Below are 54,685 nucleotides of genomic sequence, written 5' to 3'. Positions count from 1 at the left end.
CTCGCTGTTCTGGCGCCGGTTCACGACGCGCGGTGCGGTGTGGAGCATGTACGGCGGGCTCGGCTCGGCGATCATCCTCATCATCCTGTCGCCCGTGTTCTCCGGCACGCCCACCTCGATGATTCCCGGCATCGACATCGCGATCTGGCCGCTGAACAACCCGGGCATCGTCTCGATCCCGCTCGGGTTCGCGCTCGGCTGGCTCGGGACGATCACCAGCACCCGGCGGGAGTCGCCTCAGCTGGCGGCAGAGATGGAGGTGCGCTCTCTCACCGGCTTCGGGGCGGAGAAGGCCGTCGATCACTGACGCGTCACCCCTCGGGTGCGGGCCCGGCGGCCTACTCGCCGGGCCCGCACCCGAGGAGCGGGGGACTCACCGGGACTCGAGGTCCAGCAGGAACCTCTTCCGTTCCGGGTGGCCGCCGTAGTGCCCTGCGGAGCCGTCGGACCGCACCACCCGGTGCACGGGCACGATGAGGGAGAACGGTGTGAGCCGACAGGCGGTGCCGACGGCCCTGGCCGCTCCGGGGTGGCCGGCGAGGACCGCGACCTCCCCGTAGCTCAGTGTCTGTCCCCACGGGATCTCGCAGACGGTGCGCAGCGCCGCCCGGTGGAAGCCGTCCACGAGGCGCCAGTCGAGAGCGACATGCTCGTCGAAGCGCACGGGCTCTCCGTCGAAGTACGCCTCCAGGAGCGGGACGAGCTCGTCGGCAGCTCCGGGCACGGGCTCCGGGACGGCGCCGAGCTGCCGAGACACGCCCTCCAGCAGCCAGGGCACCTGCGGATCCGCGGACTCGGACAGATCGAAGCGCACGATGCCGTCGTCGGAGAAGACCGCGAGGGCGTCGCCGAAGGGCGTCGGAGCGAAGTCGTAGCGGAAGGTCATGTCCTCATCCTGACCGTCCGGGTCGACAGCGGAGAACCGGTCGCCGGGTCCGTCGCGCGTTCCGTGGACAACGAGAGCGCACGACCATGCGGGCAGGAGTAGTCCGAGCGAGTGCCGCACCGGCGGTTTTTCACCGGAAACCCGCCGGGGATACCGATCTCCGGCGGTGTCGCGCCTAGGGTGTCAGTGTGTGGCGACGGGAAAGCAGGTCTGCGAACAACACGGCGGTGGACAACGCTGTGTCCCTCGGCGACCTGCGCGACTCGTCCACCGGCGTCGGCATCGCGCACGCCGCGGAGGCGGAGCGCACGCGGCTGCGGGCGGAGGCGGCTGATCTGGGTGGGCCTTCGCCGTTGAGCAGCTTCCGCGACGGCCCGGAGTCGGGCATCGACATCTCCAAGGCGCACCCCGGCAGCCTCCCGCAGTTCATCACCGGCAAGTCGACGCTCCTGTCCAACCTCTTCCGCGATGAGGTGGGTCTGCGCACCGCGCGGCTCGCCGCCGAGCGCATCACGGCCAAGAACACCGAGCTGCGCACCGTCCGCGGCATCGAAGCGGTCCACCTCGCCGTCGGCGTAGCACGGTGGCGCATCGGCGGGGCGACCTTCGCCGCCCCCGTCCTGCTGCGGCCGCTCGCGATCCGCCGCCATCACACCGATTTCGAGCTCAAGCTGCAGGGGGCGTTCGAGGTGAACCCGGAGCTCGTGCGGGTCGCCCGCGAGCACTTCGGGCTGACCCTCGATGCGTCAGCGCTCGCCGCACTCGCGTACGACGGCGGCATCTTCAAGCCCCAGCCCGTGATCGACAGCCTGCGCGCGCTGACCCGATCCATCGAGACGTTCTCCGTCGAACCGCGACTCGTCGTCTCCACCTTCGCCGACGTCGCCGGCGCCATGGCCCAGGACGGCGGCAGCCTCGATCATCCCGTCCTCAACGCGCTCGGCGGCCACGTCGGCGATCGTGAGCAGGTCACGGCACCCCGCGCCGTCCCGCACCACGTCGGGCCCGACGACCGTGCGCCCGCCTCGGACAACCTGCTGCTCGATGCGGATGCGGAGCAGGAGGCCGTGCTGGCCCGCATCGCCGCCGGGCACTCCCTCACCGTGGCGACCCTTCCGGGCACCGGAGGGACGCAGACCGTCATCAACGCGCTCGGGGAGCTGGTCCGCGCCGGGAAGAAGGTCCTCGTCGTCTCGGCCCGGCGGTCCACGCTCGACGGTGTTCGTCATCGCCTCGCCGGTATCGGGCTGGACAGCCTCGCGGTGTCGCCGGGGAGCCTGCGCCGCGATCTCGTCCGCGCGATCGGACGCAACGAGAAGGCGACGGCTCCGAAGGTCAGCGAGGTCGACGACGCGCTGGTGCGGCTGCGCACGGTGCTGCGCGACTACCGCGACGCGCTGACCGTCCCCGTCCCCGGTCTCGACGCCTCCGTGCTGGATGCGACCCGACACCTCACCCGGCTCGCCTCGCTTCCCGTCCCCCCGTCGACGACAGCGCGGTTGAGCGTGGATGCGCTGCGCAGGCTGGCAAGGGACCGCACGGACGCGGCCGCGGCGCTGGCGCAGGCCGCGCGCCTCGGAGAATTCCGCGTCGGGCCGAACGACTCGCCCTGGTACGGCGTCACCTTCGGCAGCACCGAGGCGGCCCGCGCCGCGCACGAGCTCGCCGGACGCCTGCACGCCGACAGCGTGCCCGCCCTGCTCGAGCGCGGGTACGAGCTCATCGCGCAGACGCACATGCGGCCCTTCTCGACGATCGACGAACTCGGCGAGTACCTCGGGCTGCTGGAGGGCATCCGCGACACGCTCGACCGCTTCAGTCCCACCGTGTTCGAGCGGCCGCTCGGGGAGCTCATCCAGGCCCACGGTTCGCGACGGGACGCGCCAGGGATGTCGGGGGCCAATCGTCGTCGACTTCGTCGCCTGGCCAAGGAATACGTCCGCCCGGGCGTGCACGTGACGGAGATGCACGAGGCGCTGCTGCGCATCCAGACCCAGCGCACCCAGTGGCAGCGGTACGTGGAGGCGGGCGTCGCTCCGGAGATCCCGCTCGGTCTGGCCGATGTGTCCTCCGCATGGCAGCGGGTCGAAGCGGAGTTGGCGGAGCTCGATGCCGCCCTCGGCCGCCGCGAGCCCCTCTCGTCCCTGCCGGTCGCACGGCTCGTGCGCATGCTCGCCGGCCTCGCCGCGAAGTCGGACGTCTTCGAGAACCTCGTCGAGCGGGCCCAGCTGCGCGACGAGCTCGCCCTCCTCGGCCTGGAGCCGCTGCTGACCGAGCTCTCGGTGCGGCACGTCTCCGAGGCGCGGGTGGGGGAGGAGCTCGAGTACGCCTGGTGGCAGTCCCTCCTGGAGCGCGCACTGCAGGACAACCGGGCGCTGCTCGGCGCGAACACCGCCGTGGTCGACCGCCTCGAGCGCGATTTCCGGCTGGTGGACGAGGCCCATGCGGCCATGGCAGGGCCGCTGCTCGCGTGGCAGCTCGCGAACCAGTGGCGCATCGCCATCGTCGACGAGCCCGAGCAGTCGCAGAACCTCCGCCGCGCCCTGACCCAGTCCGCGACGACGGCCGCGGAGGTCGTCAGCGCCGCGCCGACCCTCGTCGACGTGCTGGCTCCGGTCTGGATCTCGTCGCCCTACCTGGTGCCGGAGATCCCGGATGCGGTGGAGTTCGACACCGTGCTCCTCGTCGACGCCGCGGCCATCAACCTCGCCGAGGCGGCTCCGGCCATCCGCCGCGCCCGTCAGGTCGTGGCGTTCGGCGATCCGGTCACGCAGCGTCCCTCTCCCTTCCGCATCGCGGTCGACCCCGCCGAGGAGTGGGAGGAGGAGGTCCCGTTCGATGACGTCTCGGTCTTCGAGCGCCTGTCCGAGCTGTTCCCGGTGATGACCCTGACTCGCAGCTACCGGGCCGGCGGCGAGGATCTCGCGGAGCTCATCAACGACGCGTTCTACGGCGGCGAGATCGTCTCCCTCCCGTGGGCCGGTTCGTACCTGGGGCGCGGCAGCCTCACCGTCGACTACGTCGAAGGCGGTACCGGCGCGCCCGACCCCGTCTCGGGGGCCGTCGAGAGCCCGGACGCCGAGGTCGCCCGCGTCGTCACCCTCGTCGTCGAGCATGCGGTGCACCGCCCGACCGAATCGCTCATGGTCGTCACCGCCAGCACCCGCCATGCCGAGCGCGTGCGCGCCGCCGTGACCGCCGCCTTCGCGGGACGCTCCGACGTCGCCGACTTCGTCGCCCGCGACACCGCGGAGCCGTTCGCGGTACTCACCCTCGAGGAGTCCGTCGCGGAGAGCCGCGACCGTGTCATCTTCTCCCTCGGCTTCGGGCTCACGAAGCACGGCCGTGTCCTCAGCGACTTCGGCGATCTGTCGACGCCCGACGGCGAGCGGCTCCTGACCGTCGGGATGACCCGCGCACGGCGCTCGATGGTCATCGTCTCGTCCATCCGCCCCTCGGCGTTCGACGACGGGCGCCTCGAGCACGGCGCGGCCACGCTCATGTCGATCCTCGGCGGTCTCGCGGCCCGTGCCCGCGACGCGCGACTGGAGGACCTGGCCGACCCGCTCACCCTCGCACTGGCCAGGGAGCTCCGGCGTCTCGGGGCTTCCGTCGACGTCGACTATCGGGGACTCCTGCCGCTCGTGGCGCAGCACAACGGCAAGGCGGTCGTGATCGAGTCCGATCCGGAGTCCCGGGGAGAATCCCTGCGCGAGACGCTGCGGCTGCGCCCTCATGTGCTCCGTCGCCTCGGCTGGCACTACGTCCGCGTGCACGCGTTCGACCTCTACAGCGACCCGCGCACCGTGGCGTCCCGGATCGCGACGGTGCTCGGCATCTCGGAGACGGCCCCGCGCGCGGAGAACGACACGCAGCCCCTCGATCTCGGCGATCACCGGAATGACTGAGGGCCGGGACGAGCCGCGGCAGCGGGTCGTCCGGGTGTCGGGCTCCCGGCGGGCGCGGCTGACGCCGGTCGATGGCAGCGATCCGGCACCGGAGGTCCCGGAGGGCGGCGCGCCGCAGCGGTCGGCGCCCGGCGACCGGAAGGGTCCCAACGACGACCAGCTCCTCCGCGACGTGCCCCCGCATTACTGACGCGTCCGCCCCCGGAAAAAGGAAGACCCACGGCCCTCCGAGGAGAGCCGTGGGTCGTGAGGGCGGTGCGGTCAGACGCCGCGCGGGCCCTGCTGGGTCTTGAGCAGATCGCGGATCTCGACGAGCAGCTCCGCCTCGGTCGCGGCGGCCGGCTCCTCCTCCGGCTCCTCGGCCGGCGTGCCCTTGCGCGCCTCGACGTGGGCCTTGAACGTGTTCATCGGCAGGACGAAGACGAAGTAGACCACCGCGGCGACGGCGAGGAAGCTGATGAGCGCCGAGATGAGGTCGCCGATCGGGAAGACGACCTCTTCGCCGTAGATGTTGGTGACAGGGATGCCGAACTTGCCGGCGGCATCGGCCTTGAGGAAGAGCGCGATGAGCGGGTTGATGATGCTGTTCACCACGGCCGTCACGACGGCCGTGAAGGCGGTGCCGATGACGACCGCGACGGCCAGATCGATGACGTTCCCGCGGAGCAGGAAGTCCTTGAAACCTTTGAGCATGGAAACCCCCAAGTCGACTGGGCCTCAGTTCGAGGCGGGAGTCGACGCAGCAGCCGGTTTGGCGCTCGTCGTCGAATCCGACTTCGATGATGCCGAAGCATCCTTCGAACCCCCGGATTTGGCGCGCGAGTCCGTGCGATAGAAGCCGGAGCCGTTGAAGGTCACGCCGATCGAGCCGTACTGCTTGCGCAGGGCGCCGCCGCACTCGGGGCAGACCGTGAGCGCGTCGTCGGAGAAGCTCTGGACGGCGTCGAACTGGTGCCCGCACGCGGTGCAGGCATAGGCGTAGGTGGGCATGGCGGTCCTTGCGGGTCAGCGTCGCCGGGGCGACAGATGCAGCGTCTGCGACGGGGTCACGATGCCGTCGACCGGCTGGTCGTGCACCTCACGCGGCAGTTCGTCGAGTACCTCGGAATCATAGATCACCGCGTACACCGGAGGGCATTTCTCCATGGAGCCGATGGTCTTGTCGAAGTAGCCGCGGCCCCAGCCCATCCGCATCCCCGAGCGGTCGACGGCGGCGGCGGGGACGATCATCAGGTCGACGTCGTTCACCGCGATCGGACCGAGCACCTCGCCGGTGGGCTCCGGCAGCCCGTACAGGCCCTCCGCGATCTCCTCGGTGTCGTCGGCGACGGCCCAGTCCAGCAGTCCGTCGGAGCGGGTGACCGGGAGGAGGACCCGGATCCCGCGGCGGACCGCGCGAGTCACGAACTCCCTGGTGCCCGGCTCCGTGGTGGTGGAGAGGAAGCAGGAGACGGAGCGGGCCCCGAGCTCGTCGACGAGGGCGTCGAGGCGTTCGCCGATCGCCTCGGCAGCGGCCTCGCGCTGCGGATCGGACAGCAGCTGACGCCGCTCGCGCAGCTCCGCGCGGAGGGCTCGCTTGGCGTGCTCGACGTCGTTAGCCATGGTCCGAGTCTAGGGCGGCCCCCACCGGTAGGCTGTGGGAATGGCTCACGAGAAGATCAAGGCTGTCATTCCCGCTGCCGGGCTGGGGACACGATTCCTGCCCGCGACGAAGGCGATGCCGAAGGAGATGCTCCCCGTCGTCGACAAGCCGGCGATCCAGTACGTCGTCGAGGAGGCGGCGAACGCCGGGATCGAGGACATCCTCGTGATCATCGGGCGCAACAAGAACGCCATCTCCAACCACTTCGACTCCGTGCCGGAGCTCGAGGTGAAGCTCATGGAGAAGGGCGACACCGGTCGCCTGGAGCGCGTGATGAAGTCGAGCGACCTCGCCGACATCCACTTCGTCCGCCAGGGCGAGCCCAAGGGTCTCGGCCACGCCGTGCTCCGCGCTCGGACGCACGTCGGCGACAGCTCGTTCGCGGTGCTGCTCGGTGACGACCTCATCGACGAGCGCGACCCGCTGCTCACGGAGATGATCGCGGAGCACGAGCGCACGGGTGCCGCCGTCATCGCCCTCATGGAGGTCGACCCGGACAACATCCACATGTACGGTGCGGCCGCCGTCGAGGCGATCGAGGGCTCGGACGCCGTTCGTGTCACGGGCCTCGTCGAGAAGCCCGCCAAGGAGGACGCCCCCTCCAACCTCGCGATCATCGGTCGCTACGTGCTCCCGGCGTCGGTCTTCGAGATCCTCGAGCGCACCGAACCCGGAAAGGGCGGCGAGATCCAGCTCACCGACGCGCTCCAGGAGCTGGCGACGGCGGACGGCGGACCCGGCGTGGTCGGCGTCGTCTTCGGAGGCCGCCGCTACGACACCGGTGACCGCGTGGACTACATCAAGGCGATCGTGCAGCTCGCGGCCGACCGTGACGACCTGGGCTCCGAGCTCCGCCCCTGGCTCAAGGACTTCGCGGAGCGCCTCTAGGCGCCTCGCGGTCGTCGGAGGTGCGGCGTGGAGCTGTCGACGGGGATGCGGCACGGACCGGTCGAGCTGCGTCTCATCCGGACGAAGGACGCGCGGCCTCTGCAGCAGGAGCTGCTCGCCAATCGCGCGTGGCTGCAGCCGTGGGAGGCGACCATCCCGCACGGAGCGGTCTCCTTCGACATGCGGGTCAGCATCCGTCGCCTGCTCCAGCAGTATCGGGACGGCGGCGGCTACCCGTTCGTGATGGAGTACGACGGCGAGGTCGCCGGACAGCTGAACGTCTGGGGCGTCGCCCGGGGCTCGCTGTGCTCGGCGACGATCGGCTACTGGGTGAGTGAGCGGTTCGCGGGTCGGGGGATCACCCCGACCGCGGTCGCGCTCGCCACGGACGCCTGTTTCACGGAGTACGGGCTGCATCGGATGGAGATCTGCATCCGCCCCGAGAACGCCGCGAGTCTGCGGGTCGTGCAGAAGCTCGGCTTCCGATACGAGGGGCTGCGCCGCCGGTACATCCACATCGACGGGGACTGGCGTGATCACTACGCCTTCGCCCTCACGCAGGAGGAGGTTCCGCAGGGTGTCCTCGCCCGGTGGATCCACGGACAGGTGCCGCCGCAGGCGGCGACGATCCCGCCGGCGGACCGTCTCACCCTCTGACGCCCCCGTCGCGGGAGGACTCGCCGCGACACGCGCCCCGACTGCACGGCGCGGCCGGTCCGCCGCCGTTACCGTTGACCTATGGACGGGCCGGTGCTGAGTGGGGGAGTGATCGTGCTCGTCGCCGTGCTCCTGTGGATGCTGTATCTCCTGCCCTCCTGGCGTGGCCGCTTCCAGTACAACGCCGCTGAGCGCAACGCCGTGCGGCTGAATCAGGCGCTGCGGATCCTCGCCGAGACGAGTGAGACTCCCGGCGAGGTGCACATGGAACTCAACGCCCGCACCGTCGTCGCGCAGCAGAAGCTCGCGAAGCGGTTGCAGGCCGAGCGGGAGGCCGCAGAGCTCGAAGCGCTCCGCCAGGAGCTCGCTGCGACCCGCGCCGATCCCGTGATCCGTCAGGCCCGCGCCCGCCGCCGCGTGCGTCTGGCGGCGACCGGCGCGCTCGTGCTCGGACTCGTCGCCGTCGGTCTCGGCATCTGGCAGCTCCTCGCCACCGGGGGCGCCGTGCTCCTCTGGAGCGGTGGAGCCACGGCGCTCGTGGCGACCATGGTCCTGCAGCGGATGGCGTCGGTCGCGGTGCGCGCCGCCCGTCGGCCGCAGGCCGCGGCGGTCGAGACCGTCGAGAGGAGAGAGGCCCCGGTCCTGCACGACCAGGGCCCCGCCACCTGGACTCCGCGTCCGCTTCCGGAGCCGATGGTGTCGGTCACAGGATCCCGCGCACAGGCGGCTCGCGCCGAGATCGATGCGCAGGAGGAGCGCCGCAAGGCCGCCCGAGTGGCCGCGCTCCGTGCCCGTGCCGAGGAGATGGCGCCGCCGGCGCCGGTCACCCTCCCGGCGGCATCGACGGAATCGCCGTACGCACGTATGGGATTCGTCGACGACGCCGAGATCGAGGAGCACGTGCGCCGGCTTCTGCAGCGCCGGGCCGCCGGTTGACGGCTGCGGTGAGCGCGGGTCTCCACCGCTGATACCGGATGCGGGAGAGTGTCGCTCCTCGCGTCAGCGCCGCTCGGGGCCGTAAAGTCGTGGGATGGGAACCATGCAGTACGGCTCCGGCAGCGAGATCCAGATCGAGGACCGCGCCCTGGCCCATCTGAAGGTCGCGATCGCGACCAAACTCCGTCGGAACGAGAGCTTCACGCTGTCCTGGAAGCACCCCGACGGGGATGTGCCGGGGCGCTCGACGATCTGGCTGCATCCGTCGATCCCGCTGCGCTTCACCTTCGGCGAGCCGGAGACGCCGGAGCTGAACGTGAAGTGGGTCCAAGCCCTCATGGTCGAGGCGAGCTCGTCGGGGGGCATCAGCCTCGTGGACGAGGTCATCGACGGCCCGGCCGACTGAGCGCCTCCGCTACTCGGCGGGGTACGCCTGTGTGGCGAGCTGCTGCGCGAGGTGCGCCGCGTTCCGGGCTGCCGTCGTGATCGCGGAGCTCACGGCCTCCGGAGTCTCGTCGAGGTCCTTGTAGTCCACGGCCTGCATGGCCTCGCCGTTCCAGTAGACCGAGGTCTGCGCGGGGATCGTGTACCCGATGTCGTTCAGCGCCTGGAAGAGGATCGCGGAGATGTGGTGAGCGCCGTCCTCGTTCCCGAGCACGCCGGCGATGGCGACCTTGTCGAACAGGATCGGGCGGCCCTGCTCGTCCGTCTCGCTGAGCTCGGCGTCGAGGCGCTCCAGCACGCGCTGGGCGACGCTCGAGTGCTGTCCCATCCACGTGGGCGTGACGAACACGAGGATGTCGGCGTCGAGGACGCGCTGTCGCAGGGTCGGCCACTGGTCGCCGTCACCCATGTCCTTCTCGACGCCGGGTCGGATGTCGACGTCGACCGCTCGGACGAGGTCGCCCGTCACGCCGTGCTCGGCGAGGGCATCGAGGAGCTGACGCGCGAGCAGATCCGAGCTCGACGACGCGGGGGAGGGCTTGAGCGTGCAGGAGATCGCGACGGCGGTGAGTGGAGTGTTCATGCTCCGACCCCACCAGAGATCCGGGCGGCGGCACAGGGCCTTTCCGGGTCCGGGCTATCCTGGTAGAGCACCGACGACAGGAGATCCCGTGATCCTCAGCTTCCTCTTCTTCATGATCATGTTCCTCGGAGGCTTCTGGCTGCTGGGGATCGCGCACGAGATGCCGGACACGCTCGCCGCGCTCACCTTCGTCGGCGGCATCCTGCTCGTCTCGCTGGCCCTCGGGTTCGCGATGCGTCAGCGCGGTTCCGCCACGCGTCGCTCCAAGAACTGGACCGGCAGCCCGACCGAGTGATCGCCGCGGGGCTGCGCCCCGCGCTCACCGTCGCCGGGCGAGCCTCGCTTCGAGGTTCGCCCGCACCGCCGGCCACTCCGGCTCGATGATGGAGTACTCCACGCTGTCCCGGAGCGCGCCGTTGCGGTAGCGGCTCATGGCCCGCATCACGCCGTCCTGCTTCGCGCCCAGTCGCTCGATCGCGGCGCGCGACTGGAAGTTCACCCACTGGGTCGTCAGCCCGACCCGGAAGACCCCGAGCGTCTCGAAGGCGTGGCGGAGGAGCAGCAGCTTCGATTCCGCGTTGGTACCCGTGCCGTGGGCGGACGGGCGGTTCCAGGTGTATCCGATGTGCAGCCGGGGGACGTCGGCGACGATGTCGTAGTACGAGGTGAGCCCCAGCACGCGACCGGCGGCGTCGAAGGCCGTGAACGGCACCATCTCGCCGGTGGCGACGAGGCCCAGGCGCCGGTCGACCTCGGCGGCGACTCCATCGGGTGCCGGAACAGAGGTGTACCAGGCCGTCTTCCACAGGTCGCCCTCGGTGACCGCTTCGACGAGCCCGTCGACGTGCGACCGGTCGAGAGGGCGGAGCTCGACGAGCTCACCGGTGAGAGTGACGGGGGCGGGGGCGACGTGGAAGGCCATGAGGTCATTCAACCAGCGTCGGGCGCTGCGCCCGGCCCTCAGGCGGGGACGGCCAGGTGCTCCCGGCTCAGCACGCGCTGGAACGCGAGGACGATCTCGATCGTCACGTCCAGCTCGAAGGCGAGGCTGGCCAGATGTGTGCCGCGCAGCTGCTCCGCCGCCGCGTAGGCCGACGGCGTGATCAGCCGTCGCGCGGCCCACTCATCGGCCTGCCGCTCCTGCCGAGCGCGAAAGGCGGGGTGCCGTGTGGGCAGGTGGCCGAGGTGGGCGTGACCGAGTTCGTGGGCGAGCACGCTGCGGGCGGTGCGCCTGCTCATCCCCGGAGCGAGCCGGATCGTCCGGGTGGCGGGTTGGAAGCCGCCGGGTGTGGGCCCGGGGCGCTCGACCACGCGAAGCCCGAGGTCGTCGGCCAGACGGAGGAGCTGCTGCATGGGCCTCCGTCCGATCGGTGTCGTCTACTCGTAGAGGTCGTCGGTGTCCGTCTCGCCGGTGGATCCGGATTCGAAGGCGACCTCGCGGGCATTATCGCGTGGGGTGGCGACATCGGCGCGGCGCCGGAGGGGAGTGACGATCGCCGACGTGCCGTCGGCGGCCAGACGCTCCTCGGCCCGGGCGACGAGGATGTGCGGCTCGACTCCCAGCGTGGCGCACACCGCGTAGACGACGGGCACCGGGATCGCGCGCTTGCCGGTCACGTAGTTGTCCAGCGCGCTCCGGGCGATGCCCACGTCGCGTGCCATGGCGGCGATGCTGCTTCGTGCCGCCGCGATCTCCGCCCGCATCTGACGGCCGACCGCCTCGTTGAACTCCTCGGCTGGTGTCTTCATCCGGCTCACCTTAGCAGCGGGCCGAGAGCAGGATGCCGTCATATTGGTCTCTCGTGACCGGACGAGTGTCCGTGCGTGGCGGTACCGTAGGCGCATGGGGACAGAACTGCGTCATCTGGTGGCATCGGCGGTGGAGGCTGCGCGCCTGCACGCCGGAGTGTCGTTCATCGAGCTCTCGGAGCGGGCCGGAATCGCGCCGGCCGCGCTGACCGACCTTCTCGAAGAGCGCGCGGACTTCACGATGGAGGATCTGGCGGGGGTCGCGACGGTCCTCGGCGTCCCCGTCACGCGGCTGCTTCCCTGCGCGCCGTAGACGATGTCCGCTCGCGCCTCGGACCGGGCGATGCGATGAAGTAGCGTGGGCGCATGAAGACCGTTTCCTTCGGATCGACGACCGCTCCGGCCCTGATCGCCGGGATGATGCGCATCGACAGCCTCGACGACGAGCAGATCCGCGACCTGTACGCGACCGCCCGCGACGCGGGCATCGACTTCTTCGACCACGCGGACATCTACGGCGGGCAGATGCACCGCTGCGAAGCGCGATTCGCCGATGCCCTCCAGCTCAGCGCCACGGAGCGGGACGAGGTCGTGCTGCAGACCAAGTGCGGCATCGTGCCGGCGCAGGGCATGTTCGACTTCTCCTACGACCACATCATCGCGCAGGTCGAAGGCTCGCTCGCGGCCCTCCGCACGGACCGCATCGACGTGCTCCTGCTGCACCGGCCGGACGCCCTGATCGAGCCGGACGAGGTGGCGCGCGCCTTCGATCATCTCGAGTCCTCGGGCAAGGTGCGGGCGTTCGGGGTGTCCAACCACACGCCCTCGCAGATCGAGCTGCTGAAGACCGCGGTGGGGCAGCCCCTGGTCGCGAACCAGCTGCAGCTGTCCCTCACACACGCGCCGATCATCGCGCAGCCCGTGGCCGCGAACATGGCGGGCCACGACCAGAGCATCGGACGGGACGGCGGCGGCATCGTCGACTACTGCCGGATCCACGGCATCACCGTGCAGGCGTGGTCGCCGTACCAGAGCGGCTTCGGTGGCGGGGTCTTCCTCGGGCACCCGGACTACCCCGAGCTCAACGCCGTGATCGAGCGCCTGGCGGGGGTCCACGGAGTGACGCCGACGGCGATCGCCACCGCGTGGATCACCCGTCACCCCGCCGGGATGCAGGTGGTCCTCGGGACGACGACACCGCACCGCGTCCAGGAGGCCGCGGCCGGGGCGGATGTCGTGCTCACCCGGGCCGAGTGGTACGAGCTCTTCCGCGCCGCGGGGCACCTGCTGCCGTGATCCCTCCGCTCCGGCCCGCGCGTCGTCTACCCTGATCCCATGCCGTTCCTGTTCTCGCTCCTGGTCATCGCGCTGATGATCGGTGCACTGATCGACATCATCACGCGCGACGACTCGCAGGTGAAGTACCTGCCGAAGATGGTCTGGATCATCATCGTGATCCTCCTGCCGTTGATCGGCAGCGCGCTGTGGTTCGCGATCGGCCGGGAGTACGGGGAGGCCGGCGTCCCCCTCCCGCGGATGCGGCGAGCCGAGCGTCCGTCCGCCCCGACGGCCACCGTCGCACGGCCCGCGCCGTCGGTGGACACCCGTTCGACCGAGCAGCAGATCGCGGACCTCGACCGCGAGATCGAGGAGTGGCGGCTGCGCGAGGAGATCGAGAAGCGCCGTCGCGAACGCGGAGACGACGCCCTCCCGCAGTCCTAGCGATCGACCGCTCCGGGCTGTCAGGATGCCGTCATGAGCATCCTCGTGAACGTCGACAACTTCGCCCTCGCCGAGACACACCGCATGATGCGCGACCTCCAGAAGGAGGCCGGGGGTGTGGATCGGTTCCTGCACAACAGGGCTCCGGCCGCGATCGACCGGCAGACCGTGATCCGGCTGAACCGGGACACGCTCTACAGCTTCGCCGTCCTGGACATCAGCGAGGGAGCCGCCTTCACGATCCCGGAGCACGGCGACCGCTACCTCTCGGCGATGGTCGTCAACGAGCATCACTACGTGGATGCGATCTTCCACGAGGCGGGCGAGCACACCCTCACGACGGCGCAGTTCGGGACGCCGTACGTCGTGCTCGCGGTGCGCATCCTTGTCGACCCCACCGACCCGACCGATGTGGCGGCGGTGACCGCCCTCCAGGACCGCATCGCCCTGCGCAGCGGGGCGGCCACGCCGTTCGCCATGCCGGACTACGACACCGTCAGCCTCGACGAGACCCGCCGGGCGCTGCTCGCGTTGGCCCGGAACCTCCGGGGCTTCGACCGCATGTTCGGCAGCGCGGACGAGGTCGACCCGGTGCGGCACCTCATCGGCACGGCGGCGGGCTGGGGAGGGCTTCCCTCGTCCGAGGCGAGCTACATCGGCGTCGACCCGCGTCTGCCGGTGGGGCGGTACGAGCTCACGGTCGGCGAGGTCCCCGTCGACGGCTTCTGGTCGATCTCGGTGTACAACGCGGACGGCTTCTTCGAGCCGAACGATCGCGACGCCTACACGATCAACGACATCACCGGCGTCCGCAACGACGACGGCACGCTCACCGTCCGCTTCGGCGACCACCCGGAAGGCCTGCCGAACGTCCTGCCGATCACGGAGGGCTGGAACTACCTGGTCCGGCTCTATCGCCCCCGTCCCGAGGTGCTCGACGGCAGCTGGACGTTCCCGACGCTCCAGGAATCGGCTTGACCCTGACGCGGCGTGAGGCGCGACCGTGGAGTCATGACTGATCACTACAACGCCTTCGAGATGAGCCCGGTGCCGACGCCCGGGCCCGACACGGTCGCACCGGAGCTGTTCCGGGGCATCTACGGGATGCCCGCTTTCATCACCGTCCCCACGACGGATCTCGCCGCCTCGGTCGAGTTCTGGACGCGGGGCCTGGGGTTCTTCGAGCTCTTCGGGGTGCCGGGGCGGATCGTCCACCTCCGGCGGTGGGCCTTCCAGGACGTGCTGCTCGTGCCGGCGGAGACTGAACAGGAGGCCGTGCCGGACTTGCGGGTCAGTTTCGCGTGCGTGCTCGGCCAGATCGACCCGCTCGTCGAGGCCTGCCGGGCGTGGGATCCCGGCGCCGTCGGGGAGCCGATCGACACGCCCTGGAACACGCGGGATGTGGAGATCGCGACCCCTGAGAAGGTGCGTGTCGTCTTCACGGCGGCGAAGCCCTACGAGCCGGGGAGCGTCGAGGCGGCCACCCTCGCGCAGATGGGTATCCGTCCGCCCGCGGACCCGGCGGACAGCGGAGGAGGAGCGGATGCCGGATGACAGCGGCACCGCGGACCTGACCGTCGGTCGGGCCGCGGCGCTCGCCGGAGTGACGGTGCGGACGCTGCATCACTGGGACGACATCGGCCTGGCTCGCCCGTCCGCGCGTTCGTCGGCGGGATACAGGGTGTACACGGACGTCGATCAGGAGCGCCTGCGGCGGATCGTCGTCTATCGAGAGCTCGGTCTCGGTCTCGACGCGATCCGTCGGCTGCTGGACGATCCGGCCACGGACATCCTCACCGCGCTGCGCACGCAGCAGGGGGAACTCGCGGCCCGGATCGCACGTCTGACCGCTCTGCAGGCCGATCTGGAGCGGATGGTGTCCGCCCACGAGCGCGGTCTGATGCTGAGCGAGGGCGAACAACGCGCAGTCTTCGGGCCGGACTGGAACCCGGCCTGGCCTCTCGATGCGCGCCGTCGCTGGGGCGACACGGTGCAGTGGCAGCAGTACGCGGAGCGATCCGCCGCGCGCGATGCGGGGGAATGGCAGGCCGTCGCGGACGCGATGCGGGAGGTGGAGTCGGCCCTCGCGACGGCGATGGATGCCGGTGCGGCTCCGGGGACGGCGGACGCCGACGCGCTCGTCGAGCGGCACCGCGCGGTCTTCTCGGCCTACTTCCCGCTGACCAGGGAGATGCAGGTCATCCTCGGCCGGCTGTTCACCACGGACCCCGGCTACGCGGCGCACTACGACGGCATCCGCCCGGGGCTGGCGGAGTGGTTCCGGCGCAGCATCGAGGCCGAGGCCCGGCGTCACGGCGTCGACCCGGAGTCCGCGACCTGGCGGTGACCCCGCTCCGCCCGTCGGGATCAGGCCGCGCGCGGTCCGGAGCTCACGTCGGCGACGGCGAACGAGGCGCGGACGGCCTCTTCCAGGTCGGGGTAGCGGAAGGTGAAGCCGGCGGCGGTGAGCTTCTCGGGCAGGATCCAGCGGCTCTTCAACACGAGCTCGGTCTCGGTGCGGATGCCGATCGCGCCGAGCTCGAGCATCCAGCGCGGCATCGGCGGGCCGACCTTCGCCCCCAGCACCCGGCGCACCGTGGCCATGAAGGCGGCGTTGTCGACGGGGTGCGGCGAAGCGGCGTTGACCGGGCCCTCCAGCGCCGGGGTCTCCTCGAGGAACTCGATGATGCGCGCCACATCCTCGATGTGGATCCAGCTGAAGCGCTGCCGACCGCGACGGGCGCCGGGGAGGTGTGCGGTCCCGGCGGCCCGGCGCGCGGGGCCGACCGGCCAGAACCCGTCGTACTGCGGGCCGCCGAGGCCCAGTCGGGCGAGCGTGCGGAGCGGTTCCAGCACGCCGCCGTCGCCGAGGACGATGGCGCTGCGGAGAGCCACGCGACGGGTGCCGGGCAGCGCGTCGGCGAAGAGCGCGCGCTCCCACGCCTTGGCGACCTCGACCGAGAAGCCGGTGCCGATCTCGCCGGATGACTCCGTCATCGGCCGGTCCTCGGCATGTCGGTAGATGGTGGCCGTGGAGGAGTTGACCCACAGCGGCGGCGGAGTGGCGGCGCGGGAGATCGCGCGGCTCAGGGCTGCGGTCGTGTCCAGTCGGGAGCGGAAGATCTCGGCCCGGTTGCGCGGCGTGTACCGGCAGTTCACGCTCTTGCCCGCGAGGCCGATCACGAGGGACGACCCGTCGACGGCGGCATCGATGCCGTCCTGGTCGCCCCAGGACAGGTCGCTGCCGGAGCGGGAGATCGTGACGACCTCGCGCCCGGCATCCCGCAGACGCGCAGCGAGATACCGTCCCATGAAGCCCGTCGCTCCGCCGATGACCACCCGGTCCGTGCTCATGCGTCGTCGTCCTTCCGATCCGGTTCCAGGATGTAGCTGAAGTCGCCGCGGTACTCGTAGAGGCGCCCGAGGAGCGGCGCATCCACGGTCAGCCGCACGCGCTGCCGCTCGGCCTCCTCGTCCCAGCGCTCGACGAGCCGGACGACAGGGGCCACGACCCGCGGGATGCGGAGCCGGAAGCGCCCGACGCGGATGCCCACCGCGCGACTCGTCAGGTGCAGGGCGCCGGCACGGGGCTCCACGTCGAAGCAGGCCACGACCAGGCCGGGCTCGCCGAGCTCGTCGACGATGCGGCCGTGCCTGGTCGGGGCCACGGCATCGCGCATCACCCACGGCCCGCCCGCGAATCGGAAGGTGCGCTCGGCGATCGCCCGGGAGGCGATGGTGCGGTTCTCGATGCGGAACGGCACGTCGCGCTCCCAGCGGGCGGCGATCACCCCGCGTCGTTCGAGGCGGCGGAGCAGGGGCCAGAGGGCCCGGCGGGGCGTGCCGACGCGCTGGAACGTCCCTTCGCCGACGCCGACCATCCCGTCGGGGACCGCCTGGAAGTAGGCCCGCAGCCGGGGGTGCAGCTCGGTGAGACGCGCGCCGAGAGCCCTCGCGTACGGGGACTGCGGCACGGGCGTCACGCTTCGAGCCTAGCCCGCGGAGGACCCCTCCCGGCCCGCGTCGTCGGTCGGGCGGAGCAAGCGGTCGAGGAGGGCGAGGGCCTCATGCTGCGGAGCGGTGTCGTCCAGGAGCCACTGCGTCTGCAGGCCGTCCGAGGCGGCGACGACGAGGGCGGCGACCGCGAGCGGATCGACGTCCGTACGGATGCTTCCGTCCTTCTGCTGCTCCCGGACCGTCTCGGCGATGTCGGCCCGCAGGCGGGCGAAGCGCTCGGTCGCGAACCTGCGGGCGGCGGGGTGGCCCTCCTCGAGAGCGCTGGCGACGAGCGTGGAGTAGAGCTGCACCAGACCGGGCACCTCGCGGTTGGCCCTGGCCGACCGGATCATGCCCTCGACGGGGTTCGCGGGTTCCGGGTCGGTCTTCCGTTCCGGCGCGTTGCTCTCGACGTAGACCGCGACGAGCAGCTCCTCCAGCGACCCGAAGTAGTGGGTGAGGGCGGCATGCGTCACCCCCACCGCCTTCGCGATCGCCCGCAGGCTCGTGCGGTCGGCGCCCCGGGCCGCGAACACCTCGATCGCGCGGTCCAGGATCTCCTGGCGCCGCGCGACGCCCTTGGCGTAGGCGCCGCGCGGGCGCGGGCGTTCGGAGTCCTCGGAGGGTGCGGGGGGCATGGCCCGAGTCTATCGGCAGAAAACTTCCATGTGGAGGTATTCGGTGCTAGCGTGCCTCCGGGGCGCGATGCCCGCCTGTCACCGACGACCGAGGAGCACGACCGATGACGATCCAGACCTCTCTCCAGCTGTTCACGATCCGCGAGCAGTTGGAGGCCGACCTCGAGGGCACGCTCACCGCCGTCGCGGCGCGCGGATTCAGCGCGGTCGAGCCCTACGACTTCGTCCGCCGGGCGGAGGCGATGGCGGCCGCGGTGTCGGCCGCTGGACTGACGGCGCCGTCGGGGCATGCGTTCCTCGCGACCCCGACCTTCGTGCGCCCGGACGGTTCCGGTACCACGGCCCCCGTGCCTTCACCCGCGGAGGTCTTCGCGGCCGCGAAGGCGCTCGGCATGGACACGGTGATCGATCCGTACACCGAGCCCGCTCGCTGGGAACAGGTCGATCAGATCGTCGAGACCGCCCGGCTGCTCAACGAGGCGGCGGAGATCGGCGCCGAGGCCGGCGTCCGGGTCGGCTACCACAACCACGCGCATGAGCTGGAGGCGGTGTTCGACGGGGTGACCGGGCTGGAGGTCCTCGCGGAGCACCTCGATGAGCGCGTCGTGCTGGAGGTCGACCTGTACTGGGTGGCCCGCGGCGGTGTCGACCCGGTGACCCTCGTGGAGCGTCTCGGCGAGCGCGTGATCGCCGTGCACGCGAAGGACGGCACCCTCGACCCCGCGCTGCTGGACGCCTACCCGCCCGCGGATCAGGTGCCCGCGGGCGACGGGGCGGTGCCGCTCCGGGAGGCCATCGCCGCCGCGCCCGCGCTCGAACTCGCCATCGTCGAGTTCGACCACTACGACGGCGATCTGTTCGACGCCATCGAGCGCAGCCGGGTCTTCCTCGACGCCGAGGCGGCGCGCTGATGGTGCGCGGCGGCGACGTCGTCGGCGTCGGCCTCATCGGCGCGGGCAACATCAGCGACCAGTATCTGCAGAACCTCACGCGCTTCCCGGACGTGGAGGTGCGGGCGATCGGCGACCTCGTCGAGGAGCGTGCACGCGCGCAGGCCGCGGCGTACGGGGTGCCGCGAGCCGGGGGCGTCGAGGTGGTGCTCGATGATCCCGACATCGACATCGTCGTGAACCTCACGATCCCCGCCGCGCACGTCGCCGTCTCGGAGGCGATCGTCGCCGCGGGGAAGCACGTGTGGACGGAGAAGCCGCTCGGCGTGGACCGCGAGGAGGCGCGACGCCTGCTGGAGGCGGCCGCGGCGGCCGGACTCCGCGTCGGCGTCGCGCCGGACACCGTCCTCGGCCCCGGGGTGCAGACCGCGAAGCGCGCCATCGCCCGGGGGGACATCGGCCGCCCGCTGTTCGGCCAGACGACCTTCCAGTGGCAGGGGCCGGAGATTTTCCACCCGAACCCCGCGTTCCTCTACGCGAAGGGCGCGGGGCCGCTCCTCGACATGGGACCGTACTACGTCTCGACCCTGGTCCACGTCCTCGGGCCGGTCGCCGCGGTGGCCGCGCTCGGGCTGCAGGGGTCGCCGACGCGCCGGGTGCAGGTCGGCGACCGCGCCGGGGAGGAGTTCCCGGTCGAGATCCCGTCCACGCTCAGCGTCCTGATGGACTTCGAGGGTGGCGGACAGGCGCAGAGCCTCTACAGCACGGACTCACCGCTGGTGCGGCAGGGGATCGTGGAGATCACGGGGACCGAGGGCACCCTGGTCATCCCCGACCCGAACACGTTCGGCGGGCCGATCACGATCACCCGGCCGCTGTCCCGACACTTCGTGCCGCCGGAGCCGGTGGTGCAGGAGGTCGTGGACGTCGCGCCGGAGGGAGTGCTCGCGGGGCGCGGGCTCGGCCTGCTGGACATGGCGCGCGCGATCGCCGAGGGCCGGCCGCACGTCGCCACCGGCGAGTTCGGGTACCACGTGCTCGACACCCTGCTCTCGATCGAGGAGGCGGCGGCGCGGCGCACCTTCGTGGAGGTGGCGAGCACGCTGGATCAGGTGGGCGCGCTGCCCGCCGACTTCGATCCCTTCGCGGCGACGTAGCGGTCGACGCTCGCGGGGGAGAGCACCTCGCGGGCGACCATGATCGCTGCCCCCAGCACCGCCGCGCGGTCGCCTGCCTGCGACTGCACGATCGCGAGGTGCTGGGTGGCGAGCGGGATCGAGCGGCGGTAGACGACCTCGCGGACCCCGGCGAGCAGGTGCTCACCGGCGCGGGCGATGCTGCCGCCGAGCACGATGATCGACGGGTTGAGCAGGTTCACGACGGTCGCGAGCACCTCGCCGACATCGCGTCCGGCCTGACGGGTGGCCTCGATGGCCGCGGCGTTGCCGGCGCGGACGAGGCCGACGACGTCGGAGGCAGTGTGCACGTCATGCCCCTCGGCGCGCAGCGCGACGGCGAGGGCCGACCCGCTCGCGAGGGCTTCGAGATCCCGTTCATCGCCCGGCTGCCGCGCCGAGCCCGCGCTCATCGGCACCTGGACGTGGCCCATGTCGCCCGCCGACCCCTGGGCACCGCGCTGGAGCTGCCCGCCGGCGATGATCCCTGCGCCGATTCCCGTCGACACCTTCACGAACACGAGGTCGTCCACCCGGGGCCAGCTCGTGGCCTGCTCGCCGAGGGCGAGGATGTTCACGTCGTTGTCGACGAGGACCGGCACGTCGAACGTGCGCTGCACGTAGCCCGGGACGTCGAACCGGTCCCAGCCCGGCATGATCGGCGGGTTCGTCGGGCGCCCCGTGGAGTGCTCGACGGGGCCGGGCACGCCGATGCCCACGCCCACGAGGGGGAGGCCGCCGGCGGTCGCGGCGAGCAGGGCGCTGCCCTCCGCGAGGATCGCGTCGAGGAGGGCCTCCGGCCCCTCGCCGATGTCGATCGCGCGCGTGCGTGCGTCCAGGATCACGCCGGCGAGGTCGGCCACGGCGACGGTCGCGTGAGTGGCTCCGAGGTCGACGGCCAGGACGAGCCCGGCGCGCGGGTTGAACGCCACGCGGGCGGGAGGACGACCTCCGGTCGACACCGCTTCACCGGCGGGGCGCAGGAGGTCGGCGGCCAGCAGCGCGTCGACCCGGGAGGCGACGGTGGAGCGGGCGAGTCCGGTGAGGGCGGCGAGCTCCGCCTTGGTGCGGGCGTGCCCGTCGCGGAGGATCTGGAAGATCTCGCCGGTCCCGGGGGAGGGCGTCGCAAGCGGTCTCAGCACGTCAACCATGGCGTCAGTAAAGCACAGCACTTCCTCCGCTCCGTGGTGCGACTTCGAATTCGTTACACACAACTTTTGACGAAGGACTAGCAAAAGTCCTCAGCGCTGTGTCAGACTCACCGGCATGACAACGGATGTCACTGACACCGGTCTCGGGACGATCCGGACCGGGATCCTCGGCGGAGGCTTCATGGCCCGCGTGCACCGCACGGCCGCCCGAGACGCAGGCGGGGCACTGCGCGCCGTCGCCACCCGGTCCGCCCAAGGCGCCAGGGATGCCGCGCACCTGCTCGGCGCCGCCCGCGCCGAGCAGGACGCGGAGGCCCTGCTCGACGCCGACGACATCGACGTCGTCCACATCTGCACCCCCAACGCCACGCACGCCGACCTCGCCCTGCGCGCGCTGCGAGCGGGCAAGCACGTCGTGTGCGAGAAGCCGCTCGCCACGAGCGCCGCCGACGCCGCCACCCTCGCCGAGGTCGCCGCCGAGACCGGACTCGTCGCCGCCGTCCCCTTCGTGTACCGCTACCACCCCATGGTGCGCGAGGCCAGGGCGCGCATCGCCCGCGGGGAGGCCGGCGAGCTGCTCACGCTGGACTGCTCGTACCTGCAGGACTGGATGCTGCGGCCCACCGACGACGACTGGCGGGTGCGCTCCACGTCCGGCGGCGCCTCCCGCGCCTTCGCCGACATCGGCTCGCATCTGTGCGACCTCCTCGAGTTCGTCACGGGCGATCGGATCCGGACCCTCAGCGCCCGCACCCGCCGGGTGTTCGCCGAGCGGGCGGGGCAAGCCGTCGACACGGAGGACATCGTCGCCGTGCTCGTCGAGACCTCGGCGGGGGCACTCGGCACGCTGCTCATCTCGCAGATGGCGGCGGGCCGCAAGAACGCCCTCACCCTGGAGCTGCACGGGACGCGGCAGAGTCTGCGGTTCGAGCAGGAACGGCCGGAGGAGCTCTGGGTCGGCATGCGGGAGGAGTCGCGGCTGCTGCTGCGCGACCCCGCCACGGCCGACCCGGAGTCCGCCCGGCTGCAGCGCGTCCCCGCCGGGCACGCCATGGGATACCAGGACGCCTTCAACGGCTTCGTCGCGGACGTCTATGCCGCGATCGCGGGCGACGTGCCCGACGGTCTGCCGACGTTCGCCGACGGCCACCGTGCGGCGGTGCTGACCGAGGCCGTGCTCGATTCCGCCGCCCACGAGGGCCGCTGGACGGAGGTGCCGGCATGACCGCGACGACGACGCAGCCGGTGCTTCAGGTGGCCGGGATCCGCAAGGCGTTCTTCGGCGTGGAGGTGCTGAAGGGCATCGACTTCGACGTGCGCCCGGGGGAGGTGCACGGCCTCGTCGGCGAGAACGGTGCAGGCAAGTCCACGCTCATGAAGATCATCGCGGGCGTGCAGCCGGCCGACGAGGGGACGATCGCCTACCGCGGCGCGGAGGTGCGCCACGCGCACCCCCGGCAGGCGATGGACGCCGGCATCGTCACGGTGTTCCAGGAGTTCACCCTGCTCCCGGAGCGCACGGTCGCGCAGAACGTCTACCTCGGCCGGGAGCCACGGCGCGCGGGACTCATCGACGTGCGGGCGATGAACGAGCGCACCGCGGAGCTGCTCAGCGACCTCGGAGTCTCCTTCATCGACCCGCAGGCCCGGGTGGGCTCGCTGACGGTGGCCGAGCAGCAGATCGTCGAGATCGTGAAGGCGCTGTCGTTCGATGCGCAGGTGATCTCGATGGACGAACCGACCGCGGCGCTCAGCGACCGCGAGGTGGAGCTGCTGTACGCGATCATCCGCCGGCTCACCTCCCGTGGTGTCGCCGTCATCTACGTCTCCCACCGGTTGAAGGAGATCTTCGACCTCTGCGACCGGATCACGATCCTCAAGGACGGCGCCCTCGTCTCCACGGACGAGACCGCGGCCCTGACCACCGACGAGCTCGTGCGCCGGATGGTGGGCCGGTCGATCCAGTCCTACTTCCCCGATCCGGTCGCCGGCACCGCGGTCGGCGCGCCCCGGCTCGAACTCGACCGCTGCGGGAACGCCTACGTGGACGGGGTGTCGCTGACGCTCCGCGCCGGGGAGATCGTCGGGGTGGCAGGTCTCCAGGGCTCCGGACGCACGGAGCTCGTGGAGGGGGTGTTCGGCATCCAGGCCTTCACCCGCGGCGCCGTGCGGATCGACGGGAAGCCGGTGCGGATCACCGGGCCGCGTGCGGCCGTGCGCGCCGGACTCGCCCTCGTCTCGGAGGACCGCAAGGCCCAGGGGCTCGCGCTGGGGCAGTCGATCCTCGACAACGCCCTGCTCGCGGTGCGGAACGTGTTCGCCGGACGCACCGCGGCGTCGCGCCGGGAGGTGCCGGGAGTGCTCCGCACGCTGGAGGTGTCCTCGCGCGGTCTCGACCAGGAGGTGCGCTTCCTGTCCGGCGGCAACCAGCAGAAGGTGGTGCTGGCCAAGTGGCTGCTCACCCAGCCGCAGATCGTGCTCTTCGACGAGCCGACACGGGGCATCGACGTGGGGGCCAAGTACGCCGTCTACCAACTCATGCGCGAGCTGGCGGCGCAGGGGAAGGCCGTGCTCATGGTCTCGAGCGAGCTGCCGGAGGTCATCGGCATGAGCGACCGCATCCTCGTCATGCACGACGGCGAGCTCGTTGCCGAGCTGCCGGCCGGTGCGGCCGAGCACGAGATCCTCGCGGCGGCCACCGGCGCCGACAGCGGTCCGACGGCGAAGGGAGGTGCGCGATGAGCCGCCGCCCCGGAGCCCGTCTCCGCATCGACTCGACCGTCATCGTGCTCGGCATCTTGCTGCTGGCCCTCGTCGTCGGCGCGATCCTCGTCGCCACGGTCGGTCGCAACTTCCTCAGCCCGGGGAACATCCGCGACATCCTGACCGGGATGAGCGTGCTCGGCCTCGTGGCCATCGGGCAGACGCTCGTGGTGCTCGGCGCCTCGCTCGACCTGTCGGTCACCTACGTCATCAGCCTGTCGAGCCTGCTCGCGGCGACGATGATGGCCGGGAACGCCGGCAACATCCCGCTCGCGGTGATCGTGACGCTCCTCGTGTGCGCGGGGATCGGGCTCGTGAACGGGCTCATCGTGACGGTGCTCAAGGTCAACGGCTTCATCGCGACGCTCGGCGTCGGGCTGATCCTCCAGGGCATCCTCAACACGAACTTCGAAGGCTCGGCGGGCGAGGTCCCGTGGGCGTTCCAGCTCATCGGCGCGACCGGGGTCGGACCGATCCCGGTGTCCACGCTCATCATGATCGCGCTCGCCGTGCTGGTCTGGGTGCTGCTGAACCGCACCCGCACCGGCGCCCATCTCTACGCCGTCGGCGGCGACCCCGAGATCGCGCGGCTCAGCGGCGTGCGCACCCGCCTGCCGCTGGTCTGGGCGCACGTGCTGTGCTCCGTGTTCGCGGGCCTCGCCGGCCTCCTGCTCGCCAGCCGTCTCGGCGTGGGCAGCCCGACGGTCGGTCAGCAGGGCGGCTACGCGCTGCTCTCCATCGCCGCGGTCGTGCTGGGCGGCACGCTGCTCCTCGGCGGGCGCGGCTCGATCTGGGGCACCATCGGCGGCGTCGCCATCCTCGCCGTCGTCGACAACGTCATGAGCGTGCTGCAGGTGAACCCCTTCCTCAAGGATGTGGTGCGCGGCATCGTCATCGTCGCCGCCGTCGCCGTCTACAGTCGGCGGGCCGTCGTGCGCCGCCGGCCGCGCTTCGGGGCCGGCGGCACGCGCACCGGGGGAGACGACGCCGCGAAGGCGGCCGAAGGGGACATGGCGGTGGCGGCCGCCGAACTCGCCGATCCGACCATCGAGGTCGCCGCCGTCGACAGCGCAGGGGATACCGCCTCCGTGCGGGAAGGAGGACGCTCATGAACGCGCTGCGCACGCTCGTCAGCCCCCGCGGGGCGGTCTTCCTGCTGCTCGTGATCCTGCTCGTCGCGGTCGCCGTGCTCAACCCGAGCTTCGCCGAGCCCGGCCAGTTCATGCGATACCTGCAGCGCGTCGCGCCCATCGCGATCGTCGCGATCGGGCAGTACTTCGTGATCATCGCCGGGGAGTTCGATCTCTCCCAGGGGTCGCTCATCACGGCGCAGGTCATCATCGCCGGCAACCTCGTCGGCCAGGACGACGCGCGCACCCTCCCGGTGCTGCTGCTCATGGTGGTGTTCGGTATCGTCGTCGGGCTCGTCAACGGCGTCCTCACGACGCTGCTCAAGGTGCCGTCGTTCATCGTGACGCTGGGCATGATGCTCGCCCTGCTCGGCGGCGTGATGTGGTGGACGGGCGGCGCGGCCACGGGCAACCCGGCCGACAGCTTCCGCGAGATCGGCCGCGGAGGGATCCGCGACCTCCCCGTGCTGGAGTTCCTGCCCTGGGCCGTGCTGCTGCTCGCCGCCTGGCTCGCCCTCGGCATCGTCATCACCAAGCGCCCGCTGGGCAAGACCCTCATCGCGATCGGCGACAACGCCCGCGCCGTGGACTACGCCGGTGCCCGCCGGGCCTGGGTCACCACCCGCGCGTTCGTGCTGTCCTCCCTCTCGGCCACCCTCTCCGCCGTCCTGCTGGTCGGGTACGCGGGAGTGCACCCGTCCGTCGGCCGGGGCTACGAGTTCACCGCGATCACCGCGGTGGTGCTCGGCGGCGTCGTGCTCGGCGGAGGTCGAGGCTGGATCGTCGGCGCCGTGGCCGGAGCGTTCGCGCTGGAGGCGCTGTTCCTGCTCCTGAACATCGCGGGCGTCCCCTCCACCCTCCGTGACGCCGTGCAGGGCGTCATCATCATCGCGGCCGTCGCCTATGCGGGTGTCGCCTTCCGAGCCCGCCGCCGGCGCGGTCCCCAGCCGACGGACGTCCATACCGCGGGGACTGAGAACGCCGAGAACCGCAGCACCGCATCAAGCCCTACAACCAGAGGAGATTAGCAATGCGACGATCGATGAAGATCGCCACCGCAGGGGTGGCCCTCTTCGGCCTCATCGCGCTCGCCGGGTGCACGACCGACCCGTCCGTGGCGCCGGCGGAGTCGGAGAACCCCGAGGAGTCGGCCGAGACCACCGAGTGGTTCGACCAGGAGCTCTTCGACAAGCAGGACGAGGAGCGCGGCGTCGACCCCCAGGGCCCCGCCGACCAGCCCTACCTGCAGCACATCAACGCCGAGATGGTCGACACGTCGGAGTTCGCCAGCACCGGCGCCAAGAAGGCCTGCTTCGCGAACGCCTCGATCTCGAACCCGTGGCGGCAGACGGGCTGGATCACGATGAACGAGCAGCTGAAGGTGCTGCAGGAGTCGGGCGCGATCAGCGAGATGGAGACCCGCGACGCGCAGGACTCCGACGACACCCAGATCGCCGACATCGACTACTTCATCTCCGAAGGCGAGTGCGACGTCTTCCTCATCTCCCCGAACAGCACGGCGGCGATGACCCCCGCGGTCGAGCGGGCGTGCGAGACGGGCAAGCCGGTGGTCGTGTTCGACCGCGGCGTGAACACCGACTGCCCTGTCACGTTCATCCACCCGATCGGCGGCTTCGCCTGGGGCATCGACACCGCGGAGTTCCTCATCGACAACCTCGAAGAGGGCGACAAGGTCGTGGCTCTCCGGATCCTCCCCGGTGTCGACGTGCTGGAGCACCGCTGGGCCGGAGCCGAGAAGCTGTTCGAGGAGGCCGGGATCGAGGCCGTGGACCACTTCACCGGAGCGGACCCCGCCGAGATCAAGAGCATCATCAGCGACGAGCTCGCCAAGGGCGACGTGCAGGGCATCTGGATGGACGCCGGTGACGGCGCCGTCGCCGCCATCGAGGCCTTCGAGGATGCCGGGGCCGACTACCCGGTGATGACCGGCGAGGACGAGATGAGCTTCCTGCGCAAGTGGAAGGACACGGGCCTCACCGGCCTCGCCCCGGTGTACTCGAACTTCCAGTGGCGCACCCCTCTGCTCGCGGCGCAGATGATCTTCGCGGGCGAAGAGGTGCCGAAGGAGTGGGTGCTCCTGCAGAAGCCGATCACCGAGGCCGAGCTGGACGACTACCTCACGGCGAACGACGGCATGCCCGACGGCCACTACGCCAAGTTCGGCGGAGAGGACCTTCCCGGCTACCCGACGGTCTGGCAGGAGCGTCAGATCCCGTGACCCCGTGTGCTCCCGCCCTTCCGCTCCGCCTGAGGCGAGTGGGAGGGTGGGAGCACCCGCACGATCAGAAGGACAACGATGCCCCGCACGATCGCCGTCAACACCTGGGTCTGGACGTCTCCGCTGACGGACGACACCCTGGAGCCGCTCGCCCGCACGGCCGCCCGGATGGGCTACGACGCCCTGGAGCTGCCGCTGGAGAGCATCGGTGACTGGGACCCGCTCCGGGCCCGGGCCGTGCTGGACGGTCTCGGGATGGGCGCGGTCGTGGTCGGGGCGATGGGACCCGGGCGCTCGCTGCTCGCGCGCGCCGGAGACGTCGCCGCCACGCAGGACTACCTCCGCGCCTGCCTGGACGCCGCGGCCGTCCTCGGGGCCGCGGTCGTCGCCGGGCCGTTCTACGCCCCGACCGGCGTCACCTGGCGCATGGACGAGACGCAGCGGGCGGAGGTCGTCGGCGAGCTCAGGGACAACCTCGCCCCCCTCGCTCGCGAGGCCGCCGCGATCGGCGTGACGCTGGCCGTCGAGCCGCTCAACCGCTACGAGACCAGCGTGCTGAACACCGTGGCGCAGAGCCTCGATGCGCTGGCGCCGCTGCTCGGTGCCGGGGTGGGGCTGGCCCTCGACACCTACCACCTCAACATCGAGGAGAAGCGTCCCGCCGACGCGGTCCGGGCGGCGGGCGCCGCCATCGCGCACGTGCAGGTGTGCGGCAGCGACCGCGGTGCCGTGGGCGACGACCACACCGACTGGCCGGAGATGCTCCGCGCGCTCGACGACGCCGGCTACCGCGGCGTGCTGGGGCTGGAGAGCTTCACGGGCGAGAACGCGACGATCGCGGTCGCGGCCTCGGTGTGGCGACCGCTCGCGGCCAGCCAGGACGATCTCGCCGCCCGCAGCATCGCTCACCTGCGCGCCCTCGGCGCCTGAACCCCCGCGATACGAGCACCCGCGATACGAAGGAGTATCCATGAGCAGTCACCCGGTCACCCTGTTCACCGGCCAGTGGGCCGACCTTCCGTTCGAGGAGGTGGCCCGCCTCGCCGCGCAGTGGGGCTACGACGGGCTGGAGATCGCCGCGTCCGGCGACCACCTCGACCTCCGCCGGGCCGATGAGGACGATGCCTACGTCGCCTCCCGCCGCGAGATCCTCGACCGGCACGGACTGCGGGTGTTCGCGATCTCCAACCACCTCGCCGGGCAGGCGGTGTGCGACGACCCGATCGACTTCCGGCACCAGGGCATCCTGCGCCCGTACGTCTGGGGCGACGGCGCGGCCGAGGGTGTGCGGCAGCGGGCGGCGGAGGACATGACGCGTGCGGCCAGGGTGGCCAGGAAGCTCGGCGTCGACACCGTCGTCGGCTTCACCGGGTCGTCGATCTGGCCCTATGTCGCGATGTTCCCGCCGGTGCCGGAGACGGTGATCGCCCAGGGGTTCCAGGACTTCGCCGACCGATGGAATCCGATCCTCGACGTGTTCGACGGCGAGGGCGTGCGCTTCGCCCACGAGGTGCATCCCGGGGAGATCGCGTACGACTACTGGTCGAGCGTCCGCGCCCTCGACGCGATCGACCACCGCGACGCTTTCGGCTTCAACTGGGACCCCTCGCACATGATGTGGCAGAACATCGATCCCGTCGGCTTCATCGTCGACTTCGCCGACCGGATCTACCACGTCGACTGCAAGGACACCCGCCTGCGACCGAGGAACGGCCGTGCCGGGGTGCTCGGCTCGCACCTGCCGTGGGGCGACCCCCGGCGCGGCTGGGACTTCGTCTCCACCGGCCACGGCGACGTGCCCTGGGAGGACGCCTTCCGTGCGCTGGACGCGATCGGCTACGACGGCCCGATCTCGATCGAGTGGGAGGACGCCGGCATGGACCGCCTGCACGGCGCCCCCGAGGCGCTCGGTTTCGTGCGCTCCCTGCTGTGGCCGCAGCCCGCGGCCGCCTTCGACGCCGCGTTCCGCCACCAGTGACGGGACGGCAGGCGACCGGCCGTGCTCAGGGCTCCCGCAGGCGGACCAGGCGCTCGTGTCCGGTCTCCTCGAGCTCGGCGATGTCGTCGCGCGACTTGAGGAAGTCGGAGAAGGACCGGTAGCCGAGGGCCTTCTCGCTGAACGACGGGTCCATGCGGCGCATGTGCGTCTTGACCGCGGAACTGTGCAACCACTCGTCGGCATCCGCCTTGTCGTGGCCGAGGCGCAGGGCGCGCTCCAGAAGCCGCGTGGCCTCGCCCTGGTCGTCGATCTTCTCCTCGACCTTGGGCTCCTCTGCAGCGGCCTTGGCCTTGGCCTTCGTGCGGGACTTCGACGCGGTCTTGGGCTTCGGGGTACCCGCGTCCGCGGCGGCCGGGGCGGACGGCTCCGCCGGGGCCTCGACCACCGGAGCGACGGCGGGCTGTGCTGCCTTCGCCGGACGCGCCACGCCGGGGAGCGAGTCGTACGACTCGAACTCGTCGCAGGCCGCGGCGAGCGACTTCGCCGTCGACCCGGCCACGCCCACCCCGATCACGTACCGGCCGAGGCGCTTGCAGCGCTGGGCGAGCGGCACGTAGTCGCTGTCGCCGGCCACGATGACCACATGGGTCAGGTCCGGAAGACGGAACATGTCCTCGACCGCATCGACCGCCAACCGGATGTCCGCGCCGTTCTTGGCGTACGCCGCGGCGGGGAAGAGCTGGACGAGATCCACCGCGCGGGCCACGAGCTGCGACCGGTACTCGGCGTTGACCGGCGACGACCAGTCCGCGTACGCCCTGGTCAGCACGAGGGTGCCGAAGGACGCCGCGTAGTCGATGATGGCGCCGACCTCGATCATCGCCCGGCTCAGCCGCTCGGCGACCTCGGGGTCGTTCGGGTGCTCCGTGATGCGCTGGCGGTCCTTGCCGTAGGAGTTCCGGCCGTGGACCCGGTCGTACCAGGAGATGACGATGTTGTCGAAGTCCAGGTACACCGCCACGCGGGCGTCGGTCGTCTCAGCCACGGTCGTCCTCCTCGCCGGGGTAGCGCACGCCGATCTGCGCGCGGATCTCGTCCAGGGCGCCCATGATGGCGACGCTCTCCGCGATGGGGAGGATGTCGCCCTCGAGGAGACCGTCGCGGACGAGGCGCTCGGCCGCGAACGCCTGGTACTGCATGCCGCGACCCTCGACGGACGAGACGTACTCCTCCTGCACCGTGCCGTCCGGCAGCACGAGACGGAACGAGGTGGGGGCGTACCAGACCCGGTCGATGTCGATGCGGGCCTCGGTGCCGACGATGCTCGCGGCGTTGGGGCCGGCGCCGCGCGAGGAGGAGAGCGTCGTGGAGATCGCCCCGCTCTCGTGGACCATGACGGTGGCGACCTCGGAATCGGCTCCGGTCTCGACCAGACGCCCTACCGCGCGGACGGTGGTCGGTGCCCCGAGGACATCCCAGACGAAGGAGATCGGGTAGATCCCCAGGTCGAGCAGCGCCCCGCCGCCCAGTTCGAGGGCGTTGAGACGGTGGGCGGGGTCGGTGGGCAGCTGCTGCGTGTGGTCGGCGCTCACGGTGCGGATCTCACCCAGGGCGCCGTCGGCGAGGAGCTCGCGGATGCGGACCATGTGCGGCAGGTACCGGGTCCACATCGCCTCCATGACGAGCAGCCCGCGCTCGGCGGCGAGCCGCTGGAGGTCCGCGGCCTGGGCGTGGTCGAGCGTGAACGCCTTCTCGACGAGGACGTGCTTCCCGTGCTCCAGGGCGAGCCGGGCGTTCTCGTGGTGCATCGGGTGCGGGGTGGAGACGTAGATGATGTCGACGTCGGGATCGGAGACCAGCGCCTCGTATGACGGATGCGCGTGCGCGATGTCGAAGCGCGCGGCGAAGGCATCGGCCGACTCCTGCGAGCGTGAGCCCACGGCGACGAGGTCGAGGCCGGCCGTGCGCAGATCGGATGCGAAGGCGCCGGCGATGCCGCCGGTCGCGAGGATTCCCCAACGAAGTCCAGTCATCCTCTCAGCGTAGAGGGTGGCGCGTGTGACCGTCTGTGACATCCGGTGACCTCCGGCTTCCTCCCGGTGGCCGGGGTGGAGGCGGCGGTCCTACCGTGTCGGCATGACGGAACCCCTCGTGATCGGCGCCATGGTGCGCACCCTCGGCGCCTACCCCTCCGGCTGGCGGTATCCCGGAGCCCACCGCGACCCCGCGGAGGACGCGGACATCCTGCGCCGCATCGCGCGGGAGGGGGAGGACGCAGGTCTGGACTACCTCTTCTTCGGCGACTGGCTGGCGACCGGACCCGACCTGGAGTTCCGCGACCCCTACCTGCTCGCCCGCATCGACCCGCTGAGCGTGGTGCTGTTCCTCGCCGGGGTGACCTCGCGGATCGGTCTCATCGCGACGGTCAACACCACCTATGCCGATCCGTACGCCACGGCGCGGGCGCTGGCCTCCCTCGACGTCCTCACCCACGGCCGGGCGGGGATCAACCTCGTCACCGGCGCCGAGCCGCGTGCCGCGGGCAACCACGGCCGTGACGCCCACGCCGACACCGAGACCCGCTACGACCGGGCCGAGGAGTTCGTCGTCGCTCTGCGCCGGCTCTGGGACTCGTGGGACGAGGACGCCTGGATCGCGGACGCCGAGCGCGGCGTGCTCATCGACCCCGAGGGGCTGCGCGCGGCCGAGGTCACGGGCGCACATGTGCGGGTCGCCGGTCCGCTCAACGTCGCGCGTCCGCCGCAGGGGCGCATCCCGATCGTGCACGCGGGGACCTCGCCGCGGTCGCGGGCGCTCGCCGCGACCGCCGCCGATCTCGCGCTCATCGCCGCGCCCACCCTCGCCGATGCCGTGACCACGCGGCGGCTGCTGAAGGACATCGCCGCGGACGCGGGGCGCCCGGCGGAGGAGCTGAAGGTCATCGCCCCGGTGCTGCCCGTCGTCGCGGACTCGGACGCCGGGGCGCACCGGATCGTCCGGCGGCTGCTGGAACTCGTGCCGCTCGCTGAGGGGGTGCAGCCCGATCGCGTCGCGTTCCCGCCGAACCGCACGGTGGATTCCCTCGCCGACGCACTGGAGGTGGCCGCCGACGACCCGCTGCGTGCCGCCGCCTTCGACGCCCCGGTGACGGCCGCCGAGGCGCTCCGGTTGGGGGAGCGGGGTGCCGCGCTCGTCGAGCGACTCGCGCGGATCGCCGGGCTCGCGGTCGGGGCGGAGGCGGCAGTGACCTGGCGGCATCTCGTCGCCGCGCACGCCGTCCCCGCGGCCTTCGTGGTCGGCGATGCCGGCACGATCGCCGACCACTTCGAGAGCTGGCGCGACGCGGGGGCCGCCGACGGCTTCAACGTCCTCTCGGCATTCCAACCCGCGCAGTTCGAGGCCTTCACCCGCCTCGCGGCCCCCGAGCTCCGCCGCCGTGGCCTGCTCCGCGCGGCGGAGGAGGCCGGCAAGGACGGCCGGCGTGAGACGCTGCGCGACCGCCTCCGTGTGACGTCGCGTGTCGGCGCGTGACCACGGGTGTCGTCTCGCGACACCCGGAGTCCGCCGCCTCGCCCCCGTGCCCTGCCGCTTCCTACCGTGAACACCACCTGCACCCCCTCCGCACCCGAGACCCCGTCTTCCGAATCCGAGGAGTCCCCCGCATGAACCGCCGCCTCATCCGCACCGCCGCCGTCGCGGTCCCGCTCGTCCTGGCCGGCAGCCTCGCCGCCTGCGCCACCTCGCCCGCCCCGGGGAACACTCCGGCCGACGCGGGGGACCCGGTCTCCGGCGGCACCCTGACCTACCTCGAGCACCAGGCCTACACGAACCTGTACCCGCCGCAGGCCGGCTTCTACCCGAACGGCGGCATCGTCAACAACATCGCCGCCCGGCTCACCTGGCAGAATCCGGAGACGCTCGAGATCGAGCCGTGGATCGCCGCGGAGTGGACCGTGAACGACGACGCCACGGAGTACACCTTCGACCTCAACCCGGACGTGACGTTCTCGGACGGCACGCCCGTGGACGCCGCCGCCGTCGCGAAGAACTTCGACACCTACGGGCTGGGGGACGCCGAACGCGGTCTCACCGTCTCCGAGGCCATCAACAACTACGCCGGCAGCGAGGTGGTGGACGAGGACACCGTGACGTTCCGCTTCAGCGCGCCGTCGCCCGGCTTCCTGCAGGCGACGTCGACCATCAACTCGGGGCTGCTGTCCCCGGAGACGCTGGACGGCACGATCGAGGATTTCGGCGCCGGCAACGCGGAGGAGATCATCGGCTCCGGTCCCTTCACCGTCACCGACGAGAAGCTCGGAACCGAGTACACCCTCACCGCCCGCGACGACTACGACTGGGGCCCGGACAGCGTCGAGAGCGACGGTCGTCCCTACCTCGACGCCGTGCACGTGCTGGTGACCCCCGAGGACTCCGTCCGCATCGGGTCGCTGCTCGCGGGCCAAGCCGACTACGTCCGCTACGTCCAGGCGTTCGACGAGGACCGCGTGGAGGGGGCCGGCTTCACGCTGTACGCGCCGCAGACCCGCGGCGTGAACAACTCGATCGCCCTCCGCCCGGAGAACCCGCTGCTGTCCGACATCCGCGTGCGTCAGGCGATCATCGCCGCGGTCGACGCGCAGGAGGTCGTCGACACCCTGTTCACCGAGAACTACCCGGTGGCCACGTCGGTGCTGTCCTCCCAGGCAGCGGGATACAAGGACGAGTCCGCGCACTACGCCCACGACCCGGAGAAGGCGGAGGCGCTGCTCGACGAGGCGGGCTGGAAGCCCGGCGCCGACGGCATTCGCGAGAAGGACGGCGAGCGGTTGTCCATCACGGTCTACGAGGCCAAGCCGCAGCCGCTGTCGAAGCAGACCCTGGAGCTCGTGGCGCAGCAGCTCGCGGCGGTCGGCGTCGAGCTCACCGTCAAGCCCGGCGACGCGGGCAGCTACGCGGAGGACACGCGTGATCCCCTGAAGACGGGGTTCTACCACTCGATGGTCGGCCGTGCGGATCTCGACGTGATCAAGAGCCAGTACTTCACGAAGAACCGCGACGTGCTGATCTCGCAGGATGCGACGCTCGACGAGCTGCTCCTCGCCGTCGCCTCCGAGCCGGATGCCCAGAAGCGGGTGGCCGCCTCCCAGGCCGTGCAGGACTACATCGCGGAGCAGGCGTACGTGATCCCGCTCTTCGAGGAGCCGCAGGTCTACGGCGCGGCGACGTACGTGCACGGCGTCGCGTTCGAGTCGGTCGGCCGCCCCACGTTCTCCGGCGTGTGGCTCGCGGAGCACTGAGGACCACGGTGACCCCATGACCTTCGTCCTCCGACGGGCCGGGCAGGCCGCGATCGTGCTGATCGCGGCCTTCACGGCCACGTTCTTCCTGCTGCAGCTGCTGCCGGGAGACGCCATCCTCATCAAGTTCTCCGACCCGGGCCTGGGGCTCTCGCCGGAGCAGCTCGACGACATCCGCGCGACCTACGGCGCCGACGTGCCGTGGGGGGAGCAGTATCTGCACGCGGGGCTCGGCTTCCTCGCCGGCGACTTCGGCTACTCGACCCAGTACGGCACCCCGGTCCGGACGATGCTCGCTGAAGCACTGCCCGCCACGCTGCTGCTCGCGGCGCTCGGGCTCCTGGTCGCCGTCCTGCTCGCGGTGCTGATCGCGGTGCTCTCCTCGCTCGCGCTCTTCGCCTGGCTGCGGGACGGTCTGCGGCAGGTGCCGGGACTGTTCGTGGCGGTCCCTGTGTTCTGGCTCGGGATCCTGCTCATCCAGGTGTTCTCGTTCGGGCTCGGATGGGTGCCGATCGTGGGGGCCGATCCGATCAGCGGCCTGATCCTCCCCGTCCTCACGCTCGCCGTGCCGATCTCGGCGCCCCTCGCCCAGGTCCTGGTCCGATCCATCGACCGCGTGCAGGCGCAGCCGTTCGTGACCGTGGTGCGGGCGAAGGGCGCGCCGCCGGCGTGGGTGCTCACGCGGTCGGTCTCGCGCAACGCCGCCGTCCCGACCCTCACCATCGCGGGGGTGCTGTTCGGAGAGCTCGTCGGCGGCGCGGTGGTCACCGAGACCGTCTTCGGCCGCACCGGCATCGGGCGCCTCACGGAGCAGGCCGTCGCGAACCAGGACATCCCGGTGCTGCAGGGAGTGGTGCTGCTGTCGGCCCTGGGGTTCGTGGTGATCAGCTTCGCCGTCGACCTCGCCACGCCCCTGATCGACCCGCGGCAGCGGCGGGCGGCCCGCGCCGCCCGGTCGCGCCCCGTCCGTCCCACTGCCCAGGAGGTGCCCGCATGACCGCTCCCGTGATCGCGGAGACATCCGTCGAGACGCCCGGAGCGCTCCCCGCGCCGGCAGCTCCCGCCCCCGTCTCCCCGTCCCGTCCGCGGCGACGCTTCCGCGCCTGGGGGCTGTACCTCGCGTTCGCTGTCGTCGCCGTGGCGGTGCTGTGGGCGGTGATCCCGGGGGTCTTCGCGCCGGGCGATCCGCTGACCGGCGTGCCCGCCGACAAGCTCCTGCCGCCGAGCGCCGCGCACTGGTTCGGGACCGACGCCCTCGGCCGCGACCTCTTCGGCCGGGTCGTGCACGGCGCGGTGCACTCCCTGTCGGGCGCGCTCATCGCCGTGACGGTCGGCCTCGCGCTCGGCACGCTCCTCGGAGCCGTCGCCGGCGCGACCGGCGGTGTCGTGGACGACGTGCTGATGCGGATCGTCGACGTGCTGCTGGCCATCCCCGGGCTGCTGCTGTCGCTCTCCGTCATCATCCTGCTCGGCTTCGGAACGGTGAACGCGGCGATCGCCGTGGGACTCGGCAGCGTCGCCGCCTTCGCCCGGCTCATGCGCGCCGAGGTGGCGCGGGTGCGCCGCACCGAGTACGTCGAGGCGGCGTACGGCAGCGGCGGCACCTTCGTCGCCGTGCTGCGCCGGCATGTGTTCCCGAACGCCCTCACCCCGATCATCGCGCTCGCCGCGCTGCAGTTCGGCACGGCCATCCTCGCCATCTCCACCCTCGGCTTCCTCGGCTACGGCGCGCCGCCGCCCACCCCCGAGTGGGGCCTGCTGATCGCCGAGGGGCGCAACTACATCGCGACCGCCTGGTGGCTCACGGCGCTCCCCGGCCTCGTGGTGGTCGCCGTCGTGCTCAGCGCCAATCGCATCAGCCACCGGCTCGGAAGGAGCGCCCGATGACCGCGCCCACCCCCGTCCTCACCGCGACGGACCTGCGGGTCTCGTACGCCGCCCGCGAGGTCGTGCACGGCCTCTCCTTCGCCATCGCGGAGGGGGAGACCCTCGCCCTCGTCGGCGAGTCGGGCTCCGGCAAGTCCACCACGGCGCACGCCCTCCTCGGCCTGCTGCCGGAGGGCGGACGGGTCGAGGGCGGGCGCGTCCGGCTCGGCGACCTCGACATCTCCGGATGGTCGGATCGGGCGTTCCGCGGCATCCGCGGGTCGGAGATCGGGCTGGTGCCGCAGGATCCGACGACCTCGCTCGACCCGGTGCGCCCCGTCGGCGTGCAGGTCGCCGAGGTGCTGCGTCTGCACGGGCATCGCGACCGTCGTTCCCGGAACGCCCGCGTGCTCGAGCTGCTCGACCGCGTCGGGCTGGACGACCCCGATCTGCGTGCTCGACAGTATCCGCACGAGCTCTCCGGCGGGATGCGGCAGCGGGTCCTCATCGCGGCCGCGATCGCCCTCAGCCCTCGGCTGCTCATCGCGGACGAGCCCACCAGCGCCCTCGACGCCACGGTGCAGCGCCGCGTGCTGGATCTGCTGGACGAGCTGCAGCGCGAGGACGGCACGAGCATCCTGCTCGTGACGCACGACCTCGGCGTCGCCGCGGACCGGGCGGCGCGGATCGCGGTGCTGAAAGACGGCCGGATCGTGGAGCAGGGGCCGAGTGCGCAGGTGCTCGCGGAGCCGGAAGACCCGTACACGAGGCAGCTGCTCGCGGACGCGCCCGCCTTCACGACCGGCTTCCGGCGTCCGGACGCGCCGCCGTTCCTCCGGGACGCCGCGGCAGTGGCCGCCGAGAAGCCCTACGAGATCGTGGCTGCCGGCCTCGTCAAGGAGTTCCGGGTCGCGGGTCGTGAGCGCTTCCGGGCGGTCGACGACGTCTCCTTCCGGGTGCGGCGCGGGACGACCCATGCGCTGGTCGGCGAGTCCGGATCGGGCAAGTCCACGACAGCGCGCCTGGTCACGCGCTTCCTCCGTCCGGACGCCGGGACCGTGGAGCTCGCGGGGGAGGACGCGACGGCCGTCGAGGGGGCGCGACTGCGTGCGCTGCGCCGACGGATCCAGCTCGTGTACCAGAACCCCTTCGCCTCCCTGGATCCACGGCAGCAGATCGCCGACATCGTGGCCGAGCCGCTGCACAACTTCCGCATCGGCGGCCGGTCCGAGCGTCGGGATCGCGCGGTCGCCCTGCTCGAGCGCGTGGCGCTGCCGGCGGATGCGGCCCGCCGCACGCCGAGCGAGCTGTCCGGCGGGCAGCGCCAGCGGGTCGCGATCGCGCGGGCGCTCGCCGTCGACCCGGAGATCCTCGTGCTCGACGAGGCGGTGTCGGCGCTCGATGTGACGGTGCAGGCGCGCATCCTCGAACTGCTCTCCGCGCTCCAGGCCGAGCTCGGACTCACCTACCTCTTCATCTCGCACGACCTCGCGGTGGTGCGTCGCATCAGCCACACCGTCTCCGTCATGCACCGCGGGCGCGTGGTGGAGGACGGACCGACCGAAGAGCTGTTCCACGACCCGCAGCACGAGAACACCCGGGAGCTGCTGGCCGCGGTTCCCGGTCGAACGGAGATCATCGCATGAGCGCCACCGCCCCTCGCCCCACCGTCGCGTTCTTCACCCGGCTCCTCGACGACGCATCCCCGGACGACCGCTACCGCCTCGCCCTGGCGCAGATCCAGCACGCCGAACGGCACGGCGTGGGGAGGGCGTGGGTGGCGCAGCACCACTTCCGGGCGGCGGAAGGCGGGCTGCCCTCGCCGCTCGTCTTCCTCGCGCACGCGGCGGCACGCACTTCGGGGATCCGGCTCGGCACCGGGATCATCACGCTGCCCCTCGAAGACCCGGTCCGGGTGGCCGAGGACGCCGTGGTGGCCGACCTGCTCGCGGACGGGCGGATCGACCTCGGGCTCGGCAGCGGCGGCACCCCGTCGTCCTTCGCGCCCTTCGGGGAGGACGTGCGCGACAAGGGGCCCACCTACGACCGCAAGCTGGGCGTGCTTCTCGACGCTCTCCAGGGCCGCGACGTCGGTGCGGGGAACACGCTGTATCCGGACGCGGGGTCGCTGGCCTCGCGGATCTGGCAGGCGACGTTCTCGGCACCCGGCGGTCATCGAGCAGGCGTCCACGGTCATGGACTGCTGCTGTCCCGCACGCAGCCCCGCCCCGGCGACCGTCTGCACGCACCGCTGTCCGCCCTACAGGACCCGATCATCGACGCGTACCTCGACGCGCTCCCCGCCGGCGAGACTCCGCGGATCACCGCCTCCCGCACCGTGTTCGTGGCGGACGACCGCGTCGAGGCGCTCCAGTTCGCCGAGGTCGGTCTACGGCGGGCGGCCGAGGGCTTCCGGCGGCAGGGCCAGACGATCCCCGGCGACGGCATCGACGACCTCATCGCCGCTCTCGACACGCACCTCGGCACCCCGGAGGAGGTCGCCGCCTCGCTCGCCGCCGACACCACGTTGCACCGCGCGACCGAGGTGGCGTTCCAGGTGCACTCGGTCGACGCGCCGCACGCCCACGTCCTGCGCTCGATCGAGCTGTTCGCGACGGAGGTCGCCCCGGCCCTCGGCTACGCGCTCACGCCGCCGGATCCCGAGACCACCCACGCGCCCGAGAACACCCCCACCGTGAAGGAGAACGCATGACCGCCGACATCGTCGACCAGCTGACGGGGGTGACGCCGGAGTTGGATGCGCTGCGTCGGCGCCGTCCCGTGACCAGGGAGCAGCTCCAGGCGAGCTTCGACGCGCTCTTCCACCCGGTATCCGCGGAGCATGTGTCTCTCGCAGAGCGCGCGCTCATCGCGGCATTCGCGACCGCGCTCGCTGGTGCCGACGACCCCACGGCGGTGTTCTACGCCGGGCGGGCCCGCGAGATCGACCCGGAGCGCGCCGCGATCGTCGCCCGAGAGGCCGAGGCCGCCGCGACCACGGGACCGTTCGGCGCCTACACCGAACGCGGGCTGGAGGCGGAGAGCACCGACGGCACGCGCTACCTCCCGGACGAAGCGGCATCGGCGGCCTTGGGGGAACGTCTCGCGACCGCTCTCGCGCACACGCACCTGCTGGTGTTCCGTCCCCGCGAGGCATCCGGCGCCGACCTCGGCAGCCTGCACGACGCCGGCTGGTCGACGGACGGCATCGTGACGCTGTCGCAGCTCGTGTCCTTCCTCGCCTTCCAGCAGCGGGTCGTCACCGGCCTCCGCGTGCTTCAGGAGGCCGGACGCACCGCCGCCGACACAGCGACCGCGACCGCCACCGACACCGACACCGACACCGACGAGGAGGCCGCATGACCGCCGCCGACACCGTGCTCCGCCACGACGCCGCCCCCTATCCGCACGCCTTCACGCGCGCCGAGGTCGGCTGGACACCCCACCTCGCGCCCCTGGCGGAGGAGGATCTCACCCCGCGACACCTCGATGGCCTCGTCGACGCCGCCCGCGCGAAGAACGAGTACTTCCGGCTGCTCGCGCGCGACCCCGAGGTGCTCCGCGCACGCACCCTCGTCGACAAGGACGTTTTCTACAACACCGCGGAGGGGCTCCCGCGCGCGGAGCGGGAGCTCGCGGCCACCGCCGCCTCCCGCCGCAACGGCTGCGTCTTCTGCGCGTCGGTGCACTCCCGGTTCGCGGCGCACCACGGCAAGCGGCCGGAGGACGTCGATACGCTCCTCGCCGAGGGCGTGGACGCGGATCTGGGGGAGCGCTGGAACGCGATCATCGCCGCCGCGGTCGCGCTGACCGACACGCCTCGCGCGTTCGGTCCCGCGCACATCGCGCGCCTCCGTGCGGCCGGACTGGACGACCTCGAGATCGCGGACGTCGTGCACGGCGCGGCCTTCTTCAATTGGGCGAACCGGCTGATGCTCTCGCTCGGCCGCCCCGTCGCTCCATTCTGAACGACAGGGAGGTCGTCGCCGGATGCGCTACCGTCGCATCATGACAAGCCGTCTGCGGCGCCGAAGCCTCCCTGTCGTCGGCTTCGTCGCTGCGGCCGCCATGCTCGTCGGGTGCGCGCCGAGCATCGAGAACCTCGTGCGGGTGAGCCTCGCGGATTCCATCGAAGACGCGCAGGACAGTATGTGGGAGCACCGCGGCAAGATCGTCACGGACTCGGAAGCGACCATCGCCGAACTCTCCCTCGCCTCCGACCTCCGAGACGGAACCGACGAGCTCGACGGCAACCCCCTCAAGCTCCTCGACCTCGACAAGAGGGGCGACGGCACCACCCTGACACTCCTCGCACTCGGTGGCGCGCAGACGGGCGGTGGCTGGTGGTACGAGCAGCGTCAGGGGGCGGTGTGCTTCACCCTGACCTTTCCGCGAGGCGAAGAGATCGTGGAGACAGGCCCCGCGGACTGCCCGGACATCCCGGAACTGGACGGCATCGAGGACGTCGTCCCGCTCGAAGAACTCGACGTCAGAATCACCGCCACCAAGGCCGACTACCCTGACTCGGTGTGCCAGTGCTACAGCGGCAGTGAGTGCGACTGCCCCGGAGGCTAGGCGATCGGGTCGGAGCCCGTCGTGGCCGCAACCCCGCTCCGGTGCCACCCTGATCTCTCAGGGGACGAGGATGATCTTCCCCGACGCGGCGCCGGTCTCCATGAGTTCATGGGCCCGTGCCGCCTCGGCGAGGGGCAGCTCCGGTGCTCCGAGCAGAAGCACTACGATCCGAATGTGACGTCTCAGAACCAGCTCGACGCCGGGGTGCCTGGTTCACCACGCCAGGTGGCCGCGGCCGAGACCGAACGGCATTGGCTCCTGTTGGCGGCGCAAGTCTTCCTCACCGGCTTGACCACGTATGTCGCGATAGCGATCTGGTCGACCACCGCGGCCGGGTACACAGAGGGCTTGCAGATCGTCGGATTCGCGGTCCTCTCCACTCCGCTTACGATCCTGGCGTTCCTGATCGGGCTGCCTCTGCGTATCGTGCCGAGGGCACGTCGGTGGTGGGTTCGATACGCGGGGTGGTTGTTCGCCTTGTTCGGAATCGCTGCGGGCGGCATGCTTCTGTCCTACGTCGTCGGCGATGCAGGACCGGTTCGCTATGCCCAGAGTGGATGGCCTGTGAGTGACGGCTATGCACCGGACGCGCGACTCTTCGTGCCATCCCTTGCTGTGCTGGCGTTCGCGACCATGCATCTTCGCCTCCCACCGCGCCGGAAGCCGAAAGCCGCCTGACCGATCAGTGTCGCCTGGCCGCGGCAGAACCCGCCGAACGCCGCGTGCGGGGTGACGCCCGACGCTGTCAGGGTTGGGGTCAGGGAACGAGGATGATCTTCCCCGAGGCGGCGCCGGTCTCCATGAGTTCATGGGCCCGTGCCGCCTCGGCGAGGGGCAGCTCCGGGCCGAGCTCGATGGTGAAGTCGCCCGCGGCCAGGAGGTCCACGGTCTTCTGCAGCGCCTCGGCGCGCCACTCCAGCTCCTGCGGCGTGAGCGGCTCGGGGGACCCGCCGGAGAACGCCCGGATGCGGAAGTCGGCGGCGTCGGGACCGCGGACGATGGTCGCGATGCGGTCGCGGTCCGCGACCAGGGCGAGGGAGGTCTCGATGGCCTCATCGGTGCCCGCACAGTCCAGGACGACGGTCACGGGGGAGGGGGCCGCCGCGCGGACGCGGTCGAGCAGGCCGTCGCCGTAGGCCACGGGGATCGCGCCGAGCTCGCGGAGCTGGTCGTGCCGGGCGGGGCTCGCGGTGGCGATCACCGTCGCGCCCCAGGCGACCGCGAACTGCACGGCGGCCTGGCCGACCGAGCCGGATCCTGCGTGCACGAGGAGCACGTCGTCGGCCGTCACGGCGAGCGAGCGGAGGGACTGGTAGGCGGTGCCGGCCGGGATGCCGATCGCCGCACCCTCGGCCGCGGTGACGGCGTCCGGGAGCTTCACGAGCTTGTCGACCTCGACCGCGAGGGCGGAGGCGTAGGTCCCGAGCGTGTCGCGGATCGCGACGCGGTCGCCGACCTCGAACCCGTCGACGCCCTCGCCCAGCACCTCGATCACCCCGGCACCGTCGAATCCGACCGGACGCGGTTCGGTGATCGGCGCAGACGGGCGCTTGCCGCCACGGAGCTTCGCGTCGATGGGGTTGGCACCGGCCGCCTCGATGCGCACCAGCGCCTCGCCGCGGACGGGCACGGGGTCAGGCACCTCCATCAGGTGGAGGACAGCGGGGGATCCGAACTCGGTGTAGACGATCGCGCGGGCCATGCCCTCAGGCTACCCGGCGGGGGTCACTTCCCCGCGAGCGCCTTGGTGATCCGCTGCGGCGACACCGGCTGCGCGGTGCCGAGACGCTGAGCGAAGACGCTGACCCGGTACTCCTCCAGCAGCCAGCGCACCTCGACGATCGCGGGGGGAGCGTCGGGCGCGAGGGGGATCGTGCCGCCGGCGTCCGCGAACAGCACCGCCATCCGCTCGAACTCCGTCATCCGTGCGCGGTCCTTGCCCGGCTCGTTCGCCAGGGTCTTCAACCGGTCGATCATGCCGTCGAGGTAGCGGGGGAAGTGGGCGAGTCGGTCGACACCCGCGGCCGCGACGAAGCCGGGGTGCAGCAGTCCGGAGAGCTGGGTGCGGATGTCGTTCAGCGGGCCGAGCAGCGCCAGCGAGTTCTGGGACTTGATGCCGCGCTCCACCTCCCGCGCCTTCGTGAGGATGCGGGCGACGAGGGAGACGCAGGCGAAGAGCTCGTCGACGAGCACGGCGGACACGGCGTCGCGGACCCGGGCGAACTCGGCCTCGGTGCGCACGACGCCACGGTCCTGGCCGTCGGCGCCGGTCGACGCGTCGATCACGCGACGGGCGACGGCGGCTCGGCAGTCCTCGATGAGCGCGGCCGCCGACGGATAGGGCGAGGCGGCGAGGGCGAGCTTCTCCTGGCTGGTGAGGTGCTGCTGCACGTACGAGGACGGCGAGGGCACCGCGAGCAGGACGAGACGGAGCACGCCGTCGCGCGTGGCGGCGGCCGCGGCGTCCGGAGTCGCCTCGACCCGCACCGACACGCTCTTGCCGGCATCGACGATCGCCGGATACCCGCGGACGACGCCGCCCGCGACCTTCGTGTCGATGACCGCCGGGAGGTCGCCGAACGTCCACGCCGTCAGCCCGGTCTGCTCGACCGGAGCCGCGGCCACGCGCTCCGCCCCGCGCGGCCCCGGTGCCTCCGCACGCCCGGGGCGGGCGATGGAGCGGGCGACGCTGCTGCGCGCGCGGTCGGAGAGCTCGGCCTGCAGCGCCCGGAGATCACGCCCTGACCCGACCACCCGTCCCCGCTCGTCCACGGCGCGGAAGTTCATGCGCAGGTGCGCCGGCACCCGCTCGTCATCGAAGTCCGCGGCCGTCACCACCTGGTTCGCGAGCGGCTGCACGAGCCGCGCGAGCGCTTCCTTGAGGGTGCGCGGGGGGAGGCCGCCGTGCACCTCCGGACCCTCGTCGGCCAGCGCCGCCCCGAACTTCTCCGCCCAGTCGGCGGCGGGGACGACGTGGCGCCGGATGGCCTTGGGCAGCGCGCGCAGCAGTCCGGTGACGAGCTCGGCGCGGAGCCCCGGCACCTGCCAGTCGAAGCCGCGATCCTCGATCTGGGCGAGCAGCGGCAGCGGCAGCACGACGCTCACGCCGTCATCGGGGGCACCCGGCTCGAACCGGTACGCGAGGCCGAGCACCTGGTCGCCCTGCGTCCACCGGGTCGGGAACTCGCGCTGGTCGGCGCGGTCCTCGTCGTCGATGAGGTCGCTCTCGCGCATCACGAGCAGCTTCGGCGTCGTCGTCAGCGCCTCGCGCCACCACTTCTCGAACGACCGCACGTCGAACACCTCGGCGGGGATGCGCTCGTCGTAGAACCGGAAGACGGCCTCGTCGCCGGCCAGGATGTCGCGGCGCCGCTCACGCTCCTCGAGCTTCTCGAGGCGGCGCCGGAGCTCGGCGTTGCTGCGCCAGAACGCGCTGACCCGCTTGTCGATCCGGGACGGGTCCCACTCGCCCTCGACGAGAGCATGACGGACGAAGAGCTCGCGCGAGGCGGCCCGGTCGATGCGGGCGAACTGCACGCGCCGGCGCGGGATGATCTCGACCCCGAACAGCGTGACCTTCTCGAACGCCACCGCGGCTCCGGCGTCCTTGGACCAGTGCGGCTCGGTGACCTGACGCTTCGCGAGGTCGCCGGCGAGGGGCTCGGCCCAGGCGGGGTCGATGGCGGCGACGGTGCGGGCGAAGGTGCGGGAGGTCTCCACGATCTCGGCCGCCATGACCGCCCGGGGACTCTTCTTGCGCAGCCCCGACCCCGGGAAGATCGAGAACCGGATACCCCGCGCGCCCCGGTACTCGGTGATCCGGCGGCGGGCGTCCTTCGCGGGAGAGTGGGCCTTCCCCGCGGGGGCGGTGCGCTCGTCGAGGACGCCGATCTGCGACAGCAGGCCGGACAGCAGCGCGCGGTGGATGGCATCCGGATCGGCCGCGCCGCCCGGCTCCGCCCCGCGATCGGGGCTCTTGACGAGCGTCCGGAGCTGCCGATGCACGTCGAACCACTCGCGGACGCGCACGTAGTTGAGGTGCTCGTTGCGGCACAGGCGCCGGAACGCGCTGGAGCCGAGTTCCCGTTGCTGTTCGCGCAGGTGGTTCCAGAGGTTCAGGAGGGTGAGGAAGTCGCTCGTCGGGTCCACGAAGCGCGCGTGCAGCCGGTCGGCCTCCTCGCGCCGGTCCTCCGGTCGCTCCCGCACGTCCTGGATGGACAGCCCCGCGACGATCGCGAGCACGTCCCGCAGCACCGAGGGGTTCCCTGCACCCCGCTGGGTCCCTGAGCCTGTCGAAGGGCCCGCACCCCGCTGGGTCCCTGAGCCTGTCGAAGGGCCTGACCCCCGCTGGGTCCCTGAGCCTGTCGAAGGGCCCGCCTCGATGAGCATCCGCGCGAACCGGGGGTCCATCGGCATCCGAGCGATGTCCCGCCCGATGCGGGTGAGCCGGGGGCCGTCGTCCGGTCCCTGAGCCTGTCGAAGGGCGCCGAGCTCGGTGAGCAGGTCGAACGCCGCCTTCACGCCCCGGGAGTCGGGCGGGGTGAGGAAGGGGAACGCGGTGATGTCGCCGAAGCCGAGCGCGAGCATCTGCAGGATGACCGAGGCGAGCGAGGTGCGCAGGATCTCGGGTTCGGTGAATTCGGGACGCCGCGCGTAGTCCTCCTCGGAGTACAGGCGGATGGCGATGCCGTCACTCGTGCGGCCGGCGCGACCGGAGCGCTGGTTCGCCGAGGCCTGCGAGATGGCCTCGATGGGGAGCCGCTGCACCTTCGAGCGGTTGCTGTACCGGGAGATGCGGGCCGTGCCGGTGTCGATGACGTACTTGATGCCGGGCACCGTGAGGCTCGTCTCGGCCACGTTCGTCGCGAGCACCACGCGGCGACGGACGCCGGCCACGGTGCTGCGCTCGAACACCCGGTGCTGCTCCGCGGCGGAGAGCCGGCCGAACAGGGGGAGGACCTCGGTGGGAGAACGGTCCTTGGCGTAGGCGGCGCGCACGGCGTCGGCCGCGTCCCGGATCTCCGCCTCGCCGGGCAGGAACACGAGCACGTCGCCGGGCGCCTCCCGGTCGAGTTCGCGGAGCGCCGTGACGATCGCGCTCACCTCGTCCTCCGGCTCGCCGGCGGCGTCCTGCTCCGCGTCCTCGTCGACGAGCGGGCGATAGCGGATCTCGACGGGATAGGTGCGCCCCGACACCTCGATGACCGGAGCGGGGGTGCCGTCGGCCGCGGCGAAGTGCCGCGCGAAGCTCTCCGGATCGATCGTGGCGGAGGTGATGACCACCTTCAGGTCCGGGCGCTCCGGGAGGATGCGGGCGAGGTAGCCGAGCAGGAAGTCGACGTTGAGGGACCGCTCGTGGGCCTCGTCGATGATGATCGTGTCGTAGCGCGTCAGCAGGCGGTCGCGGTGGATCTCGTTGAGGAGGATCCCGTCGGTCATCAGGGCGATGCGCGTCTCGTCGGAGACCTTGTCGGTGAAGCGCACCTTGTAGCCGACGAGCGTGCCGAGCTCGACCCGCAGTTCCTCGGCCACGCGCTCCGCGATCGTGCGGGCGGCCAGCCGCCGGGGCTGGGTGTGGGCGATGCGCTCGCGGCCCAGTTCCAGCGCGATCTTCGGCAGCTGCGTGGTCTTCCCCGATCCGGTCGCGCCGGCGACGATGACGACCTGGTGGTCCCGGATGGCATCGGCGATCTCGTCCCTGGCGGCGCTGACGGGCAGCTCCGGGGGATAGGAGATCACGGGGGAGGACATAGCCCTCCATCGTATGCCGGGATGCACACCGGAGCCGCCGCGATCGCCGCATACGATCATCGGGTGATGACTGCTCTGCGCCCCGTGCGCTGGTTCCGCGAGTTCGGTCGGCCGCCGCGCATCCTCGGCCTCGACGTCGCACGGGGTCTGGCGATCCTGGGAATGGCCGGCGCCCACGTCGGCATGACCGACGCTTTCGACTGGGGCGACCCCACCACGTGGACGGACCTCGTGCACGGTCGTTCCTCGATCCTCTTCGCGCTGCTCGCCGGCGTCTCCATCGCGCTCATGACGGGGCGCGACGTGCTGCCGGAGCGGGAGCGTCTCCCCGGCATCCGCCTGAATCTCGTCGGCCGCGGCGCCGTGATCTTCGTGATCGGTCTGGCCTTGGAGCTCCTCAACACCCCGATCGCCGTGATCCTGACGCTCTACGGGCTGCTCTACGTCGCCGTCATCCCCGTGCTGCGGTGGCGGCCCCGGCAGCTGCTCCTCGGCGCCGCCGTCCTCGCGCTCGCCGGTCCGGCGCTGCTCGCCCTGATCAGCGCGGTGGCGCTGCAGCCGTTCGGCGCGGGCATCGGGTTCGTGCTCTACGGCACCTATCCGATCACCGTGTGGCTGGCTCTCGTGCTTGGCGGTATGGCACTGGGCCGGCTCCGCGTGCAGGAGGTGCGCACGGCCGTCGTCGCCCTCGTCGTCGGGGTGGTCCTCGCCGCGATCGGCTACGGCCTGGGCGCCCTCGGCGCGGGCGCGGGGCTGGGCGGGACGGAATCGATCGTCTCCTCGACGAGCGAGGACTCCGGCAGCGAGAGCCTGGACAGTCTTCCCGCCGAGAGTCTGTCGTCGTTCATCCCGGACGACGTGATGCCGCCGTCCGGTTGGGAGAGCTACCCCGAGGCTCTCGCCGTGAGCGATCCGCTCGGTTCGGTGGTCCGCGCCGTCTTCGCCGTCGATCCGCACAGCGGCGGCACTGCGGAGATCCTGGGCTCCGGCGGGTTCGCCCTCGCGGTGATCGCGCTGTGCCTGCTCCTGAGCCGCCCGCTGCGCTGGCTGCTGCTGCCGCTCGGCGCTCTGGGGTCCATGCCGCTCACCGCATACAGCCTGCACGTCGTCTCCGTCGTCCTCGTCGCGGGCCCTGGCGGCTTCATCGCGGACAACTCGTTCTGGGGGCTCACGGCCGTGGTACTCCTGGTGGTGACGACGCTGTGGTCGATGTTCGTCGGCCGTGGTCCTCTGGAGCGCCTCGTCGGTAAGGGGGCCGCCGCGATGGCCGCGGTCCCTCGGCGCTGACGCTTTTCGTCATCCGCACGGGCACGCCTGTCATCACAGGTCCTAGGCTGGGGGGATGACCATTCCTGCACTCGAACTGAACGACGGCAACTCCATCCCCCAGCTGGGCTACGGCGTCTTCAAGGTGCCGCCGGCAGAGACCGAGAAGGCGGTGAGCGAGGCTCTCGAGATCGGGTACCGCCACATCGACACCGCCGCGATCTACGGCAACGAGGAGGGCGTGGGCGCTGCCATCGCGTCCTCCGGCATCCCGCGCGAGGAGCTCTTCGTCACCACGAAGCTGTGGAACGACCGTCATCACGACGACGAGCCCCGCGCCGCCATCGGCGAGAGCCTCGAGAAGCTCGGCCTGGAGCAGGTCGACCTGTACCTCGTGCACTGGCCCACTCCGGCGAAGGACGACTACGTCCACGCGTTCGCGAAGCTCATCGAACTGCGCGACGCGGGCCTGACCCGCAGCATCGGCGTCTCGAACTTCCTCGTCCCGCACCTGGAGCGCACGGTGAAGGAGACCGGCGTCGTCCCGGCCGTGAACCAGATCGAGCTGCACCCGGCGTATCAGCGCCGCGAGGAGGTCGCCTGGGCCGAGGCAAACGGCGTGCGCATCGAGGCGTGGGGTCCGCTCGGCCAGGGCAAGTACGACCTCTTCGGCACTCCGGCGGTCGCCGATGCGGCCGCCGCCCACGGCGTGACGCCCGCGCAGGCCGTCCTCCGCTGGCACCTGCAGAAGGGCATCATCGTGTTCCCGAAGTCGGTGCGCCCGGAGCGCCTGCGGGAGAACCTCGACGTGTTCGGCTTCGAGCTGACCGACGCCGAGATCGCCGCGATCGACGCCCTCGACCCGCTCGACGGCTCCGGCCGCGTCGGCTCGCACCCGGACGAGGTCAACTGATCCCGCCCTCATACCGGCCGCGGGCTCGGCACTGACGCCGTCACCGAGCCCGCACTGACCGGAGCCCTGCTCCCGAGCCCGCGGCCGGCGGCTCGTCTCCGTTCCACATGACGCCCCGTGTCGCTTCGCGCGACACGGGGCGTCCGCGTGGGTACCGTCGAGCGCATGACAGCTCCGCTCCGCGTCGTCGCCGTCTCGGGCTCCCTGCACGAGCCGAGCAAGACCACCGCCCTCCTCCGAGCGATCACCGCCGCGGTCGCCGAGCGTGCCCCCGTCGAGGCGCAGCTGATCGAGCTCACGCAGATCGGGCCGTCGCTCGCGGGTGCTCTCACCCGTGACCAGCTCCCGCCGGAGGTGGAGGTGCACCTGCAGGCGATCGAGACCGCCGACCTCCTCATCGTGGGGAGCCCGGTGTACCGCGCGTCGTTCACCGGGCTGTTCAAGCACCTGTTCGACTTCGTGGACCAGTACGCGCTCGTCGGCACGCCGGTCCTCCTCGCCGCGACCGGCGGCGGCGAGCGGCACGCCCTCATGATCGAGCACCAGCTCCGGCCGCTCTTCGCCTTCTTCCAGGCGCTCACGCTGCCCCTCGGCGTCTACGCGAGCACCACGGACTTCGACGGCTACGAGGTGGCCACCGACGTGCTGCGCGCGCGCATCGCCTTGGCCGCCGAGCGAGCCCTCCCGCTCGTCGGCTACACCGCGACCCGCCCCGCGGAGCTGCTCGTCGGCTGACCCGGAGCTGCCGGTCCCCGCGAGCCGATCGACGGCCGACCCGCAGCCTGTCTCCCCGGCGTAGCGTGGGGACATGACGAACCGTCTCGCCGACACCCTCAGCCCGTACCTTCGGGCGCACGCCGACAACCCCGTCGACTGGTACCCGTGGGGGGAAGAGGCGTTCGCCGAGGCCCGCCGCCGAGACGTGCCGATGCTGATCTCGATCGGCTACTCCACCTGTCACTGGTGTCATGTGATGGCACGCGAGTCGTTCGCTGACCCCGAGACCGCCGCCCGCATCAACGAGGGATTCGTCGCGGTGAAGGTCGATCGCGAGGAGCATCCGCACGTCGACGGGGCCTACATGGCCGCCGCGTCCGCGTTCACGCAGAACCTCGGCTGGCCGCTCACGGTGTTCACCACCCCCGCCGGTCGCGCGTTCTACGCGGGGACGTACTGGCCGCCCGAGGCGCGACCGCCGATGCCGGCGTTCCGCGATGTGCTGGCCGCCGTGCGCGAGGCCTGGACGACGCGCCGCGCGCAGGCCGAGGAGTCCGCGGACGCGGTGACGGCAGCCCTCGCAGAGGCTGCGCAGGCCACGCCCTCGACCCTCCCGGACACCGCCGCGCTCGCCGAGGCCGCCCGCGGACTCGCCGCCAGGGAGGACAGCGAGTTCGGCGGCTTCGGCGGAGCTCCCAAGTTCCCGGTGGCCACGACCCTGCGGTTCCTGCAGCAGCCCCTCGTCCGCGAGGCCGCGCCGGAGGCCGCGGCAGCAGCCGAGCGCGCGCTCACGGCGATGGCGGGCTCTGCTCTGCGGGATGCCGACGGCGGGTTCTTCCGCTATGCGACCCGGCGCGACTGGACGGTGCCGCACTACGAGCGCATGCTGACCGACAACGCCCAGCTTCTCGAGGTCGCGCTCGACACGGGCGACGAGGAGACCGCCCGCGGAATCGCCCGCTTCCTGCTCGGCACGCTGCGGCGGGAGGGCGGCGGTTTCGGCGCCGCTCAGGACTCCGAGTCGTGGATCGACGGGGCCCGCAGCGAGGGCGGCTACTACCTCCGCCCGGTCCCGGAGCGCGCCACGCTGGAGCCGCCGGCGGTGGACGACAAGGTCATCACGGGATGGAACGGCCTCGCGGTCGCGGCACTCGCCAGGGCGGGTGCGACGCTCGGCGAGGACGCGTGGGTCGCCGCCGCCGCGGACGCCGCCGACGCCGTGCTCCGCACCAATCGCGGTGCCGACGGCGCTCTCGTGCGGGCGTCCTTGGACGGCCGGGCCTCCGCCGCGGTGGCCACTGCGGCCGACCTCGCCCTCCTCGCCGACGGCCTGTTCGCCCTGGCGGCGGCGACCGGCGACGTCGCTCCCGCGGTCACGGGGCGGGACCTCCTCGACGAGGTGCTGGACGGAGCCGGGGGAGACGACCCGCTGCTCCGCGCGCAGGGCATCGCCGCCTCGCCCGATCACACCGACGGAGACCTCCCCTCGGACACGGCGGCGGTCGCGCAGGCCGCGCTCACCGCCTGGCGGCTCGGAGCGGGCGACCGGTACCGCGCGGCGGCGGCCGAGCGGGTGGAGGCGCTCGCCTCCCGGGCGCTCGCCCAGCCCTTCGCGCACGGCAGCCTGCTCCGGGTCGCCGCCGGACTCGTCGCGGCCCCGCGGCAGCTCGTCGTGGTCACGGAGGACCCCGGGGGAGCGCTCGCCGCCGCGGCACGCGGAGCCGATGCCGATGTCATCGTCGTCGTCAGCCCGGCGCAGGCCACGGCGTTCGCCGCCGAGGGTTTCGAACTGTTCGACGGCAAGGAGGCGACAGCCGAGCGCGCCTACGACTGCCGCGCCTTCGTGTGCCGCCTGCCGGTGAGCGATCCGGCCGCGGTGTCGCACGCACGGTGAGCGCCCTTCCCCGGAGCAGGGGTGTGCAATCTGCCTAGCGTGCGGCACCCAGGTGGCGTTCGATTGCGCGCGATGCGCAGCTTCGAGTGCACGGTTTGCCCAGCGCCTGCCATCCGTTCTAGGGTGACGCGACCCCTCTCGGATCACAGCAAGGATGCTCTGACGATGACCCTCTCCGCCCGCGCCGGCCTCGACGCCGTGCCCGCCTACCGACAGGGGCGCTCCGCCCCGGCCGGTGCCTCCAAACTCTCCTCGAACGAGTCGCCGCACCCGCCGCTGCCCTCCGTCGTGCAGGCCGTGCAGGACCGGGTCGCCGGCATCCACCGCTACCCGGACATGAGCGCCTCCGCGGTCCGGGAGGCGCTCGCCGCCCGGTACGCCGTGGACCCGGCCCAGGTGACCGTCGGCGCCGGGTCGGTGGAGATCGCCGCCCAGCTCATCCACGCGGTCGCCGGCGAGGGCGACGAGGTCGTCTTCGCATGGCGGTCCTTCGAGGCGTACCCCTCGCTCGTCCGGATCGCGGGCGCCACGCCTGTCGCCGTGCCGCTGGACGCCGACCACGGACACGACCTCGACGCGATGCGCGCCGCGATCACCCCGCGCACGCGTCTCGTGTTCGTGTGCAACCCCAACAACCCGACCGGCACCGTCGTCGACGCCGAGGCGCTGGAGCGCTTCGTCGCCGCGGTGCCGCACGACGTCCTCGTCGTCATCGACGAGGCCTATGTGCACTTCGACCGCACGGACAGCCGCGGTGCCGGGATCGAGCTGTTCCGTCGGCACCCGCACGTCGCGGTGCTGCACACGTTCTCCAAGGCGTACGGCCTGGCCGGCCTCCGCATCGGCTACGCGATCGCCCCCACCGCGATCGCTGAGGCGCAGCGCAAGGTGGCCGTGCCGTTCGGGGTCACCGACCTCGCCCAGGCCGCGGCTCTCGCCTCCCTCGCTGCGGAGGACGAGCTCGGCGCCCGCATCGACGAGGTCGTGGCGCAGCGCGATCGGCTGCACACCGTGCTCACGGCGGCCGGCTGGCCCGCCGTCCGCTCGCAGGCCAACTTCGTCTGGGTTCCCGCGGGGGACCGCACCGCCGACCTCGACGCCCTCCTGCACGCAGGGGGTGTCGTCGCCCGGGCCTTCCCCGGCGAGGGCATCCGCATCTCATCCGGCTCCGCCGCTGACATCGACCGGGTCGAAGCCGCCCTCGCCGCCGCGACCTCCGACCACGATTCCGACCTGATGGAGGTGGGCGCATGACCACGGAGGTCCCCGTCACCACGACGACCACGAAGGGCCTGCACCCGGGCCTCACCCGCCGCCAGATCTCCATGATGGGGCTCGGCGGCGCGATCGGCGCGGGGCTGTTCGTCGGCTCAGGGCAGGCGATCAGCATCGCCGGACCCGCCGTGCTGATCTCCTACCTCGTCGCGGGCGGCATCGTCGTGCTCGTGATGGCGATGCTCGCCGAGATGGTCGCGGCCCGCCCGAGCTCCGGCGCCTTCAGCTCCTACGCCCAGAAGGCCATGGGGCGCAGCGCCGGAAGCGCGGTGGGCTGGCTGTACTGGATCCAGCTGGTCGTCGTGATCGCCGCCGAGGCGACCGGCGCGGCCGGGATCGTGGCGAACTGGGTGCCCGGGATCCCCGCGTGGGTCTGGGTGCTGGTCTTCGTCGTCGCCCTCACCGCGGTGAACCTCTTCGGCGTGCGCAACTACGGCCGTTTCGAGTTCTGGTTCGCGGCGATCAAGGTCGCCGCGATCATCGCCTTCCTCGTCGTCGGCGTGTGCGCGATCGTCGGACTCATCCCCGGTGTGCCGGCGACGGGGATCTCGAACCTCGTGGACGAGGGCGGCTTCGCCCCGCACGGGATCACCGGCATCGCGGCGGCGCTCCTCATCGTCGTCTTCGCGTTCGGCGGCACCGAGGTCGTGGCGATCGCCGCGGCCGAGTCCGACGACCCCGCGCGGAACATCCGCCGGATCGTGCGCGAGGTGCTCGTGCGCATCCTCATCTTCTACGTCGGCTCGATCTTCGTCATCGTCGCGGTGCTCCCGTGGGACGACCCCGCCGTGCAGGCCGGTCCGTTCTCGGCCGTGCTGGACACGCTGAACATCCCGGGCGTCGGTCTCGTGATGGACCTCATCGTGGTGATCGCGCTGCTCTCGGCCATGAACGCCAACATCTACGGCGCCTCCCGGATGGCGTACTCGCTGGGGGAGCGGGGACTGGCGCCGCTGTCCGTCACCCGGACGAGCCTCAAGGGCGTCCCGTTCGTCGCGGTGCTCGCCTCGGTGGCCTTCGGGTTCGTCACCGTCGGACTGAACTGGGCGTTCCCGGACGTCGTGCTCCCGGCGCTGCTGAACGTCGTGGGGTCGACCCTGCTGGTGATCTGGACGGCGACGGCGATCTCGCAGATCGTGCTGCGACGGCGGGCCGACCGTGCCGGTGAGGCGATGCCCATGCGGCTCTGGGGCTTCCCCTGGGTGTCGTGGCTGTGCCTGGTGCTGCTGGCCGCCGTGATCGCGCTCGCGATGATCGACCCGGCCGCGCGCATCCAGCTGCTGCTCACGCTCGGGCTCACCGCGGTGCTGCTCGTCGTCGCCCGCCTGACGCGGGGTGTCTCCCGCCCCGGCATCGTCAGGGAGTGACGTGCGGATCGATCGCCTCGACGCCGCGCTGATCCGGCTGCTGACGGAGTCGCCGCAGCTGCCTCTCCTCGAGTGCGCGCGCCGGCTGGGCATCGCGCGAGGGACGGCCACCAGCCGCCTCGCGCGGCTGCACGAGGGCGGGGTGATCGAGGCGATCGTGCCGCGCATCGACCCCGCCGGCTTCGGCTACGGCGTCGTGGCGTTCTGCCTCGTCGAGATCGATCAGAAGGTCGGGCACGACGATGTGGCGACGGCCCTCGCAGACGCGGTGCCGGAGATCGTCGACATGCACACCGTGACCGGCGCGAGCGACATGCAGCTCCGGCTCGTCGCGCGCGACGCGACCCGGCTCCAGGAGGTGCTGGACCGGGTCGCCCTGGTGCCGGGCGTCGCGCGGACGGCGTCCTCGATCGCCATGCGCACCCACC

Annotated in this window: 57 protein-coding genes (2 of these 57 running past the window's edge); 40 read left to right on the top strand and 17 right to left on the bottom strand. The window is 71.7% G+C overall.

Annotated features, from left to right (window positions below; all coding sequences use genetic code 11):
• Positions 1-307, top strand: partial view of a monocarboxylic acid transporter gene (locus tag AB0N68_RS01095; RefSeq protein ID WP_259951439.1) — the 3' end only. 1,331 nt of this gene lie to the left of the window's left edge; the window shows 307 of its 1,638 coding nt (coding positions 1,332-1,638); the start codon falls outside the window, past its left edge; its stop codon occupies positions 305-307.
• Positions 308-373: 66 nt separating this feature from the next.
• On the opposite strand, the gene AB0N68_RS01090 is transcribed toward AB0N68_RS01095, so the two are convergent.
• On the bottom strand, positions 374-886 hold the full coding sequence (locus AB0N68_RS01090; protein ID WP_187662048.1) for a methylated-DNA--[protein]-cysteine S-methyltransferase: 513 nt from the start codon (positions 884-886) through the stop codon (positions 374-376).
• Between the two features lie 227 nt (positions 887-1,113).
• Here AB0N68_RS01090 and AB0N68_RS01085 point away from each other — a divergent pair, with 227 nt between their 5' ends.
• Positions 1,114-4,794 carry an AAA family ATPase gene (locus tag AB0N68_RS01085; protein ID WP_232089062.1) on the top strand — a complete coding sequence of 1,227 codons (3,681 nt, stop codon included), beginning with the start codon at positions 1,114-1,116 and terminating at the stop codon, positions 4,792-4,794.
• Positions 4,787-4,984, top strand: coding sequence for a hypothetical protein (locus tag AB0N68_RS01080; protein WP_280565680.1), 198 nt, complete (start codon positions 4,787-4,789; stop codon positions 4,982-4,984). Before AB0N68_RS01085 ends, AB0N68_RS01080 begins: the two co-directional genes overlap by 8 nt.
• Before the next feature lie 71 nt (positions 4,985-5,055).
• Here the strand turns inward: AB0N68_RS01080 and mscL are convergent, their stop codons facing one another.
• From mscL to AB0N68_RS01065, 3 genes are read right to left on the bottom strand one after another with little or no spacing between them, the layout of a single operon-like run.
• Positions 5,056-5,487 (bottom strand): large conductance mechanosensitive channel protein MscL, encoded by a 432-nt coding sequence (gene mscL / locus AB0N68_RS01075; protein ID WP_259951442.1) that lies wholly within the window; start codon positions 5,485-5,487, stop codon positions 5,056-5,058.
• A gap of 24 nt (positions 5,488-5,511) precedes the next feature.
• Positions 5,512-5,784, bottom strand: coding sequence for an FmdB family zinc ribbon protein (locus AB0N68_RS01070; RefSeq protein WP_025105556.1), 273 nt, complete (start codon positions 5,782-5,784; stop codon positions 5,512-5,514).
• Positions 5,785-5,799: 15 nt separating this feature from the next.
• Positions 5,800-6,396 (bottom strand): 5-formyltetrahydrofolate cyclo-ligase, encoded by a 597-nt coding sequence (locus AB0N68_RS01065; RefSeq protein ID WP_187662044.1) that lies wholly within the window; start codon positions 6,394-6,396, stop codon positions 5,800-5,802.
• 40 nt (positions 6,397-6,436) lie between these two features.
• Between AB0N68_RS01065 and galU the strand changes: the two genes are divergently transcribed.
• The 4 genes from galU (at position 6,437) to AB0N68_RS01045 (ending at position 9,323) form a co-directional block, all read left to right on the top strand.
• Positions 6,437-7,324 carry a UTP--glucose-1-phosphate uridylyltransferase GalU gene (gene galU, locus AB0N68_RS01060; RefSeq protein ID WP_187662043.1) on the top strand — a complete coding sequence of 296 codons (888 nt, stop codon included), beginning with the start codon at positions 6,437-6,439 and terminating at the stop codon, positions 7,322-7,324.
• Positions 7,325-7,369: 45 nt separating this feature from the next.
• Complete coding sequence (locus AB0N68_RS01055; protein ID WP_187664199.1) at positions 7,370-7,981, top strand: GNAT family N-acetyltransferase; 612 nt, start codon at positions 7,370-7,372, stop codon at positions 7,979-7,981.
• 81 nt (positions 7,982-8,062) lie between these two features.
• Positions 8,063-8,917 carry a hypothetical protein gene (locus AB0N68_RS01050; RefSeq protein ID WP_187662042.1) on the top strand — a complete coding sequence of 285 codons (855 nt, stop codon included), beginning with the start codon at positions 8,063-8,065 and terminating at the stop codon, positions 8,915-8,917.
• Positions 8,918-9,011: 94 nt separating this feature from the next.
• On the top strand, positions 9,012-9,323 hold the full coding sequence (locus AB0N68_RS01045; protein ID WP_187662041.1) for a DUF7882 family protein: 312 nt from the start codon (positions 9,012-9,014) through the stop codon (positions 9,321-9,323).
• Positions 9,324-9,332: 9 nt separating this feature from the next.
• Here AB0N68_RS01045 and AB0N68_RS01040 read toward each other — a convergent pair whose 3' ends face one another.
• A complete protein-coding gene (locus AB0N68_RS01040; protein ID WP_280565684.1) occupies positions 9,333-9,944 on the bottom strand; it encodes a flavodoxin family protein in 612 nt (203 codons plus the stop codon).
• Between the two features lie 88 nt (positions 9,945-10,032).
• On the opposite strand from AB0N68_RS01040, the gene AB0N68_RS01035 reads away from it, so the two are divergent.
• Positions 10,033-10,239, top strand: coding sequence for a hypothetical protein (locus AB0N68_RS01035; RefSeq protein WP_025105563.1), 207 nt, complete (start codon positions 10,033-10,035; stop codon positions 10,237-10,239).
• A 24-nt stretch (positions 10,240-10,263) separates the two neighbouring features.
• On the opposite strand, the gene AB0N68_RS01030 is transcribed toward AB0N68_RS01035, so the two are convergent.
• From AB0N68_RS01030 to AB0N68_RS01020, 3 genes are read right to left on the bottom strand one after another with little or no spacing between them, the layout of a single operon-like run.
• A complete protein-coding gene (locus tag AB0N68_RS01030; protein WP_187662039.1) occupies positions 10,264-10,866 on the bottom strand; it encodes a GNAT family N-acetyltransferase in 603 nt (200 codons plus the stop codon).
• A gap of 38 nt (positions 10,867-10,904) precedes the next feature.
• Positions 10,905-11,297 carry an ImmA/IrrE family metallo-endopeptidase gene (locus AB0N68_RS01025; RefSeq protein WP_187662038.1) on the bottom strand — a complete coding sequence of 131 codons (393 nt, stop codon included), beginning with the start codon at positions 11,295-11,297 and terminating at the stop codon, positions 10,905-10,907.
• 24 nt (positions 11,298-11,321) lie between these two features.
• Positions 11,322-11,693 (bottom strand): helix-turn-helix domain-containing protein, encoded by a 372-nt coding sequence (locus tag AB0N68_RS01020; protein WP_280565687.1) that lies wholly within the window; start codon positions 11,691-11,693, stop codon positions 11,322-11,324.
• A gap of 94 nt (positions 11,694-11,787) precedes the next feature.
• On the opposite strand from AB0N68_RS01020, the gene AB0N68_RS01015 reads away from it, so the two are divergent.
• From AB0N68_RS01015 to AB0N68_RS00990, 6 genes are read left to right on the top strand one after another with little or no spacing between them, the layout of a single operon-like run.
• Complete coding sequence (locus tag AB0N68_RS01015) at positions 11,788-12,006, top strand: helix-turn-helix domain-containing protein (protein ID WP_280565688.1); 219 nt, start codon at positions 11,788-11,790, stop codon at positions 12,004-12,006.
• Positions 12,007-12,059: 53 nt separating this feature from the next.
• Complete coding sequence (locus tag AB0N68_RS01010; protein ID WP_268776770.1) at positions 12,060-12,989, top strand: aldo/keto reductase; 930 nt, start codon at positions 12,060-12,062, stop codon at positions 12,987-12,989.
• A gap of 39 nt (positions 12,990-13,028) precedes the next feature.
• A complete protein-coding gene (locus tag AB0N68_RS01005) occupies positions 13,029-13,415 on the top strand; it encodes a PLDc N-terminal domain-containing protein (RefSeq protein WP_259951450.1) in 387 nt (128 codons plus the stop codon).
• Positions 13,416-13,448: 33 nt separating this feature from the next.
• Complete coding sequence (locus tag AB0N68_RS01000; protein WP_259951451.1) at positions 13,449-14,393, top strand: DUF1214 domain-containing protein; 945 nt, start codon at positions 13,449-13,451, stop codon at positions 14,391-14,393.
• Between the two features lie 33 nt (positions 14,394-14,426).
• Positions 14,427-14,969 carry a VOC family protein gene (locus tag AB0N68_RS00995; RefSeq protein ID WP_280565690.1) on the top strand — a complete coding sequence of 181 codons (543 nt, stop codon included), beginning with the start codon at positions 14,427-14,429 and terminating at the stop codon, positions 14,967-14,969.
• Positions 14,959-15,762 carry a MerR family transcriptional regulator gene (locus tag AB0N68_RS00990; RefSeq protein WP_259951453.1) on the top strand — a complete coding sequence of 268 codons (804 nt, stop codon included), beginning with the start codon at positions 14,959-14,961 and terminating at the stop codon, positions 15,760-15,762. Before AB0N68_RS00995 ends, AB0N68_RS00990 begins: the two co-directional genes overlap by 11 nt.
• A gap of 20 nt (positions 15,763-15,782) precedes the next feature.
• Here the strand turns inward: AB0N68_RS00990 and AB0N68_RS00985 are convergent, their stop codons facing one another.
• Genes AB0N68_RS00985 through AB0N68_RS00975 form a run of 3 tightly spaced genes read right to left on the bottom strand, consistent with a single transcriptional unit; the run spans position 15,783 to position 18,049 of the window.
• A complete protein-coding gene (locus AB0N68_RS00985) occupies positions 15,783-16,769 on the bottom strand; it encodes an epimerase (RefSeq protein ID WP_280565691.1) in 987 nt (328 codons plus the stop codon).
• On the bottom strand, positions 16,766-17,398 hold the full coding sequence (locus AB0N68_RS00980; RefSeq protein ID WP_259951455.1) for a DUF4166 domain-containing protein: 633 nt from the start codon (positions 17,396-17,398) through the stop codon (positions 16,766-16,768). The genes AB0N68_RS00985 and AB0N68_RS00980 overlap by 4 nt, the downstream gene beginning before the upstream one ends.
• A 9-nt stretch (positions 17,399-17,407) precedes the next feature.
• A complete protein-coding gene (locus tag AB0N68_RS00975) occupies positions 17,408-18,049 on the bottom strand; it encodes a TetR/AcrR family transcriptional regulator (RefSeq protein ID WP_259951456.1) in 642 nt (213 codons plus the stop codon).
• A 104-nt stretch (positions 18,050-18,153) separates the two neighbouring features.
• Between AB0N68_RS00975 and AB0N68_RS00970 the strand changes: the two genes are divergently transcribed.
• Together AB0N68_RS00970 and AB0N68_RS00965 are read left to right on the top strand one after the other, a co-directional pair.
• Entirely contained in the window at positions 18,154-18,960 is an 807-nt protein-coding gene (locus AB0N68_RS00970; protein ID WP_280565692.1) for a sugar phosphate isomerase/epimerase family protein, read from the top strand.
• On the top strand, positions 18,960-20,096 hold the full coding sequence (locus AB0N68_RS00965) for a Gfo/Idh/MocA family protein (protein WP_280565694.1): 1,137 nt from the start codon (positions 18,960-18,962) through the stop codon (positions 20,094-20,096). The genes AB0N68_RS00970 and AB0N68_RS00965 overlap by 1 nt, the downstream gene beginning before the upstream one ends.
• Here AB0N68_RS00965 and AB0N68_RS00960 read toward each other — a convergent pair.
• The gene (locus AB0N68_RS00960) at positions 20,048-21,265 is read right to left on the bottom strand and encodes an ROK family transcriptional regulator (protein WP_292793539.1); all 1,218 of its coding nucleotides are present in this window, start codon (positions 21,263-21,265) and stop codon (positions 20,048-20,050) included. The genes AB0N68_RS00965 and AB0N68_RS00960 overlap by 49 nt on opposite strands.
• 115 nt (positions 21,266-21,380) lie before the next feature.
• On the opposite strand from AB0N68_RS00960, the gene AB0N68_RS00955 reads away from it, so the two are divergent.
• The 7 genes from AB0N68_RS00955 (at position 21,381) to AB0N68_RS00925 (ending at position 29,375) form a co-directional block, all read left to right on the top strand.
• Positions 21,381-22,490 (top strand): Gfo/Idh/MocA family protein, encoded by a 1,110-nt coding sequence (locus AB0N68_RS00955; protein ID WP_280565699.1) that lies wholly within the window; start codon positions 21,381-21,383, stop codon positions 22,488-22,490.
• Complete coding sequence (locus tag AB0N68_RS00950) at positions 22,487-24,007, top strand: sugar ABC transporter ATP-binding protein (RefSeq protein WP_280565701.1); 1,521 nt, start codon at positions 22,487-22,489, stop codon at positions 24,005-24,007. Before AB0N68_RS00955 ends, AB0N68_RS00950 begins: the two co-directional genes overlap by 4 nt.
• Positions 24,004-25,140, top strand: a complete 1,137-nt coding sequence (locus AB0N68_RS00945) for an ABC transporter permease (protein WP_280565703.1) — start codon at positions 24,004-24,006, stop codon at positions 25,138-25,140. The genes AB0N68_RS00950 and AB0N68_RS00945 overlap by 4 nt, the downstream gene beginning before the upstream one ends.
• Positions 25,137-26,186, top strand: a complete 1,050-nt coding sequence (locus AB0N68_RS00940) for an ABC transporter permease (RefSeq protein WP_232089058.1) — start codon at positions 25,137-25,139, stop codon at positions 26,184-26,186. The genes AB0N68_RS00945 and AB0N68_RS00940 overlap by 4 nt, the downstream gene beginning before the upstream one ends.
• A gap of 14 nt (positions 26,187-26,200) precedes the next feature.
• Positions 26,201-27,397 (top strand): substrate-binding domain-containing protein, encoded by a 1,197-nt coding sequence (locus AB0N68_RS00935; RefSeq protein ID WP_522727273.1) that lies wholly within the window; start codon positions 26,201-26,203, stop codon positions 27,395-27,397.
• Positions 27,398-27,475: 78 nt separating this feature from the next.
• Positions 27,476-28,327, top strand: coding sequence for a sugar phosphate isomerase/epimerase family protein (locus AB0N68_RS00930; RefSeq protein ID WP_187662022.1), 852 nt, complete (start codon positions 27,476-27,478; stop codon positions 28,325-28,327).
• Positions 28,328-28,367: 40 nt separating this feature from the next.
• The gene (locus tag AB0N68_RS00925) at positions 28,368-29,375 is read left to right on the top strand and encodes a sugar phosphate isomerase/epimerase family protein (protein WP_187662021.1); all 1,008 of its coding nucleotides are present in this window, start codon (positions 28,368-28,370) and stop codon (positions 29,373-29,375) included.
• 25 nt (positions 29,376-29,400) lie between these two features.
• Here AB0N68_RS00925 and AB0N68_RS00920 read toward each other — a convergent pair whose 3' ends face one another.
• Together AB0N68_RS00920 and AB0N68_RS00915 are read right to left on the bottom strand one after the other, a co-directional pair.
• On the bottom strand, positions 29,401-30,381 hold the full coding sequence (locus AB0N68_RS00920; protein ID WP_292793529.1) for an NYN domain-containing protein: 981 nt from the start codon (positions 30,379-30,381) through the stop codon (positions 29,401-29,403).
• Positions 30,374-31,369 (bottom strand): Gfo/Idh/MocA family protein, encoded by a 996-nt coding sequence (locus tag AB0N68_RS00915; RefSeq protein WP_280565711.1) that lies wholly within the window; start codon positions 31,367-31,369, stop codon positions 30,374-30,376. The genes AB0N68_RS00920 and AB0N68_RS00915 overlap by 8 nt, the downstream gene beginning before the upstream one ends.
• A 103-nt stretch (positions 31,370-31,472) precedes the next feature.
• Here AB0N68_RS00915 and AB0N68_RS00910 point away from each other — a divergent pair, with 103 nt between their 5' ends.
• The 9 genes from AB0N68_RS00910 (at position 31,473) to AB0N68_RS00870 (ending at position 41,074) form a co-directional block, all read left to right on the top strand.
• Complete coding sequence (locus AB0N68_RS00910) at positions 31,473-32,867, top strand: NtaA/DmoA family FMN-dependent monooxygenase (RefSeq protein ID WP_280565713.1); 1,395 nt, start codon at positions 31,473-31,475, stop codon at positions 32,865-32,867.
• A gap of 131 nt (positions 32,868-32,998) precedes the next feature.
• Positions 32,999-34,633, top strand: a complete 1,635-nt coding sequence (locus AB0N68_RS00905; protein WP_280565715.1) for a TIGR04028 family ABC transporter substrate-binding protein — start codon at positions 32,999-33,001, stop codon at positions 34,631-34,633.
• Positions 34,634-34,649: 16 nt separating this feature from the next.
• Entirely contained in the window at positions 34,650-35,630 is a 981-nt protein-coding gene (locus tag AB0N68_RS00900; protein ID WP_280565717.1) for an ABC transporter permease, read from the top strand.
• A complete protein-coding gene (locus AB0N68_RS00895; protein WP_280565719.1) occupies positions 35,627-36,520 on the top strand; it encodes an ABC transporter permease in 894 nt (297 codons plus the stop codon). The genes AB0N68_RS00900 and AB0N68_RS00895 overlap by 4 nt, the downstream gene beginning before the upstream one ends.
• Complete coding sequence (locus AB0N68_RS00890; protein WP_280565721.1) at positions 36,517-38,145, top strand: dipeptide ABC transporter ATP-binding protein; 1,629 nt, start codon at positions 36,517-36,519, stop codon at positions 38,143-38,145. Before AB0N68_RS00895 ends, AB0N68_RS00890 begins: the two co-directional genes overlap by 4 nt.
• A complete protein-coding gene (locus tag AB0N68_RS00885) occupies positions 38,142-39,212 on the top strand; it encodes a putative FMN-dependent luciferase-like monooxygenase (RefSeq protein WP_280565723.1) in 1,071 nt (356 codons plus the stop codon). The genes AB0N68_RS00890 and AB0N68_RS00885 overlap by 4 nt, the downstream gene beginning before the upstream one ends.
• Positions 39,209-39,862 carry a CMD domain protein gene (locus tag AB0N68_RS00880; RefSeq protein WP_187662012.1) on the top strand — a complete coding sequence of 218 codons (654 nt, stop codon included), beginning with the start codon at positions 39,209-39,211 and terminating at the stop codon, positions 39,860-39,862. The genes AB0N68_RS00885 and AB0N68_RS00880 overlap by 4 nt, the downstream gene beginning before the upstream one ends.
• Positions 39,859-40,467 carry an alkylhydroperoxidase domain protein gene (locus tag AB0N68_RS00875; RefSeq protein WP_280565726.1) on the top strand — a complete coding sequence of 203 codons (609 nt, stop codon included), beginning with the start codon at positions 39,859-39,861 and terminating at the stop codon, positions 40,465-40,467. The genes AB0N68_RS00880 and AB0N68_RS00875 overlap by 4 nt, the downstream gene beginning before the upstream one ends.
• 40 nt (positions 40,468-40,507) lie before the next feature.
• Positions 40,508-41,074, top strand: coding sequence for a hypothetical protein (locus AB0N68_RS00870; protein WP_280565728.1), 567 nt, complete (start codon positions 40,508-40,510; stop codon positions 41,072-41,074).
• Between the two features lie 57 nt (positions 41,075-41,131).
• Here AB0N68_RS00870 and AB0N68_RS00865 read toward each other — a convergent pair whose 3' ends face one another.
• The gene (locus AB0N68_RS00865; RefSeq protein ID WP_280565730.1) at positions 41,132-41,236 is read right to left on the bottom strand and encodes a zinc-binding dehydrogenase; all 105 of its coding nucleotides are present in this window, start codon (positions 41,234-41,236) and stop codon (positions 41,132-41,134) included.
• A gap of 12 nt (positions 41,237-41,248) precedes the next feature.
• On the opposite strand from AB0N68_RS00865, the gene AB0N68_RS00860 reads away from it, so the two are divergent.
• Positions 41,249-41,752: a hypothetical protein gene (locus AB0N68_RS00860; RefSeq protein ID WP_280565732.1), complete on the top strand. Its 504-nt coding sequence runs from the start codon at positions 41,249-41,251 to the stop codon at positions 41,750-41,752.
• 79 nt (positions 41,753-41,831) lie between these two features.
• Here the strand turns inward: AB0N68_RS00860 and AB0N68_RS00855 are convergent, their stop codons facing one another.
• Both AB0N68_RS00855 and hrpA read right to left on the bottom strand, forming a co-directional pair.
• Positions 41,832-42,776: a quinone oxidoreductase family protein gene (locus AB0N68_RS00855; protein WP_280565734.1), complete on the bottom strand. Its 945-nt coding sequence runs from the start codon at positions 42,774-42,776 to the stop codon at positions 41,832-41,834.
• A 23-nt stretch (positions 42,777-42,799) separates the two neighbouring features.
• Positions 42,800-46,825 carry an ATP-dependent RNA helicase HrpA gene (gene hrpA / locus AB0N68_RS00850; protein WP_280565736.1) on the bottom strand — a complete coding sequence of 1,342 codons (4,026 nt, stop codon included), beginning with the start codon at positions 46,823-46,825 and terminating at the stop codon, positions 42,800-42,802.
• Positions 46,826-46,891: 66 nt separating this feature from the next.
• Here hrpA and AB0N68_RS00845 point away from each other — a divergent pair, with 66 nt between their 5' ends.
• The 7 genes from AB0N68_RS00845 to AB0N68_RS00815 form a co-directional block, all read left to right on the top strand.
• A complete protein-coding gene (locus AB0N68_RS00845) occupies positions 46,892-48,112 on the top strand; it encodes a heparan-alpha-glucosaminide N-acetyltransferase domain-containing protein (protein WP_280565738.1) in 1,221 nt (406 codons plus the stop codon).
• A gap of 55 nt (positions 48,113-48,167) precedes the next feature.
• Positions 48,168-49,004 (top strand): aldo/keto reductase, encoded by an 837-nt coding sequence (locus AB0N68_RS00840; protein WP_259951484.1) that lies wholly within the window; start codon positions 48,168-48,170, stop codon positions 49,002-49,004.
• Positions 49,005-49,169: 165 nt separating this feature from the next.
• Positions 49,170-49,739 (top strand): FMN reductase, encoded by a 570-nt coding sequence (gene msuE / locus AB0N68_RS00835; RefSeq protein WP_187662006.1) that lies wholly within the window; start codon positions 49,170-49,172, stop codon positions 49,737-49,739.
• A 73-nt stretch (positions 49,740-49,812) separates the two neighbouring features.
• The gene (locus AB0N68_RS00830; protein ID WP_313366579.1) at positions 49,813-51,615 is read left to right on the top strand and encodes a thioredoxin domain-containing protein; all 1,803 of its coding nucleotides are present in this window, start codon (positions 49,813-49,815) and stop codon (positions 51,613-51,615) included.
• Positions 51,616-51,780: 165 nt separating this feature from the next.
• Positions 51,781-52,869, top strand: coding sequence for a histidinol-phosphate transaminase (gene hisC, locus AB0N68_RS00825; RefSeq protein WP_292797333.1), 1,089 nt, complete (start codon positions 51,781-51,783; stop codon positions 52,867-52,869).
• Positions 52,866-54,257, top strand: a complete 1,392-nt coding sequence (locus AB0N68_RS00820) for an amino acid permease (protein ID WP_292797336.1) — start codon at positions 52,866-52,868, stop codon at positions 54,255-54,257. Before hisC ends, AB0N68_RS00820 begins: the two co-directional genes overlap by 4 nt.
• 1 nt (position 54,258) lies before the next feature.
• Positions 54,259-54,685, top strand: the 5' portion of a protein-coding gene (locus AB0N68_RS00815) for an Lrp/AsnC family transcriptional regulator (RefSeq protein WP_144882465.1). The gene runs 53 nt beyond the window's last position; the window shows 427 of its 480 coding nt (coding positions 1-427); the start codon lies at positions 54,259-54,261; the stop codon falls past the right edge of the window.

The organism is Microbacterium meiriae (assembly GCF_040685015.1).
Taxonomy (GTDB): Bacteria; Actinomycetota; Actinomycetes; order Actinomycetales; family Microbacteriaceae; genus Microbacterium; species Microbacterium meiriae.
Note: the sequence above shows the minus strand (reverse complement) of the source record. Positions and strands in the feature narration are given on the sequence as shown.

Bases quoted from the DNA above. Each gene is read 5' to 3' on its own strand.
- AB0N68_RS01090 (WP_187662048.1), bottom strand. From the start codon at position 886: ATGACCTTCCGCTACGACTTCGCTCCGACGCCCTTCGGCGACGCCCTC.
- AB0N68_RS01080 (WP_280565680.1), top strand. From the start codon at position 4,787: ATGACTGAGGGCCGGGACGAGCCGCGGCAGCGGGTCGTCCGGGTGTCG.
- mscL (WP_259951442.1), bottom strand. From the start codon at position 5,487: ATGCTCAAAGGTTTCAAGGACTTCCTGCTCCGCGGGAACGTCATCGAT.
- AB0N68_RS01070 (WP_025105556.1), bottom strand. From the start codon at position 5,784: ATGCCCACCTACGCCTATGCCTGCACCGCGTGCGGGCACCAGTTCGAC.
- AB0N68_RS01065 (WP_187662044.1), bottom strand. From the start codon at position 6,396: ATGGCTAACGACGTCGAGCACGCCAAGCGAGCCCTCCGCGCGGAGCTG.
- galU (WP_187662043.1), top strand. From the start codon at position 6,437: ATGGCTCACGAGAAGATCAAGGCTGTCATTCCCGCTGCCGGGCTGGGG.
- AB0N68_RS01055 (WP_187664199.1), top strand. From the start codon at position 7,370: ATGCGGCACGGACCGGTCGAGCTGCGTCTCATCCGGACGAAGGACGCG.
- AB0N68_RS01050 (WP_187662042.1), top strand. From the start codon at position 8,063: ATGGACGGGCCGGTGCTGAGTGGGGGAGTGATCGTGCTCGTCGCCGTG.
- AB0N68_RS01045 (WP_187662041.1), top strand. From the start codon at position 9,012: ATGGGAACCATGCAGTACGGCTCCGGCAGCGAGATCCAGATCGAGGAC.
- AB0N68_RS01040 (WP_280565684.1), bottom strand. From the start codon at position 9,944: ATGAACACTCCACTCACCGCCGTCGCGATCTCCTGCACGCTCAAGCCC.
- AB0N68_RS01030 (WP_187662039.1), bottom strand. From the start codon at position 10,866: ATGGCCTTCCACGTCGCCCCCGCCCCCGTCACTCTCACCGGTGAGCTC.
- AB0N68_RS01025 (WP_187662038.1), bottom strand. From the start codon at position 11,297: ATGCAGCAGCTCCTCCGTCTGGCCGACGACCTCGGGCTTCGCGTGGTC.
- AB0N68_RS01020 (WP_280565687.1), bottom strand. From the start codon at position 11,693: ATGAAGACACCAGCCGAGGAGTTCAACGAGGCGGTCGGCCGTCAGATG.
- AB0N68_RS01015 (WP_280565688.1), top strand. From the start codon at position 11,788: ATGGGGACAGAACTGCGTCATCTGGTGGCATCGGCGGTGGAGGCTGCG.
- AB0N68_RS01010 (WP_268776770.1), top strand. From the start codon at position 12,060: ATGAAGACCGTTTCCTTCGGATCGACGACCGCTCCGGCCCTGATCGCC.
- AB0N68_RS01005 (WP_259951450.1), top strand. From the start codon at position 13,029: ATGCCGTTCCTGTTCTCGCTCCTGGTCATCGCGCTGATGATCGGTGCA.
- AB0N68_RS01000 (WP_259951451.1), top strand. From the start codon at position 13,449: ATGAGCATCCTCGTGAACGTCGACAACTTCGCCCTCGCCGAGACACAC.
- AB0N68_RS00995 (WP_280565690.1), top strand. From the start codon at position 14,427: ATGACTGATCACTACAACGCCTTCGAGATGAGCCCGGTGCCGACGCCC.
- AB0N68_RS00990 (WP_259951453.1), top strand. From the start codon at position 14,959: ATGCCGGATGACAGCGGCACCGCGGACCTGACCGTCGGTCGGGCCGCG.
- AB0N68_RS00985 (WP_280565691.1), bottom strand. From the start codon at position 16,769: ATGAGCACGGACCGGGTGGTCATCGGCGGAGCGACGGGCTTCATGGGA.
- AB0N68_RS00975 (WP_259951456.1), bottom strand. From the start codon at position 18,049: ATGCCCCCCGCACCCTCCGAGGACTCCGAACGCCCGCGCCCGCGCGGC.
- AB0N68_RS00970 (WP_280565692.1), top strand. From the start codon at position 18,154: ATGACGATCCAGACCTCTCTCCAGCTGTTCACGATCCGCGAGCAGTTG.
- AB0N68_RS00965 (WP_280565694.1), top strand. From the start codon at position 18,960: ATGGTGCGCGGCGGCGACGTCGTCGGCGTCGGCCTCATCGGCGCGGGC.
- AB0N68_RS00960 (WP_292793539.1), bottom strand. From the start codon at position 21,265: ATGGTTGACGTGCTGAGACCGCTTGCGACGCCCTCCCCCGGGACCGGC.
- AB0N68_RS00955 (WP_280565699.1), top strand. From the start codon at position 21,381: ATGACAACGGATGTCACTGACACCGGTCTCGGGACGATCCGGACCGGG.
- AB0N68_RS00950 (WP_280565701.1), top strand. From the start codon at position 22,487: ATGACCGCGACGACGACGCAGCCGGTGCTTCAGGTGGCCGGGATCCGC.
- AB0N68_RS00945 (WP_280565703.1), top strand. From the start codon at position 24,004: ATGAGCCGCCGCCCCGGAGCCCGTCTCCGCATCGACTCGACCGTCATC.
- AB0N68_RS00940 (WP_232089058.1), top strand. From the start codon at position 25,137: ATGAACGCGCTGCGCACGCTCGTCAGCCCCCGCGGGGCGGTCTTCCTG.
- AB0N68_RS00935 (WP_522727273.1), top strand. From the start codon at position 26,201: ATGAAGATCGCCACCGCAGGGGTGGCCCTCTTCGGCCTCATCGCGCTC.
- AB0N68_RS00930 (WP_187662022.1), top strand. From the start codon at position 27,476: ATGCCCCGCACGATCGCCGTCAACACCTGGGTCTGGACGTCTCCGCTG.
- AB0N68_RS00925 (WP_187662021.1), top strand. From the start codon at position 28,368: ATGAGCAGTCACCCGGTCACCCTGTTCACCGGCCAGTGGGCCGACCTT.
- AB0N68_RS00915 (WP_280565711.1), bottom strand. From the start codon at position 31,369: ATGACTGGACTTCGTTGGGGAATCCTCGCGACCGGCGGCATCGCCGGC.
- AB0N68_RS00910 (WP_280565713.1), top strand. From the start codon at position 31,473: ATGACGGAACCCCTCGTGATCGGCGCCATGGTGCGCACCCTCGGCGCC.
- AB0N68_RS00905 (WP_280565715.1), top strand. From the start codon at position 32,999: ATGAACCGCCGCCTCATCCGCACCGCCGCCGTCGCGGTCCCGCTCGTC.
- AB0N68_RS00900 (WP_280565717.1), top strand. From the start codon at position 34,650: ATGACCTTCGTCCTCCGACGGGCCGGGCAGGCCGCGATCGTGCTGATC.
- AB0N68_RS00895 (WP_280565719.1), top strand. From the start codon at position 35,627: ATGACCGCTCCCGTGATCGCGGAGACATCCGTCGAGACGCCCGGAGCG.
- AB0N68_RS00890 (WP_280565721.1), top strand. From the start codon at position 36,517: ATGACCGCGCCCACCCCCGTCCTCACCGCGACGGACCTGCGGGTCTCG.
- AB0N68_RS00885 (WP_280565723.1), top strand. From the start codon at position 38,142: ATGAGCGCCACCGCCCCTCGCCCCACCGTCGCGTTCTTCACCCGGCTC.
- AB0N68_RS00880 (WP_187662012.1), top strand. From the start codon at position 39,209: ATGACCGCCGACATCGTCGACCAGCTGACGGGGGTGACGCCGGAGTTG.
- AB0N68_RS00875 (WP_280565726.1), top strand. From the start codon at position 39,859: ATGACCGCCGCCGACACCGTGCTCCGCCACGACGCCGCCCCCTATCCG.
- AB0N68_RS00870 (WP_280565728.1), top strand. From the start codon at position 40,508: ATGACAAGCCGTCTGCGGCGCCGAAGCCTCCCTGTCGTCGGCTTCGTC.
- AB0N68_RS00855 (WP_280565734.1), bottom strand. From the start codon at position 42,776: ATGGCCCGCGCGATCGTCTACACCGAGTTCGGATCCCCCGCTGTCCTC.
- hrpA (WP_280565736.1), bottom strand. From the start codon at position 46,825: ATGTCCTCCCCCGTGATCTCCTATCCCCCGGAGCTGCCCGTCAGCGCC.
- AB0N68_RS00845 (WP_280565738.1), top strand. From the start codon at position 46,892: ATGACTGCTCTGCGCCCCGTGCGCTGGTTCCGCGAGTTCGGTCGGCCG.
- AB0N68_RS00840 (WP_259951484.1), top strand. From the start codon at position 48,168: ATGACCATTCCTGCACTCGAACTGAACGACGGCAACTCCATCCCCCAG.
- msuE (WP_187662006.1), top strand. From the start codon at position 49,170: ATGACAGCTCCGCTCCGCGTCGTCGCCGTCTCGGGCTCCCTGCACGAG.
- AB0N68_RS00830 (WP_313366579.1), top strand. From the start codon at position 49,813: ATGACGAACCGTCTCGCCGACACCCTCAGCCCGTACCTTCGGGCGCAC.
- hisC (WP_292797333.1), top strand. From the start codon at position 51,781: ATGACCCTCTCCGCCCGCGCCGGCCTCGACGCCGTGCCCGCCTACCGA.
- AB0N68_RS00820 (WP_292797336.1), top strand. From the start codon at position 52,866: ATGACCACGGAGGTCCCCGTCACCACGACGACCACGAAGGGCCTGCAC.